Here is a 45,148-nt window from a genome sequence, read left to right on the forward strand (position 1 = left end):
CTTCCGATCTGACGCCCACCGACTGTTCGTCGAGGCGACCGATACGCCTGGACCGGGGCGCCCGGAACTGCTGGAAGACAGCGACCTCAGCCGCACCCTGGACGTCCTGCGCAACCGTTTGCTGGCGCTGCACCAGGTGGCGATGGAAAACATCAGCAACGACGAACGCTCGGCCCGTGACCGAACCTTGCTGATCAGCGGCCTGCTCGGGCTGATCGGCATCGCCATCCTGGTCGTCGGCTTTATCACCGCCCATAGCATCGCCCGGCGCTTCGGCGCCCCGATCGAGACGCTGGCCAAGGCGGCGGACAAGATAGGCCAGGGGGATTTCGACGTGACCTTGCCGGTCTCCGGCGTCGCCGAGATGTCTTCCCTGAGCCGCCGCTTCGGCCTGATGGCCGAAGCGCTGCGCCTCTATCGGGCGAGCAACACCGAAGCCCTGGGCTCAGGGCGCAAGCGCCTGCTGGCAGTGCTGGACAGCATCGATGATGGCCTGGTGATCCTTGATCGGCATGGCCGCATCGAGCACGCCAATCCGGTCGCCACGCGCCAGTTGTTCTCCCATGGCGATCCCCAGGGCCAGGACCTCGGCACGATGCTGAACAACCCGGCGCTGACCCAGGCAGTACAGCGCGTGCTGAGTGGCAACCTGCTGGAGGAGACCCCGCAGGACCTGGTGGTGGAAGTGAGCGGCGAAAGCCGGCTGCTGACCTGGGGCATTTCGCCGGTCAGCCATGACGACGGCCGCAACATCGGCGCGGTGATGGTGGTGCGCGATGTCACCGAGCAGCGCGCCTTCGAGCGCGTGCGCAACGACTTCGTGCTGCGAGCCTCACACGAACTGCGCACCCCCATGACCGGCATGCACATGGCCTTCGGCCTGCTCGCCGAGCGCCTGAAATTCCCCGCGGAATCCCGCGAGCGAGACCTGGTGCGTACGGTGGACGAGGAAATGCATCGTCTGGTGCGGCTGATCAACGATCTGCTGAACTTCTCCCGCTACCAGAGCGGCACTCAGAAGCTGGAGTTGCAGCCCTGCGACGTTGCCGACCTGCTTCGTCAGGCAAACCACCGCTTCATCGGGCCCGCAGCGGAGAAGCACATCGAGTTGGACCTGGAGATCGCCGAGGGACTGCCGCCCATCAACATCGACCGCACGCAGATCGAACGGGTGCTGGACAACCTGATCGGCAATGCCCTGCGCCACACTCCCGAGGGCGGCACTATCCGCCTGCAGGCGCGTTGCCAGGACGAGCGCGTGGCGATTGCCGTGGAAGATAGCGGCGACGGCATACCGCTCAGCCAGCAGGGACGTATCTTCGAGCCTTTCGTGCAAGTGGGTCGCAAGAAAGGCGGCGTCGGACTCGGCCTGGCCCTGTGCCGGGAAATCGTGCAATTGCACGGTGGACGCATTGCCCTGCGCTCGCAACAGGGCAAGGGCTCGCGCTTCTACCTGCTGTTGCCGGTTTAAGACGTCGGTACGGCCAGCAGCAGCGCGGCGGTTTCCAGATCCGGTTCGCCGTCGAAGCGCGCCGGGCGGAAACGCATCTGGAACGCCGCGATCACATTGCGGGTTTCCTCATCCATCACACCACCGAGCGGCACCGCGTAACCGTGGCGTGCCAGCTGCTGCTGGAACCAGACCGGTGCCGGCAATTGCCCATTCAGCTCGGCCAGCCGGCGCGACAGCTCGCCCGGCTTCGGCCAGGGAATCAGGCCCGCGTCGGCCAGCTTCTTCCAGGGAAACAGCGGGCCCGGGTCGACCTTGCGCTGCGGGGCGATGTCGCTGTGCCCGAGGATGTGTTCCGGGGTGATGCCCTGGCGCTTGGTGATGTCCTTGAGCAAGGCGATCAATGCGTCGATCTGAGCATCCGGATAGGGATACCAGATCTTGCCGCTGGGGGTGTCGCGGTAGCCGGGGTTCACCAGTTCGATGCCGATGGACGTGGAATTCAGCCAGGTCCGGCCCTGCCATTCGCTGGCGCCGGCGTGCCAGGCGCGACGGTTTTCGTCCACCAACTGGTAGATGGTCGCCGGGTTGTCGCCGATCAGGTAGTGCGCACTCACCTCGCCGTGGGTCAACAGCGCCAGCGAACGCGGCAGGTCGGCCGAGGTGTAGTGGACGATGACGTACTGGATGCGGCTGTCCTGGTTCTTCGACACGTGCTCGCGATCGATCTGCAGCCCCTTGTCGGCGCAGCCGGCGAGCAGTGTGGTGAGAAGCAAGAAGGTCAGGACACGCAGGGTCATGGCAGTTCTCAAGGGGACAGCATCAGGCGGCGATGTGCAGGAAGCTGCGCACGTTCTGCAGGAGCATGTTGACGCTGAGCATGATCAGCAGCATGCCGGCCAGACGCTCCACCGCCATCAGCCCGCGCGGGCCGAGGAAGCGCTGGAGGAATGCCGCCTGCATCAGGATGAAGGCGGTCGCGGCCCAGGCCAGGATCACCGCCAGATACAGCTCCCACAAGGGACCAGTGTAGGTGCTGCGCAGGGTGATCAGCATCGCCAGCGCTGACGGCCCCGCCACCGCCGGGGTAGCCAGCGGCACGAACAGCGGCTCGTTGTCCGGCATGTCGCCCAGCACGCCCTGGGGCGTGGGGAAGATCAGGCGCATGGCGACCACGAACAGGATTATGCCGCCAGCGATACCGGTGGCTTCCTTGGACAAGCCGAGTCCGGTGAGGATGTGCTCGCCCAGGGTGAGGAACAGCAGCAGCAGGCCCAGCGCGAAGAGCAGTTCACGCAACGCTACCTTCAGACGGCGTTCAGCCGGTACGGATTTGAGGGCGGCGAGGAACACCGCGATATTGCCGAATGGATCGGTGATCAGAAAGATCAGGATGGCGACGCCGAGCATGACCGGGAAAACTCCAGCAAGAACGAGCCACTGCACAGCAAGGCTTTGTGAATAACAGAAAAAATCGCCCTGTGGATAACGACTTACCCACAGGGCGATGCGTTGTGAATCAGGATTTCTTGATCTTTTCCGGGCGCTTCCAGCCTTCGATCACCCGCTGCTTGGCGCGACCGACGCCCAGGGTGCCGGCCGGCACCTCGGAGGTGATGGTGGAACCCGCGCCAGTTGTGGCGCCCGTGCCGATATCCACAGGCGCAACCAGGGAGTTATTGGAACCGATGAAAACGTCTTCGCCGATAGTGGTACGCCACTTGTTGGCGCCATCGTAGTTGCAGGTGATGGTGCCGGCACCGATGTTGGAGCGCGCACCGACTTCGCTGTCACCCAGGTAGGTCAGGTGGCCGACCTTCACGCCATCCTGCAGGTGTGCATTCTTCAGCTCGACGAAGTTACCCACATGCACCTTGCGCTCCAGCACGCTGCCCGGACGCAGGCGGGCAAACGGGCCGACATCGCTGTCGGGGCCGACATGGGCGCCTTCCAGGTGCGAATTGGCCTTGATGATCGCACCGCGACGCAGCGTGCTGTCCTTGATGTAGCAGTTCGGGCCGATCTGCACGTCATCCTCGATCTCCACCTGACCCTCGAGAATCACGTTGATGTCGATGCTGACGTCGCGGCCGACGCTGACTTCGCCACGAACGTCGAAACGCGCCGGGTCGATCAGGGTCACACCTTGAGCCATCAGGCGGCGCGCCACGCGCTGCTGGAAGAAGCGCTCCAGCTCGGAAAGCTGCAGGCGGTCATTGGCGCCCTGGGTTTCCATTGCCACCTGCGGCTGGGCAGTGGCCACGCGCAGGCCGTCCCCCACCGCCATGGCGATGACGTCGGTGAGGTAATACTCGCCCTGGGCGTTGGAGTTGGACAACCGCGACAGCCAGCCCAGCAGGCGCTCACGGGGCGCAGCGAGGATGCCGGTGTTGCCTTCGCGGATGGCACGCTGCTCGGGGGTAGCGTCCTTCTGCTCGACGATCGCCCGAACCTCGCCATCGGCGCCGCGGATGATGCGGCCGTAGCCAGTCGGATCGTCCAGCTTGACCGTCAGCAGCGCCAGCTGTTCCGGCGTGGCCTGGGCCATCAGGCGTTCCAGGGTCGGTTGCTCGATCAGCGGCACATCGCCGTAGAGGATCAGCACATTGTCTGCACTCAGGAACGGGGCTGCCTGCGCCACAGCATGGCCGGTACCCAGCTGCTGTTCCTGGATAACGAAATTCAGGTCATCCGCCTGCAGGCGCTCACGCACCAGGTCGGCGCCATGGCCAATCACCACATGGATGCGCGACGGGCCAAGGCCTCGGGCGGTATCGATCACGTGGGCAAGCATCGGTTTGCCAGCGACCGGATGCAGGACTTTCGGCAGTGCCGAGCGCATGCGGGTGCCCTGGCCGGCAGCAAGAATGACGATTTCGAGAGACATGGGTGGGAGACCGTCCTGGTGAGCGGGATTATCCGCGAGTGGAAAAAGAAAAAGGGTAGCCAAGGCTACCCTTTTCCCATTTGACGCTGAAGTCCCTGAGGACTTCGCGGCTTAGCCGCCGTACTTCTTGCGAACCTGCTGGACCGTGCGCAGTTGCGCTGCGGCTTCGGCCAGGCGGGCTGCGGCGGAGCTGTAGTCGAACTCTGCACCTTTGCCTTGCAGAGCCTTCTCAGCTTCCTTCAGTGCGGTCTGGGCAGCCGCTTCGTCGAGGTCGCCTGCGCGAATCACGGTGTCGGCGAGAACCTTGACCATGTTCGGCTGTACTTCGAGGAAGCCGCCGGAGATGTAGTACACCTCCTGCTCGCCACCCTGCTTCACCAGGCGGATCGGACCCGGCTTGAGCTCGGTGATCAGCGGCGCGTGGCCCGGAGCGATACCCAGATCGCCCAGGGAGCCGTGCGCTACGACCAGCTCGACCAGACCGGAGAAGATCTCCGCTTCGGCGCTGACGATGTCGCAGTGGACTGTAATAGCCATACCCTTGCCTCACGTAATTAGGCTGTCGATGCGCTACTGCGCTAGGCCAGGCGGCGTTGGAATCGATCTCAGAATGCTCGTTTACCAACGTAAACCGCGCTTCTTCGATCAATTCCGCCTTGCCTGACCGTCGCTCGCAACGCTCCTCGACGGCCTGGGCGCCCGTTGCCGGGCGCACGGATTACAGCTTCTTCGCTTTCTCGATGGCTTCTTCGATGCCGCCGACCATGTAGAACGCCTGCTCGGGCAGGTGATCGTAGTCGCCGTTGAGGATGCCTTTGAAGCCAGCGATGGTGTCCTTCAGGGAGACGTATTTGCCCGGCGAGCCGGTGAATACTTCAGCCACGAAGAACGGCTGGGACAGGAAGCGCTGGATCTTACGAGCACGGGCCACCAGCAGCTTGTCGGCTTCGGACAGTTCGTCCATGCCGAGGATCGCGATGATGTCCTTCAGCTCCTTGTAGCGCTGCAGAACGTACTGCACGCCACGAGCGGTGTCGTAGTGATCCTGGCCGATGACCAGCGGGTCCAGCTGACGGGAAGTCGAGTCCAGCGGATCCACGGCCGGGTAGATACCCAGCGAGGCGATGTCACGGGACAGTACGACGGTGGCGTCCAAGTGGGCGAAGGTGGTCGCCGGGCTCGGGTCGGTCAGGTCGTCCGCGGGAACGTAAACGGCCTGGATCGAGGTGATCGAGCCTTTCTTGGTGGAGGTGATGCGCTCTTGCAGAACGCCCATCTCTTCGGCCAGGGTCGGCTGGTAACCTACTGCCGAAGGCATACGGCCCAGCAGTGCGGATACTTCGGTACCGGCGAGGGTGTAACGGTAGATGTTGTCGATGAACAGCAGTACGTCACGGCCTTCGTCACGGAACTTCTCGGCCATGGTCAGGCCGGTCAGCGCAACGCGCAGACGGTTGCCCGGCGGCTCGTTCATCTGGCCGTAAACCAGGGCTACCTTGTCCAGTACGCCGGAATCCTTCATCTCGTGGTAGAAGTCGTTACCCTCACGAGTACGCTCGCCCACACCAGCGAACACAGAGTAACCGCTGTGCTCCATGGCGATGTTACGGATCAGTTCCATCATGTTGACGGTCTTGCCGACACCGGCACCACCGAACAGACCGACTTTACCGCCCTTGGCGAACGGGCAGACCAGGTCGATAACCTTGATGCCGGTTTCCAGCAGGTCGTTGCCGCCAGCCTGGTCAGCGTAGGACGGAGCGTCGCGGTGAATACCCCAGCGCTCTTCTTCGCCGATCGGGCCCGCTTCGTCGATCGGGTTGCCCAGCACGTCCATGATACGACCCAGGGTCTTGGTGCCGACCGGGACGGAGATGGCTGCGCCGGTGCTTTCCACGTTCAGGCCACGCTTGAGGCCTTCGGTGGAACCCATCGCAATGGAACGAACCACGCCGTCGCCCAGCTGCTGCTGGACTTCCAGGGTGGTTTCGACGCCCTGAACTTTCAGGGCCTCGTAGATGCTCGGCACGGCATCGCGCGGGAATTCCACGTCGATCACGGCGCCGATGATTTGAACGATACGTCCGCTACTCATGTCTGGTTCCTCTGAATTTTGAACCTGTTCTTACACCGCGGCAGCGCCGCCGACGATTTCCGAGATTTCCTGGGTGATCGCCGCCTGACGTGCCTTGTTGTAGATCAGTTGCAGACCACTGATCAGATCACCGGCGTTGTCGGTAGCGTTCTTCATTGCAATCATCCGGGCCGCCTGCTCACAGGCGTTGTTCTCAACCACGGCCTGGTACACCTGGGATTCCACGTAGCGCACCAGCAGGCCGTCGAGGAGGGCCTTGGCGTCGGGTTCGTAGAGGTAGTCCCAGTGGTGCTTCAGCTCGGCATTGTCCTCGGCCACCAGCGGAATCAGCTGTTCCACGGTCGGCTTCTGGGTCATGGTGTTGACGAACTTGTTGGAAACCACGTACAGGCGATCGATGCGACCTTCCAGGTAGGCATCCAGCATGACCTTGACGCTGCCGATCAGATCATTGATCGACGGCTCTTCGCCCAGGTGGCTGATAGCTGCAACCACGTTGCCGCCATAGCTCTTGAAGAAGGATGCACCCTTGGAGCCGATCACGCAGAGATCAATCTCCGCGCCACGATCGCGCTGCCCGCTCATGTCCTTGACGAGCGCCTTGAACAGGTTGATGTTCAGGCCGCCAGCCAGGCCACGGTCGGAGCTCACCACGATGTAGCCGACGCGTTTTACTTCACGCTCGACCATGAACGGGTGACGGTATTCCGGGTTGGCGTTGGCCAGATGGCCGATCACCTGGCGAATGCGCTCCGCGTAGGGACGGCCGGCCGCCATGCGCATTTGTGCCTTGCGCATCTTGCTCACCGCCACCTTTTCCATGGCATTGGTGATTTTTTGCGTGCTTTTGATGCTCGCAATCTTGCTGCGAATCTCTTTTGCGCCTGCCATTTCACACCTATCGGTTTAGCAGGCGGGGGCCGTCACCGACCCCCGCTGCGGCTTACCAGGTTTGGGTGGCCTTGAACTTCTCGATGCCGGCCTTGATGCCTGCGTCGATTTCGTCGTTGAAGTCACCCTTCTCGTTGATCTTCGCCAGCAGAGCGGCGTTCTCACGTTGGAAGTAGGCGATCAGCGCTTGTTCGAAGGCGCCCACCTTGGCGATCTCGACGTCCTGCAGGAAGCCACGCTCGGCGGCATACAGGGACAGCGACATCTCGGCGATGGACATCGGCGCGTACTGCTTCTGCTTCATCAGCTCGGTAACGCGCTGACCATGTTCCAGCTGCTTGCGGGTCGCGTCGTCCAGGTCCGAGGCGAACTGGGCGAAGGCCGCCAGTTCACGGTACTGGGCCAGGGCGGTACGAATGCCACCGGACAGCTTCTTGATGATCTTGGTCTGGGCCGCGCCACCGACACGGGATACCGAGATACCGGCGTTGACGGCCGGACGGATACCCGAGTTGAACATGGCGGATTCCAGGAAGATCTGGCCGTCGGTGATCGAGATCACGTTGGTCGGAACGAACGCGGAAACGTCGCCGGCCTGGGTCTCGATGATCGGCAGGGCGGTCAGGGAACCGGTCTTGCCTTTCACTTCGCCGTTGGTGAACTTCTCTACGTACTCTTCGGAAACGCGGGAAGCGCGCTCCAGCAGACGGCTGTGGAGATAGAACACGTCGCCCGGGTAAGCTTCGCGGCCCGGCGGACGGCGCAGCAGCAGGGAGATCTGGCGGTAGGCAACAGCTTGCTTGGACAGATCGTCATAAACGATCAGAGCGTCTTCGCCGCGGTCACGGAAGTACTCGCCCATGGTGCAGCCGGAGTACGGAGCCAGGTATTGCAGAGCGGCGGATTCGGAAGCGCTGGCAACCACCACGATGGTGTTGGCCAGGGCGCCGTTTTCTTCCAGCTTGCGAACGACGTTGGCGATGGTCGATTGCTTCTGACCGATGGCAACGTAGACGCAGCGGATGCCGCTGTTCTTCTGGTTGATGATGGCGTCGATGGCCAGAGCGGTTTTACCGATCTGACGGTCACCGATGATCAGCTCGCGCTGGCCACGGCCAACCGGGATCATGGCGTCGACCGACTTGTAACCGGTCTGAACCGGCTGGTCTACCGACTTACGCCAGATCACGCCCGGTGCCACTTTCTCGACAGCGTCGGTCAGTTTGGCATCGATCGGGCCTTTGCCATCGATCGGGTTACCCAGGGCGTCGACAACGCGACCCAGCAGTTCCGGACCAACCGGGACTTCCAGGATGCGGCCGGTGCACTTGGCGTTCATGCCTTCTTTGAGGTCCTGGTATTCACCCAGTACCACAGCACCGACGGAGTCTTGCTCCAGGTTCAGCGCCATACCGTAGACGCCGCCCGGGAATTCGATCATCTCGCCGTACATGACGTCGGCCAGACCGAAGATGCGCACGATGCCATCGGAAACACTGACGATGGTGCCTTCGTTGCGCGCTTGCGAGGCGACGTCGAGTTTCTCGATGCGCCCCTTGATGATTTCACTAATTTCGGAAGGATTGAGTTGCTGCATGCCGCTGCCCCTTCAAACTCAAGATTTCAACGCTTCGGCCAGTTTCGCGATTTTGCCGCGCACCGAGCCATCGATTACCAAGTCGCCGGCGCGAATAACCACGCCGCCGATCAGGCTCGCGTCTTCCGACGCATGAAGTCGCACTTCGCGACTGAGCCGGGCGCTGAGAGCCTTGGCGAGTTTGTCCTGCTGTTGCTGGTCCAGGGCGAAGGCACTGGTGACCTCGACCTCGACCAATTTTTCCTGCTCGGCCTTGAGTTGCTCGAACATCACGAAGATGGTCGGCAGCAGGTCGAGCCGCTTGTTTTCAGCCACAGTCCGGACGAAGTTCTGGGCCGGAGCATTGAGCTTGTCGCCACACACGTCGATCAGCGCGTCAGCCTTGGCGGCTGCGGTCAGCTGAGGCTCCTTGAGCAGCTGGCGCACGGTGTCGTCCTGCGACACTGCAGCCAGCACACCCAGAGCAGTAGACCAATCGGCCAATTGCTGATGAGCCTGGGCGTACTCGAAAGCCGCCTTCGCGTAAGGACGAGCCAATGTGGTCAGTTCTGCCATATCGCCCTCTGCTTAGATCTCGGCGGCCAGTTGATCAACCAGCTGCTTTTGCGCGTTGGCATCGATCGAAGCACCCAGGATCTTCTCGGCGCCGGAGACAGCCAGGGCACCCACTTGGGCACGCAGGGCGTCTTTGACGCTGTTGAGTTCCTGTTCGATCTGGGCTTTGGCCTGGGCGATCATGCGATCACCTTCGGCACGGGCCTGATCACGGGCTTCGTCAACGATCTGGTTAGCGCTCTTCTTCGCCTGCTCGATGATTTCGGCTGCCTGAGCCTTGGCTTCGCGCAGTTGCTGACCCGCTTTCTCGTGGGCCAGTTCCAGGTCACGAGCCGCGCGGTTGGCAGCGTCCAGGCCGTCGGCGATCTTCTTCTGACGCTCGTGCAGAGCCGCAATGACCGGAGGCCACACGAACTTCATGCAGAACAGGACGAAGATGGCGAACGCGATGGCCTGGCCGATCAGAGTTGCATTAATGTTCACGCCAATACCTCGCTCGTTCGTTGTTCAGTCACAGATTTCCGCGTTGCGGAAATTACTGGGCAACCTGAGCAATGAACGGGTTAGCGAAGGTGAAGAACAGAGCGATACCAACACCGATCATGGTCACGGCGTCGAGCAGGCCGGCGACGATGAACATTTTGACCTGCAGCATCGGAACCATTTCCGGCTGACGAGCAGCGCCTTCCAGGAACTTGCCGCCCAGCAGGCCGAAGCCGATGGCGGTACCCAGAGCGCCCAGACCGATCAGCAGTGCAACGGCGATAGCAGTGAGTCCAACTACAGTTTCCATTTTTCCTCCCGACTTTTTTGTCGTGTTGGTTAAAGGTTGAAGCAAGTTAAGGTGGTGAAGCTCTTCTTACGCCCACTCCCGCGAGGGAATGGGCGCATAGAATCTTTGGATCAGTGGCTGTCTTCGTGGGCCATCGACAGGTAGACGATGGTCAGCATCATGAAGATGAAGGCCTGCAGGGTGATGATCAGGATGTGGAACACGGCCCACGCCCAGTTCAGCACGACGCCCATGCCGCCCAGCCAGAGGATGCCGGAACCGAACATCACGGCGATCAGGATGAAGATCAGCTCGCCGGCGTACATGTTGCCGAACAGACGCAGTGCCAGGGATACCGGCTTGGCGATCAGGGTCACGAACTCCAGCAGGAAGTTCACGGGGATCAGGATGATCTGAACCACCATGTTGCTGCTGTGGAACGGGTGCAGGGTCAGCTCGCCGAGGAAGCCGCCGATGCCCTTGACCTTGATGCTGTAGAAGATGATCAGCGCGAACACGGCGATCGACATGCCGAAGGTAGCATTCGGGTCGGTAGTGGCCACGGCGCGGAAGAACAGGTGCTCGTTGCCGGTGACCGCCTGAGCCGCCAGCGGCAGGAAGTCCACGGGCACCAGGTCGATCAGGTTCATCAGGAAGATCCAGACGAACACGGTCAGCGCCAGCGGTGCGATGAGCGGATTACGGCCGTGGAAGGTGTCCTTCACGCTGCCGTCGACGAACTCCACGAGAACTTCGACGAAGTTCTGCAGGCCGCCAGGTTGACCGCTGGTGGCCTTCTTGGCTGCCATGCGGAAGATCAGGATGAACACCAGGCCGAGGAATACGGACCAGCCCAGGGTATCAACGTGGAATGCCCAGAAGCCCATTTCCTTGGCTTGTTCGGCGGTGTGGGCGAACCCCCAGGAACCATCCGGCAGACGACCCAGGGTCAGGTTCTGCAAGTGGTGCTGGATGTAACCCGAAGCGCTTTCTGCTGCCATGTTTGCCTCAATCGCTCTAAGGTCTTGTAAATGTGTTTCGCATCAGCAGGGGTGCAAACCAGCTGACCGCGAGGGTCAGCAGGTAGAGGCCGAACAGCGCCGGGGGCGCCAGCGGCTTCACACCTGCGAACGTCAGTGCGAAGAGCACTGCCGTCAGAATCAGTTTTCCCGCCTCACCGGCATAAAAGGACCGGACTATCAGCTGGGCAGAACGCGCGCCGCTATAACGGAACGCCTTGCGAGCAAAGTACAGATTCGGCAACCACGCAATCAGGCCTCCGAGCAATCCGGAATAACCTGCGACCGATCCCCGGGCAAACCACAGGGTTCCTGCACCGATAAGCAGCACCACCAGTTGGACGAGCAACAGGCGAAACGCCGGTTGACGATGGAAGGGCAAACGATTGGGCTTGCGGGGTTCCATCTGAGCTCACAGTCCTCTGGCGTCGGCTTCACAAATCAACAACTTGGCATACTTTGTGCCGACAAAATTGCGCGCAGAGTATAGGGGGCGCCGCATACCCGTTCAACCGTCAGGTAGTGATTTCCGACGACCCCCTACATAGCCTTTCGTATCAGCGTATGTGGGCGAGCACACCCTGCAGCTCGTCGAGGGAGTTGTAGCGGATCACCAACTGGCCCTTGCCCTTCTGGCCATGGCGAATCTGCACGGGAGCGCCCAGGCGCTCGGCCAGGCGCTGTTCGAGGCGGCTGATGTCCGGGTCGGTCCTGACCGTTTTGACAGGTTCCTCGGATGTATTGAGCCACTGGCGCACTAGTGCTTCGGTCTGACGCACAGTGAAACCGCGTGCGACAACATGTCGCGCACCCTCAACCTGCCGATTCTCCGGCAGTCCGAGCAAGGCGCGGGCATGGCCCATTTCCAGGTCGCCATGGGAGAGCAGGGTCTTGATCTCCTCCGGCAGAGCGATCAGCCGCAACAGATTGGCCACGGTGACGCGGGATTTGCCCACGGCGTCGGCGACCTGTTGCTGGGTCAGCTGGAATTCCTGCTGCAGGCGCTGCAGGGCAGCCGCTTCCTCGATGGGATTGAGGTCTTCGCGCTGGATGTTCTCGATCAGTGCCATGGCGATGGCAGCTTCGTCGGGCACTTCGCGGACCATCGCCGGGATCTTGTCCAGGCCGGCCTGCTGGGTGGCGCGCCAGCGGCGCTCACCGGCGATGATCTCGTAGCGACCGTTGCCGATGGGGCGCACCACGATCGGCTGCATCACACCCTGGGCCTTGATCGACTGGGCGAGTTCCTCGAGGGCCTGCGGGTCCATGTCGCGGCGGGGCTGGTACTTGCCGCGCTGGATCAGGTCCAGCGGCAGGTGTTGCAGCTCCTTGCTGTCCACCTGAACGGCTTCTTCCTGCAGCGTAGCGGCGCTGGAGCCACTGAGCAGGGCGTCCAGCCCGCGTCCGAGACCTCGTTTCTTGGCGGCCATGCGGGTTCCTTAATCTCTTAGGCGGGTGCGGTGGTGCGAGCGGCGCGCTGACGGCGCACCAGCTCGCCGGCCAGCGCCAGGTAGGCGAGGGCACCGCGCGATTGCTTGTCGTAGACCAGCGCCGGCATGCCAAAGCTGGGGGCTTCAGCGAGTCGCACGTTGCGCGGGATCACGGTGGTGTAGAGCTTGTCGTCGAAGTGTTCCTGCAACTGCGCGCTGACGTCGTTGGTCAGACTGATGCGCGGGTCGTACATGGTGCGCAGGAGGCCTTCGATCTTCAGCGCCGGATTCAGGCGCTCGGCGATGCGCTGGATGCTGTTCATCAGGTCGGTCAGCCCTTCCAGTGCGTAGTACTCGCACTGCATGGGGATGATCACGCCGTCCGAGGCGGACAGGGCGTTGACCGTCAGCATCGACAGCGACGGCGGGCAGTCGATGAGGATGAAGTCGTAGTTCTCGCGGATCGGCGCCAGCGCGTGGCGCAGACGATGCTCCTTCATATCCATTTCCAGCAGCACCACTTCCGCCGCGGTGAGGTCGCGGTTGGCGGGCAGCAGCTGGTAACCGCCGTGCTCGGAGAACTGCATGGCCTGGGCCAGGTCGCATTCGCCGGTGAGCACGTCGTAGATGGAATGGTCCAGGGACAACTTATCCACACCGCTGCCGGTGGTGGCATTGCCCTGTGGATCGAGGTCGATCAGCAGCACGCGTCGCTTGGTGGCGACCAGCGATGCCGCGAGGTTGATACAGGTCGTGGTCTTGCCGACGCCGCCCTTCTGGTTGGCGATCGCGAATACCTTAGCCATGGTTTTCCCCACTCCCCGTCATGCAGTGCGGCGCAGTATCAGCAGATGGCGCTGGCCTTGGCAACCCGGCACCGCCAGAGCGTGTTCGGCTTCGACCCGGAAATCCTCCGGGAGTGCCGCGAGCTCGTCGCTGGGGTGCACGCCTTTCATGGCCAGCCAGTTGGTTCGAGTGTCACCCAGGTGACGCGTCCAGTTCGTGAAGTCTTCGAGGCTGCTGAAAGCCCGCGAGACGATCCCGTCGAACGGCTGCTCGGGCTGGAAGGCTTCCACACGGCTGTGGATAACCTGCAGGTTGTCGAGCTTGAGCTCCAGCTTCACCTGGGTCAGGAAGCGGGTCTTCTTGCCGTTGCTGTCCAGCAGGGTCAGGGACTTTGCGGGGAACAGTATGGCCAGCGGGATACCAGGCATGCCTCCACCGCTGCCGACATCCAGCCAGCGCTCACCGCCGGCGGCTTCGAATTGCGCGACGATGCTCAGACTGTCGAGCAGGTGGCGCGAGACCATTTCATCCACATCGCGCACGGCGGTGAGGTTGTAGGCCTTGTTCCACTTGGCCAGCAGGGCCAGGTAGTCCAGCAGTCGTTGCTGGGCAGCGGCGTCGATATCCAGGCCGAGCGTCTGGATGCCACGCGCGAGTTCGTCGGCGTGGCGGGCAGTGACCACGGACATCAGGCGCTCTGCTCCAGCTGACGACCGGACGAGCGTTTCTTCAGATGGATCAGCAACAGGGAAATCGCCGCCGGTGTCACGCCCGGGATGCGGCCGGCCTGACCGAGGGTTTCCGGTCGGGCATTACCCAGCTTGAGCTGAATCTCCTTCGAGAGCCCGGAAATGGACTGGTAGTCGATATCCACAGGCAGGCGGGTGTCCTCGCTGGCACGCAGGCGAGCGATCTCTTCCTGCTGGCGATCGATATAGCCGGCGTACTTGGTGCGGATCTCCACCTGTTCGGCGACCTGCGGGTCTTCTGCGCCAGCGCCGGTCACTTCGGCCAGGCTTGCGTAGTCGATTTCCGGACGGGCCAGCAGGTTGAGCAGGTTGTATTCGTGAGCCAGCGGAGTGCCGAAACGTTCGGCGATGGCATCGCCCTGCGCAGTGTTGGGGCGAACCCAGGTGCTCTTCAGCCGCTGTTCTTCACGCTCGATACCTTCGCGCTTGGCTTCGAATACAGCCCAGCGCTCGTCGTCGATGAGACCCAGCTCGCGGCCCTTTTCGGTCAGGCGCAGATCGGCATTGTCCTCGCGCAGGATCAGCCGGTATTCGGCGCGCGAGGTGAACATGCGGTACGGCTCCTGGGTGCCGAGAGTGATCAGGTCGTCGACCAGTACGCCGATGTAGGCCTCGTCACGACGCGGGCACCAGCTGTCGCGGCCTTGCGAACGCAGTGCGGCGTTGGTGCCGGCGAGCAGGCCCTGGGCGCCGGCTTCTTCGTAGCCGGTGGTGCCATTGATCTGGCCAGCAAAGAACAGGCCGTCGATCACCTTGGTTTCCAGGCTGTACTTGAGGTCACGCGGGTCGAAGTAGTCGTACTCGATGGCGTAGCCCGGGCGAACGATATGCGCGTTCTCCATGCCGCGGATCGACCGGACGATATCCAGCTGCACATCGAAGGGCAGCGACGTGGAGATGCCGTTCGGATACAGCTCGTGCGTGGTCAGGCCCTCGGGTTCGAGGAAAACCTGATGGCTGTCCTTGTCGGCGAAGCGATGGATCTTGTCTTCGATCGACGGGCAGTAACGCGGACCGACACCTTCGATCACACCGGAGTACATGGGCGAGCGATCGAGGTTGGACGCGATGATCTCGTGGGTCCGCGAGTTGGTGTGGGTGATCCAGCAACTGACCTGGCGCGGATGCATTTCCCTGGAACCGAGGAAGGACATCACGGGAATCGGGGTATCGCCCGGTTGTTCGGTCATCACGCTGAAATCGACGCTGCGACCATCGATGCGCGGAGGCGTCCCGGTCTTCAGGCGACCGACACGCAGCGGCAGCTCGCGAAGGCGCTTGGCCAGGGCGATGGAGGGCGGATCGCCTGCGCGGCCGCCGGAGTAATTCTGCAGACCGATGTGGATAAGTCCGCCGAGGAAGGTGCCGGCGGTAAGCACGACGTTATCCGCATTGAATTTCAGACCCATCTGGGTCACCACGCCGCGCACCTGATCCTGCTCGACGATCAGGTCATCGCAGGACTGCTGGAATATCCAGAGGTTGGGCTGGTTCTCGAGGATTTCCCGCACCGCTGCCTTGTAGAGGATGCGGTCTGCCTGTGCACGCGTAGCGCGTACGGCCGGGCCCTTGCGGCTGTTCAGGACGCGGAACTGGATGCCGCCTTTATCGGTGGCCAGCGCCATGGCGCCGCCCAGGGCATCGATTTCCTTGACCAGATGGCTCTTGCCGATCCCACCGATGGCGGGGTTGCAGCTCATCTGGCCGAGGGTTTCCACATTGTGGGTGAGCAGCAGCGTCTTCACGCCCATGCGTGCAGCCGCTAATGCGGCCTCTGTGCCGGCATGGCCGCCGCCGATCACGATCACGTCAAAACGGGAAGGGAAATCCACCACGCACCTCGTGCCTGTTGATCAAGGAGAAAGAAGAGAGCCGGACAGTATAGGGGTTAAGGGCTTTCGATTGAAGGCGCTGAACAAAAAATAGCCAATCGGTTTTGTTCGACGCTATAGAAAATAAAAGAGAGGAACTTTTTTAAATCTTTTTAGAGCTTGTGTTTATGTATGGTGAAGCGGTTTTCTGTGGATAAGCCGATGCAGGCCTTGAACCATAAAGGTTTCAGCCGATAACAACCCTGTGTCGATGCTGTCAGGTTGCAGGGGATCTTCCGTGTTCAGCCTGTGGATTAAGTAGCATGTTATCAACAGGTGGATTTACCCACAGGATGGTGCAGGGGTTGTCTACTAAGCTGTACGGTACTTTTCCACAGGGTTCACGAATGCCTGTGGAAGGCTCCTTTTATTCTCTGAAAGCCACGCATCACTAGGCTTCAGCTGTATTCATGGCTGTGGATAGATGTTCCAGAGGGAAAACGGGGACGGCAGGATGCGCGGTGACGGAATGGCTCCGTCACCGGTGGGGAAAGGCTGGGTTGTGGATTACTTGCCGATGCAGAAGCTGGAGAAGATTCGGCCTAAAAGGTCGTCCGGCGTGAAGGCGCCGGTAATCTCGCCAAGTGCCTGCTGGGCCTGGCGCAGGTCCTCGGCCAGCAGTTCACCTGCGCCGCTCAGGGTGAGCTGTGCGCGGCCATGCTCGAGGCTATCTCCTGCCTGGCGCAAGGCCTCCAGGTGCCGGCGGCGGGCGCTGAAGCTGCTCTCTGCTGTTTGCTCGAAGCCCATGCAGGCCTTCAGGTGCTCGCGCAACAGGTCCAGCCCATTCCCCGAGCGGGCGGACAAGGCGATGGTGACGTGACCGTCAGCGCTCTCCTGCAGCCCGACTGACTCTGTGGATAAATCCGCCTTGTTGCGGATTAGGGTCACGTGCGCCGGATCGGGTCGGCTGTCCAGGAACTCAGGCCACAAGGCGAAGGGGTCGCTGGCTTCCGGCGCGGTGGAGTCCACTACCAAAAGCACGCGGTCGGCTTCGCTGATTGCCTTCAGCGCGCGTTCCACGCCGATCTTTTCCACATGATCATCAGTGCTGCGCAGACCGGCGGTGTCGACAATGTGCAGCGGCATACCGTCGATGTGGATATGTTCGCGCAACACGTCGCGGGTGGTGCCGGCGATATCGGTGACGATGGCGGCTTCGCGGCCGGCCAGGGCGTTCAGCAGGCTCGATTTGCCGGCATTGGGACGCCCGGCGATCACTACGGTCATGCCATCGCGCAGCAGCGCGCCCTGGCCAGCCTCGCGCAATACCGAGGCAAGCTCTGCGCGCACCGCATCCAGTTGCGACAGCACATGGCCATCGGCGAGGAAGTCGATTTCCTCTTCCGGGAAGTCGATGGCGGCCTCGACATACATGCGCAGGCCGATCAATTGATCGGTCAGGCTGTGCACGCGGCGGGAGAACTCTCCTTGCAGTGAACGCACGGCATTGCGCGCAGCCTGGGCTGAGCTGGCCTCGATAAGGTCGGCGATGGCTTCAGCCTGGGCCAGGTCGAGCTTGTCGTTGAGGAAGGCGCGTTCGCTGAACTCACCCGGACGGGCCTGGCGCGCTCCCAGCTCCAGGCAACGTTGCAGCAGCATATCCATCACCACCGGGCCGCCGTGGCCCTGCAGTTCGAGCACATCCTCGCCGGTGAAGGAATTCGGGCCGGGGAAGAAGAGCAGCAGGCCTTCGTCGATAACGTCGCCATCATCGGCATGGAACGGCCCGTAGTGCGCATGGCGAGGCTGCGGCTCGCGCCCGCTCAGGGTAATGGCCATGGTGCGGGCACGGGGACCGGAGACGCGGACAATGCCCACCCCGCCACGGCCCTGAGCGGTGGCAACGGCGGCGATGGTTTCACGGGCTGTATTCATGTCGGCGGTCTCGCGGTTGTGTTCGTGGCGCGCGGGAAAGCAACGTTATCCACATAGCAAAACGCCCCACGAGGGGGCGTCTTGTCGATCGGTTTCAGGCTGCGATATCAGGCGGAAGCCTTCTTCGCGGAAGCCTCGATCCGACGGGTAATGTACCACTGCTGCGCGATGGACAGGCAGTTGTTCACAACCCAGTACAGAACCAGACCAGCCGGGAACCACAGGAAGAAGAAGGTGAAGATGATCGGCATCAGCTTCATGACCTTGGCCTGCATGGGGTCCGGCGGAGTCGGGTTGAGCATCTGCTGAACCAGCATGGTAGCGCCCATGATGATCGGCAGGATGAAGAACGGATCCTTCACCGACAGGTCGACGATCCAGCCCAGCCACGGAGCCTGGCGCATCTCGACGCTTTCAAGCAGTACCCAGTACAGGGAGAGGAAGACCGGCATCTGCACCAGGATCGGCAGGCAGCCGCCCAGCGGATTGATCTTCTCTTTTTTGTACAGCTCCATCATCGCCTGGGACATCTTCTGGCGATCGTCGCCGTGCTGTTCCTTCAGGGCGGCCAGTTTCGGCGACACGGCGCGCATGCGGGCCATGGAGCGGTAGCTGGCGGCGGACAGCGGGAAGAAGGCCAGTTTGATGACGATGGTCAGGAAGATGATCGACCAGCCCCAGTTACCCACCAGGTTGTGGATATGTTGCAGCAGCCAGAAGATCGGCTGGGCGATGAACCACAGCGGACCGTAGTCGACGGTCAGTTCCAGGCCCGGGGACAGTTCCTTCAGGTACGCCTGCAGTTTGGGGCCGGCGTACAGGGTCATGCTGGTTTCGCCCTTGGCACCCGGCGCAACCGTCAGGTTGGGGCCGGTGTAGCCGACGATGTAGTTGCCCTGAGCGTCCTTGCGGGTCATCACGCTGTGGGTATCGCCCTTGGCGGGAACCCAGGCGGTGACGAAGTAGTGCTGCAGCCAGGCTACCCAGCCTCCCTGGACGGTTTCCTTGAACTGCTCCTTGTCCATGTCCTTCATGGACACTTTTACGTAGGGCTTTTCAGGGGTCCAGACCGCGGCGCCGAGGTAGGTCGACACACCGGTCGCGGTGGTAGAGGACGGGTCGACGCTGGCGTCACGCTTGAGCTGGGCGAACAGCGAGGCGCTCCACGGTTTGTCGCTCTGGTTGTCGATCAGGTAGCTCACGCCGACCTGATAGGCATTGGGGTTGATGCACTCGAGTTTCTTCTGCGCCTTTTCTTTCTCGGTGCAGTCGCTTTTCAGGCCGCGGTGGAAGGTGAAGCGCTTGATGTAGCTGACGCCGTCCTGTGCATAAGTCAGGTCGACGACCATCTGGTCCTGGCCGTCCGCCAGTTCGTAGACAGGTTTAGCCGAAGCGTAGAGCGGGCGCCCGCTGGCAGCGGCGTCCGGACCATTGGCACCGGTCAGGCCGCTCTGGGCCAGGTAGGTACGCTGGTTGTCACGCTCGAACAGCGGGAACGGCACATCCGGGCGGTCCTGGCGCAGCGGGTACTGGGTCAGACCAAGCTTGATCACGTCGCCGCCGCGCGGGTCGATGGTCAGGTCCAGGACATCAGTCTTCACGCGGATCAGCTGTTCGCTGGCTGCTGCCGGCTTCTGCTCGTTAGGCAGGCTGGCCTGGGCGTTCTGCGTGGTGGGTACGTCAGCGTTGGCCGCGTTGCCGGCAGGCACGGAAGTGTCCGGCAGGCCTTCAGTCTGATTGAAGGTCGCGGTCTGCGCCGGCAGTTCGGGCTGGCCGTAGTCCTTGTTCCACTGGAGAACCAGCGCGTAGGACACGATTGCCAGGGCGACGAATAGGATTGAACGTTTGATGTCCATGGTTACTCGGCCGTCGAGGAAGGGGCGGGCTTGGAAGGATCTGGCGGTACCGGGTCGTAGCCACCGGGGTGCCAGGGATGGCAGCGGCCTAGGCGACGAGCGGCCAGCCAGCCACCACGCAGGAAGCCATGGATTTCAATGGCCTCCTGCGCGTAGCAGGAACAGCTGGGGTAGAAACGACAGTGCCTGCCCATCATGGGACTGATGGCGTAGCGGTAAAACTGGATCAGTAACAGCGCCAGTCTACGCATGGGAACTGTCGGCCACTCCCGGAGATTCTGTCGCGGGTTCCGGACTTGGCCGATTGCGCAACAGGCGCTTCCAGAGTTTGCCGAACTGCTGGTGCAGCTCCGGATTCTCCAGATCGCCAAGACCTTTGCGCGCGATCACCACGATATCCAGACCAGCCAGCTTCTGCTGGTTGAGGCGGAAGGAATCGCGGAGAAGGCGTTTAAGGCGGTTACGCTCGACGGCGAGCTTGACGTTCTTTTTGCCGATCACCAGGCCGAGGCGGGGATGATCGAGACCGTTTTCGCGCGCCAGCAGCAGAATGTGCTTGCCGGGAACCTTGGAGGTGGGGGAGTCGAAGACTGCTGTGAATTGCCGGGCTGTCAGAAGACGTTTTTCCCGGCTGAAATCTTGACTCACCACCTGTGTCGGACAAATCAGACGGTCAGACGCTTGCGGCCCTTGGCGCGACGACGCGACAGAACCTGACGACCGTTCTTGGTTGCCATGCGAGCGCGGAAGCCGTGAACGCGAGCGCGCTTGAGGGTGCTGGGTTGGAAAGTACGTTTCATGATTCGGTACCTGGGTTTGACGACATGAGGTCGCAGTGACCCCGTTTAAAGAGACCGGCGATTCTAGTGAAATCATGCGGTCAGGTCAATTTCCAACCAGCATCGGAAACAAAATCTATAGAAAGGAAGGAAATCTCTTTCTTTAAAGATTGAATCGATGATTATGTTTATGCAGGTATCTGCCTGTGCATAACTCCTCCAAGGGAACAGGGTGCGCGGGGTACAGCCAATGATAACCCTGTCGGGAAGTCGTGCGCGGGTTGTGTGGGGCCGGTTGGAAAGCTGGGTATGGAATGCGGTTTTTTCCACAGAAGTTTTTTCCACAGATTGATCCCCTGCGTCGTCCCCTGCCCCATCAAGCTGTTATCCACAAGGTTCAAGGCGCCATTACCCGACCACCGGTAAAATCATTAACACCTTGATTTTGCTTGTGTCCTGGCACGCTTAACTGTGGATAAGTTGGTCTGGCGCGGATACAATGGCGGTCTGTTTCGCTTTGCGACTTCTTTTGGGGGATATCCGTGTCCGTGGAACTTTGGCAGCAGTGCGTGGAGCTTCTGCGCGACGAGCTGCCGTCCCAGCAATTCAACACCTGGATTCGACCTTTGCAGGTCGAGGCCGAGGGGGAAGAGTTGCGCGTCTACGCACCCAACCGCTTCGTACTCGACTGGGTCAATGAGAAGTACATGGGCCGCCTGCTGGAGCTGCTGGGCGAGCGTGGCAATGGCCAGATCCCGGCGATTTCGCTGCTGATCGGCAGTCGCCGTAGCCGCACGCCAAGGCCTGCCCTGGTGCCGACGCCCCAGGTCAACGTGCAGCCTGTAGCGCAGCCGGCGGTTGCCCCGGCGTCCTCTGCTGCTCCGGCGCCCGTTGCGGTGTCCGTTTCCGAGCCCCAGTCAATCCAGGCTGCGCCGGTGCAGACCATTGCCGATCTGGACGAGTCGAGCCCGGGGATCGATCCGCTGGCGGCGGCGATGCCCGCTGCTACCGTGCGTAGCGAGCGCAACGTGCAGGTAGAAGGTGCGCTCAAGCACACCAGCTACCTCAACCGCACCTTCACCTTCGAGAACTTCGTCGAGGGTAAATCCAACCAGTTGGCCCGCGCGGCAGCCTGGCAGGTGGCGGACAACCTCAAGCACGGCTACAACCCGCTCTTCCTTTATGGGGGCGTCGGCCTGGGTAAAACCCACTTGATGCACGCTGTGGGTAACCACCTGCTGAAGAAGAACCCCAATGCCAAGGTCGTCTACCTGCATTCGGAGCGCTTCGTCGCGGACATGGTGAAAGCGCTGCAGCTGAATGCCATCAACGAGTTCAAGCGTTTCTACCGGTCGGTAGATGCTCTGCTGATCGACGATATCCAGTTCTTCGCCCGCAAAGAGCGTTCCCAGGAAGAGTTTTTCCACACCTTCAACGCCCTCCTCGAAGGCGGCCAGCAGGTCATCCTGACCAGTGACCGTTACCCGAAGGAAATCGAAGGCCTGGAAGAGCGCCTGAAGTCCCGCTTCGGCTGGGGCCTGACGGTGGCCGTGGAGCCGCCGGAACTGGAAACCCGTGTGGCGATCCTGATGAAGAAGGCCGAGCAGGCCAAGGTCGAGTTGCCGCATGACGCTGCATTCTTCATCGCCCAGCGCATTCGCTCCAACGTGCGGGAGCTGGAAGGCGCGCTCAAACGTGTGATCGCGCACTCCCACTTCATGGGCCGGCCGATCACCATCGAGCTGATCCGCGAGTCGCTGAAGGATCTGCTGGCCTTGCAGGACAAGCTGGTCAGCATCGACAACATCCAGCGCACCGTCGCCGAGTACTACAAGATCAAGATCGCCGACCTGCTGTCCAAGCGCCGTTCGCGCTCGGTGGCGCGTCCACGCCAGGTAGCCATGGCACTTTCCAAGGAACTGACCAACCACAGCCTGCCGGAAATCGGCGTGGCCTTCGGCGGTCGGGATCACACCACGGTGCTGCACGCCTGTCGTAAGATCGCTCAACTCAAGGAATCCGACGCGGATATCCGCGAGGACTACAAGAACCTGCTGCGTACTCTGACCACCTGACGCAGCCTCACGAGGCAAGGGACTAGACCATGCATTTCACTATTCAACGCGAAGCTCTGTTGAAACCCCTGCAGCTGGTCGCTGGCGTCGTCGAGCGCCGCCAGACGCTGCCGGTTCTTTCCAACGTCCTGCTGGTCGTCGAAGGTCAGCAACTGTCGCTCACCGGTACCGACCTCGAAGTCGAACTGGTTGGCCGTGTCACGCTGGAAGATGCCGCTGAGCCGGGCGAAATCACCGTGCCGGCACGCAAGCTGATGGACATCTGCAAGAGCCTTCCCAGCGATGCCGTGATCGATATCCGTGTCGACGAGCAGAAGCTCCTGGTGAAAGCCGGCCGCAGCCGCTTCACCCTCTCCACCCTGCCCGCCAATGACTTCCCCACTGTGGAAGAAGGCCCCGGCTCGCTGACCTTTAGCCTGGTGCAGAGCAAGCTGCGTCGCCTGATCGATCGCACCAGCTTCGCCATGGCGCAGCAGGATGTTCGCTACTACCTCAATGGCATGCTGCTGGAGGTCGGTGGCGGTACCTTGCGCGCCGTGGCTACCGACGGTCACCGCCTGGCCATGTGCTCGCTGAGCAATGGCGTGCCGGAAGCACAGGATCGCCATCAGGTGATCGTGCCGCGTAAAGGCATCCTGGAGCTGGCTCGTCTGCTCACTGAACAGGACGGCGAAGTCTCCATCGTTCTTGGCCAACATCACATCCGTGCGACCACCGGCGAGTTCACCTTCACCTCCAAGCTGGTGGACGGCAAGTTCCCCGACTACGAGCGTGTGCTGCCCAAAGGCGGTGACAAGCTGGTGATCGGTGATCGCCAGGTGTTGCGCGAAGCCTTCAGCCGTACTGCGATTCTTTCCAACGAGAAGTACCGCGGTATCCGTTTGCAGCTTTCCAATGGCCTCCTGAAGATCCAGGCGAACAACCCGGAGCAGGAAGAGGCGGAAGAAGAAGTGCAGGTCGACTACAACGGTGGCAGTCTGGAAATCGGCTTCAACGTCAGCTACCTGCTGGACGTCCTGGGTGTGATGGGTACCGAGCAGGTACGCATGATTCTCTCTGACTCCAACAGCAGTGCGCTGCTGCAGGAAGCGGACAACGACGATTCTGCCTACGTCGTCATGCCGATGCGCCTCTGACGCGTATCGATGTCCCTTACCCGCCTTTCGGTCACCGCGGTGCGCAACCTGCACCCGGTGACCTTCTCCCCCTCCCCCCGCATCAACATCCTCTACGGCGAAAATGGCAGCGGCAAGACCAGCGTGCTGGAAGCCATCCATCTGCTCGGCCTCGCGCGTTCGTTCCGCAGCATGCGTCTGCAACCTGTCATCCAATACGAAGAACCGGCCTGCACGGTGTTCGGACAGGTACGTCTGGGGAATGGCTTCGATAGCAGCCTGGGTGTTTCACGGGATCGCCAGGGCGAGTTCCAGATTCGTATCGATGGGCAGAATGCACGCAGTGCCGCCCAGCTCGCCGAGACCTTGCCGCTGCAGCTGATCAATCCGGACAGTTTCCGTTTGCTGGAAGGTGCGCCGAAGATTCGCCGGCAGTTTCTCGACTGGGGTGTGTTCCACGTGGAACAACGCTTCATGGCCGCCTGGCAAAGACTGCAGAAGGCCCTGCGGCAGCGGAACTCGTGGCTCCGGCATGGTAGACTGGACGGTGCTTCGCAAGCTGCGTGGGACCGGGAATTATGCTCGGCGAGCGACGAAATCGATGCGTATCGGCGGTCCTATATCCAGGCCTTGAAACCCCAGTTCGAGCGTACTCTGGCCGAGCTCATCCAGCTCGACGACCTGACGCTCAGCTATTACCGGGGCTGGGACAAGGAACGCGAATTGAGTGAGGTGCTGTCGTCCAGCCTGCTGCGTGATCAGCAGATGGGCCACACCCAGGCGGGGCCTCAACGGGCGGATCTGCGAATTCGCCTGGGAGGACACAATGCCGCGGAGATCCTGTCCCGCGGTCAACAGAAATTGGTGGTCTGCGCGTTGCGGATCGCCCAGGGGCATTTGATCAACCAGGCGAAACGCGGGCAATGCGTCTACCTGGTGGATGACCTCCCCTCCGAATTGGATGAGAAGCATCGGTTGTCTTTGTGCCGGCTTCTCGAAGATCTGGGTTGCCAGGTATTCATCACCTGCGTCGACCCGCACTTATTGAAAGACGGCTGGCGAATGGAAACGCCGGTGTCGATGTTCCACGTGGAACATGGGCGCGTCTCTCAGGACACTACCATCGGGAGTGAAGAATGAGCGAGAACACCTACGACTCTTCCAGTATCAAGGTACTGAAGGGACTGGACGCCGTACGTAAGCGTCCGGGCATGTACATCGGTGATACCGACGACGGCACTGGCCTGCACCACATGGTCTTCGAGGTCGTGGACAACTCGATCGACGAAGCGCTGGCGGGCTACTGCAGCGAGATCAGCATCACCATTCACACCGATGAATCCATCACCGTGCGCGACAACGGCCGCGGCATTCCGGTGGATATCCACAAGGAAGAAGGGGTCTCCGCGGCAGAGGTCATCATGACCGTCCTTCACGCTGGCGGTAAGTTTGACGACAACAGCTACAAGGTCTCCGGCGGCCTGCACGGCGTAGGTGTATCGGTGGTGAACGCCCTCTCCCACGAGCTGCGCCTGACCATCCGCCGTGAGGGCAAGGTCTGGGAACAGGTTTATCACCACGGCGTTCCGCAATTCCCGCTGCGCCCGGTGGGCGACACCGAAGGTTCGGGCACTGAGGTTCACTTCAAGCCCTCTCCAGAAACCTTCCACAACATCCACTTCAGCTGGGACATCCTGGCCAAGCGGATCCGCGAACTGTCCTTCCTGAACTCCGGCGTGGGCATCGTCCTGCGCGATGAGCGTGCCGGCAAGGAAGAGCTGTTCAAGTACGAGGGTGGCCTGCGTGCCTTCGTCGAGTACCTGAACACCAACAAGACCGCGGTGAACCAGGTCTTCCACTTCAACTGCCAGCGCGAAGAAGACGGCGTTGGCGTGGAAGTCGCCCTGCAGTGGAACGACAGCTTCAACGAGAACATCCTCTGCTTCACCAACAACATTCCGCAGCGTGACGGCGGTACCCACCTGGCAGGCTTCCGCTCCGCCCTTACCCGCCACCTGAACAACTACATCGAGCAGGAAGGCCTGGCGAAGAAGTTCAAGATCGCCACCACCGGTGATGACGCCCGTGAAGGTCTGACCGCGATCATTTCGGTGAAGGTGCCGGATCCGAAGTTCAGCTCGCAGACCAAGGACAAGCTGGTTTCCTCGGAGGTGAAGACCGCCGTGGAACAGGAGATGGGCAAGTACTTCGCCGACTTCCTGCTGGAGAACCCGAACGAAGCCAAGGCCGTGGTCGGCAAGATGATCGACGCCGCCCGCGCCCGTGAGGCCGCGCGCAAGGCTCGTGAGATGACCCGCCGCAAGGGCGCGCTGGACATCGCCGGCCTGCCGGGAAAACTCGCCGACTGCCAGGAGAAGGACCCCGCCCTCTCCGAACTGTACATCGTGGAGGGTGACTCCGCGGGCGGTTCTGCCAAGCAGGGCCGTAACCGCAAGACCCAGGCGATCCTGCCGCTCAAGGGCAAGATCCTCAACGTCGAGAAGGCTCGCTTCGACAAGATGCTCTCCTCCCAGGAGGTCGGCACGCTGATCACCGCTCTGGGCTGCGGTATCGGTCGCGAGGAGTACAACATCGACAAGCTGCGTTACCACAACATCATCATCATGACCGATGCTGACGTCGACGGTTCGCACATCCGTACCCTGCTGCTGACCTTCTTCTTCCGTCAGCTGCCGGAGCTGGTCGAGCGCGGCTACATCTATATCGCCCAGCCACCGCTGTACAAGGTCAAGCGCGGCAAGCAGGAGCAGTACATCAAGGACGACGTGGCCATGGAAGAGTACATGACCCAGTCGGCCCTCGAAGAGGCCAGCGTGCATGTCAACGAAAGTGCCCCGGGCCTGTCCGGCGAAGCGCTGGAGAAGCTGGTCAACGAGTACCGCACGGTCATGCGTACGCTGTCCCGCCTGTCCCGTCTTTATCCGCAGGACCTGACCGAGCACTTCGTCTACCTGCCGCGCATCGATGTCGACCAACTGGGCGACCAGGCTGCCATGCAGGGCTGGCTGGACCAGTACCAGGCTCGCCTGAAGGCCGCGGAGAAATCCGGTCTGGTGTACAAGGTCAGCCTGCGGGAAGACCGCGAGCGTCACCTGTGGCTGCCGGAAGTCGAGATGGTTGCCCATGGCCTGTCGAGCTACGTCACCTTCAATCGCGACTTCTTCGCCAGCAATGACTACCGCTCGGTGACCGAGCTGGGCGCCAAGCTGAACAGTCTGTTGGAAGAAGGCGCCTATGTGCAGAAGGGCGAGCGCAAGAAGGCCGTCAGCAGCTTCAAGGAAGCCCTGGAGTGGCTGATGACCGAAGGCACCAAGCGTCACAGCATCCAGCGATACAAAGGACTGGGCGAGATGAACCCGGACCAGCTGTGGGAAACCACCATGGACCCGAACGTGCGCCGCATGCTGAAGGTGACCATCGAGGATGCCATCGCCGCCGACCAGCTGTTCAACACCCTGATGGGCGATGCCGTGGAGCCGCGCCGCGACTTCATCGAGAGCAACGCCCTGGCGGTGTCCAACCTGGACGTCTGATTCGGGTGTCGCGGGGCACATTAAATGTCCGAAGTGGGCGGGTTAATGTCCGCTCAAAAGAAAAAACCCCAGCCTTCGTTCTGGGGTTTTTTCTTTATAAATCAGTACAGTAGGACAACTTATCGTCCCCAGCGCTCATCTGCCAACATGCTTGCATTAAGTTCGTCGCGAAAAACCTGCCACTGCGGAAGGTACAGATTTAGCAGTGCTTGGAAGCGCTCGTTGTGGTGCCGTTCAAGCAGATGGACTAGCTCGTGCACCAGGATGTACTCCAGACACTGCACAGGCTTCTTTGCCAACTCAAGATTCAGCCAGATGCGGCGTGCTTCGATGTTGCAAGTACCCCATTTGGTCTTCATCCGCTTGATGCCCCAGGCTCGCGCTTCAACCTCTAACTTTGGCTGCCATTTCTCCAGCAACTCCGGCATCAGACGTTTCAGTTCGGCCCGGTAGAAGTCGTGCAGCACCTGTTCGCGGCGTTCGACTGTGGTGTCAGGGCGCACAAACAAATCCATGGTCGCTGTGCCACGCAGGGCGATGCGTAATGCTCCCGTGGTTTCGTGAACGCGCAGGCGGTAGCGTCGGCCCAGAAAGTAATGGCTTTCACCACTGACCATGCGCCGCTGGGATTGCCGGGGCTGGGCCTGAAATTTTGCCCGCTGGCGTTTGATCCAGCCAAGCTTACCGACCACTGCCAGGCGAACAGCTTCGTCATCTACCGCCAATGGAGCCGCCACACGCACACGCCCCTCTGGAGGATAAACGCCCAGGTGCAGATTTTTGATTGGCTTACGCACGACCTCCACGGTCAAACCGCTGACCGTGATATTGCGAGACTCAGTATTCATGCTGATGCTTGACCAGTTCCAGCAAGGCTTCCAGCCGCTCGTTGTCTTGCCCTGCTGAGTAGCTGCCCTGCGATTCGGCGGAGTCTTTGCCCCACTGATCCAGCACGTTCTTGATCGCCAGGCGAACACGTTTGATCTTCATGGAATTGCTGCGCCAGTCGTCCTGCCGGCTGTCCAACACCGCCGCGTCCACAGCCAATGCCAGGCTGGAGTCATGCCCCAGGTTGTCATACAGCGCTTTACGGGCGTTGTTGTTGATCGAGCCAGGGTAGTTGTTGGCGCTGGTTGGGTTCTTCGCCTGCTTGGTCAGCTCCACCACCTCGGCCAGGTATTCCTGGTAGCTGATAGCGTCTTCCTTACGCTTGGCGATCAACGCATTGAGCAACGAGGACATGGTTTCGTAGTACTTCGGGTTGATCGGCGACTCGTCGATGATCAACTTACGCACGTTGTTCTCAATGGTTTCGGCCACGGCTTCCAGGCTTTCACGGATGCCCTTGGGCAGAGCGTCGATGGCACCCACGCCGCGCTCGACGATCAGCTCAATCAGTGACATATCGTCGAAGGCGGAAATCTTCTCGCTGTCTTCGGCACGGATGTAGGTGTCGATCAAAAAGCGCATGTCTGGCTCGTAGGCCTTGAGGTCGATGTAGTCGCCGCTGGCAAGCTTCACCTCATCGCGTACCTTGGCGAAATGATCGACCTCGGACTGGATCTCTGCGATTTCCTTGGTGCTGTAACCCGCCTCTTCCAGCTCATTGGCGATATTGCCGAAGCAGCGGATCAGCGCTGAGGTCATCTTGTACAGGTTCAGGCGCTTGGGCTCATTGGCCTTGAGCTGCTCAGCGTTGCCCGAGTCAGTGCCGCAGAAGAAGCGCAGATAAGCCGGCGTATCCTTAGGTTGATCCACCGGCTCGCAAAGCGCTTTGATCGCCTCGCGGGCATCTTCGAGATCTTCCTCGGCCTTGCTCAGACGGTCTCCCAATAGCCCGGCCACGTCGGCCTCATCGTAGCCGTCCAGCGCGCCGCTGGTATAGTCGCCAATGGCGCCTTCCAGCTGCTTGAACAAGTCCTTGTAGTCGATGATGTAGCCGTACTGCTTGTCCTCACCATCCAGGCGGTTGACCCGGCAGATGGCCTGGAACAGGCCATGGTCGCGCATCTGCTTGTCGATATAGAGATAGGTCGCGGAAGGCGCGTCGAAGCCGGTCAGCAGCTTATCCACCACGATAAGCAGGCGCATCTGCCCCGGCTCTTTGATAAAGCGCTGTTTGACCTCCTTTTCGAAGGTCTCCGGGTCTTTGTCGCCAAGCATCTGGTTGTAGATGGCGTACTGACGCAGCTTTTCGGTCAGCCCTTCGCCAGTCGCTTCACCCTTGATGTCGGCAGCCGATGGTTTGTAGCTAGTGACGATGGCGCACTTGTCACCCATGCCCGCTTTGCTGAATAGCTCGTAGCACTTACAGGCTTCGAAGATGCTGCTGGTTACCAGCATGGCATTGCCTCGGCCATCGGCCAGGCGCGGCTTGGTGGCCATGTCCAGCAGGATGTCGGCGACAATTTTCTCCAGCCGCGACTGGCTCGACAGTACCTTCTGCAAGGTGCCCCAGCGCTGCTTAAGCTGAGCCTTGGCTAGGTCGTTTAGGCCCTTGGTTTTGGCCTCGAACCACTGATCAATCTTCTTCTGTGAAGTGATGTTTTGGTCAATGTCGCGGGCCTCGTAGCGCAGGTCGAGCACCACGCCATCGGCCACTGCTTCATTGAACTTGTAGGTGTGGATGTAGCGGCCAAATACCTCGATGCTCTTCTGCTTGTCGGCCTTGAGCAGCGGCGTACCGGTAAAGCCAATAAACACCGCGTTGGGCAGGATGAGCTTCATCGCTTTGTGCAGCTCGCCGGATTGAGTGCGGTGGCACTCATCGACGAACACATAGAGATCACCCTTGGCGCGGAAGTCTAGCGGCAGGCTCTTGCGCAGCTCCTCTACGAAGCCCTCCACGTCGGCATCTTCGCGGGTACCGAACTTGTGGATCAGTGAGCACAACAGCCAGGGCGAAGGTTGGTTGAGTTTGTCGATCAGATCGGCACCGCTGGTGGTACGCACGATCTGCTCGTTAACGCCGGTAAATACCTTCTCAATTTGCTCATCCAGCTCAGTGCGGTCAGTGATGATCAGCACCCGCGAATCCTGGATGTTTTCCCGAATCCATTTGGTCAGCCAGACCATGGTCAGGGATTTACCCGAGCCCTGTGTGTGCCAGATGATCCCGCCCTCGCGCTGACGCAGGTAGCGCTGCGCCTCGCGGATGCCGAAGTACTGGTTATGCCGGCAGAGCTTTTTCACCCCGCTGTCGAACACGATGTAGTCATGGATCAGCTCTAGAAAGCGAGTCTTGTTGCACAGCTGAAGTAGGTGCCGATCCAGCAGATTATCGGCAGTGGTGCTCTCCTCGCTTTCTTCCTTCCATGTGAGGTAATACTTCTCGCCGGTCTGGATAGTGCCGTAGCGCAGACCCTGAGTGTCATTGCCCGCCATCACGAATTGCTGGGTGGAGAAGAACGGTTGGATAAACTCGACCTTTTGGTTATCCAGGTTCTGCCGAATGCCCTCGTTCACCGCCACCTTGGAGCGCTTGAGTTCCAATACGCCCAGGGCAATACCATTCACATAGAGCACGATATCCGGGCGCTTGGTATTAGCCTTGGCATCGACGCCCTTGACGGTGACTTCCTCCGCAATGGCGAAGTGGTTTTTATCAGCCTGTTTCCAGTTGATCAGCCATACCGTCTGGGTATTCTCACCCACCTCAGGCTTGATCTTCACCCCATAGCGCAGCAGTTCGTATACCGCCTTGTTGCGGTCATACAGGCCCATGCTGGCGTCATTGGTAGCCTTGTTCAGCTCGAAGATGGCCCGGCTGGCTAGATTGGCCTCGACGCCCTGCTCTTCCAGCCAGCCGCGCAGCAGCTCTGGTTCGATATTGGCGTTGTTCGGGCGCTCGGCCCAGTCGCCGAGGTGCTCATAGCCCAGTGCATGCTGAAACAGCTTGGCCACACGTTGCTGGGTTTTTTTTTCGATCTGGCCAACGGTACTCATCTCTCTTCCTCGCTGCTCCCTGCTAAGTGTCTCTGGTTGCGTTCCTAGCTTGTCTGCAACTCGATGGCGGATACGATATTTGCTATCTGCACCGAAGCGCCAAGACGGTCGGATGCAACAGCAGTCACAAATCGATGGTTTTGCTTCAAGTGGTCGATATCGTCAGCCTCTGCAAGCTCAACATCCATCCATTTGCTGTCATCAGAAATTGCGGTAATGCGCCGTATGGCAATCATGTGGCCATCTGTGGTCAATAAGCCGAAAAGCCACCAGTCATCCATCATTCGGGAGGTATACCAAGCAGGAAGTATTTCTGAGGCCACGCCGGAGTCCCCAATCATGGCAACCTTGCTGCTGACTTTTTTCCATTGAATATGAGTAAACCACAGGCTCCAGGCAGCCACGGCGAGGCTAAGGGTAGAGATCACGGCTCCAGCTAGTGCTATCCAATCGCTGCTGCTCATTTCAGACGGATTCTTCCTGTGAGTAGTTCTTGCATCATGCCTTGTTTGATCTGGCGAGCCTTGTCGCGGCGGGTTTCGAGAGCGGCAAGTTCAGCATCCATATCTGACAGAACAGTGCTAATGGCTGTTTGCTCTTCCTCTAAAGGTTGAGGGATTTCGAGCTGCATAAAGGCGCTTTTCGCGATGTTGTAGCGGGTAGCGCCCTGTGCCAGTACGGACATAGCAGCGCGCCCTGCCTTGCTCCTGAACCAGTATGCGAAGAAAAGCCCATTCACTCTTGCCGCCGTGTTGAAGCGGAAGCCGAAGCAGAAGCTGTTCAGGTAGAGGTTCGGGATCTCATCAAGCAGAACTGAGCAGAAGCCCACTTCTTCAGGCGTTTCTGAGGAGCCATTGAAGAAAAGGTCTCCCTTCTTGGCGAGATTTTGTGCTTCGTCCGGCGCAACATCGACAGGTTCAAGCCAGTTCGCATCTATCACCGTATCGGTCATAACATTCATAAAAGGGATGTAGCGAGCTTCGCCGTGGCCGAAATCAATTTTTGTCTTTCCGGCGAGGCCACCATAGGTATTACCCAATGCTCGCATGGGTTTTACGTTCCACTCCCCACGAAACCCTGGCAGGCGGATTTGGCCGGTGAGGAGTTGTTGCATTGTGGTTTGCTGGATGTCGCGTTTTTTGGCGATCAGTTGATCCAGGCTGCTGATCAAGGTGTCTATGCCCGACAGCGCTGATGCAATGTGCTTTTGCTCTTCTAACGGCGGAAGAGGGATGGTTAGCTCTTTAAAGTACGGCAGACCAATTGTTTTGATGGTGTTGCCGTTAGCGATTCGCTCGAACTCAGGCTTCTTTGATTGGAGCCAGTAATACAGGAAATGATTGTCCAGCCGTTGGCCGCAAGTCCAGGCCATGAAATGCTGACTAACAGCCATGTCAGTGGCCATGATTGCGCTTTTCCCTACCCCAGCATCTCGGCTGAGCACTACCGTGCCTTTCTGATGGAGAACGGCAGAAGAGTTTTTGATGCCTTCAATCGTTATCGTTGCTGCTGTGTCCTCAATGTAAAGTGCATCGAGTTGGGCTGAGTCCTGAAGAGAAATCCACTTAATCGAGCCATCCCAGTACTCGGGATGCTTTTTGTCAGGTGTGTGGCCACTACCACGCTTGGTTACGGAGTCCAGTAATACATGCTCCCAATCGTCTTTTGGGACGTTTCCCTCAGTGGGCATGCTGATCTCTGCTGCTTGATTCATACAGCAAACCCCATCGTCACCAGATGCGCATTCACTTTGACCGCCAGCGCTTCCACTTCTGCATTTAGCGCCGGCAGCGGTGTGGCATAGCGCTCGGCTAGTTGACGAATACGGCCACTGAGCGCCTGTGACACCCGATCCAGCTCGGTCTGCACATCGGTTTGCAGGGTGGCCAGCCATTTGTCGTCCACCACCAGGGTTTTCAGCTCGTCTTCGCTGAGCTTGGCATAGTGGCCCTGTACCTTGGCATCCAGCGCCTTCTGCGCTGCTTTGACCTTCTTGCTGGCTTCTGCTTCGCGCTCGATCAGCGCCAGGCATTGTTCCAGCGCATGGCGTTCCTCGTAGGCATCCAGGTCGTGCTTAATGGCCTTGAGGCGGGCTTTGACGCTGGCGGCGGTGAGCTTGCCCTTGTCGGTCTTGCCTTCAGCCAGCGGGCCATCTTCACCGCCCTGTTCCTCGTCAAGCTCCTCCAGCTCACGGCTGACGGCGTCGCGTTTTGCTTCTAGTTCGCTGATGGCGGCGGCTTCGGCGGCGTAGTAGCGGCGCACGATCAGTTCGGGTGGCAGCAGATCGGTATTGGGCTCGCCCTGGCTATGGCCGCTGGCAATCAGTGGCTGCCAGCCGTCGATCACGAGTTGGTATACATCATCCTGAAGCGTGGCGTACCAGTAGTCCTGGAGGTGCTGGTAGACGTCGTAGGCATCCAGTAGCGGTGCGGCCTCGAAGCGATGCAGCAAATCTTCGGCCAACTCTTTGAGTAGAGTCTTGGGCTGGTCGCCAATGGCGATGCCGGCTAGGTTCGGGCGGTGTTCGGCACGCCAGGCCTCGAACAGGCCCGCCACCGTCTGGCGGAAGGCATCGAACTCGGCGTGGCCGAAGATGGTCGGCTTGATCTCGTTGACTACAACCTTGAGGCTGAGGTAGCCGGGGCGCAGTGGCTCGAACAGCGCGCTGCGCAGGTTAGGCATCACTTGCCAGTAGGCATACAGGGCGTCGATATCTCGCTCAGGAATGCCACCATGCAGGTGGGCCTCGATGTCCTGGAGATCCTCTTCTTCGCTGGTGTCGATATAGCGCGGGATATTCAGGTTGAAGTCGTTGGCCTCGATCTCGGCCAGTGGCACCAGGCGCGAGAACTTGGGCAGTTCGCGCTGCTGGGTGCAGGCATCGACGATCTTGTGGATGTCCTGCTCGCGCAGGCGGTTCTTGTTGCCGTCTTTGATAAAGCCCTTGCTGGCATCGATTAGGAACAAGCCCTTGCGCCCTGCACTGCCAGCTTTATCCAGAATGATGATGCAGGCGGGAATGCTGGTTCCGAAGAACAGGTTGGCGGGCAAACCGATAATGGCTTGGATATAGCCCTGCTGGAGGATGCGCTTGCGGATTACACCTTCGGCACCTCCACGGAACAATACGCCGTGGGGCAGAATCACTGCCGCCTTGCCAGTGCTTTTCAGCGAGGTAAGCATGTGCAGGAGAAAGGCGTAGTCGCCGTTCTTGTCGGGTGGAATGCCGTAGCCAAAGCGGTTGTAGTCGTCCTCGGCTGGGTTGAAGCCATTGCTCCAGGCCTTGGTGGAGAACGGTGGGTTGGCGACGATAAAGTCGAACAGCTTGAGGTTACCCAGCGGGTCTTTGAAATGCGGCGCGGAGAGGGTGTTGTCCTTCCAGATTTCCGCCGTTGGGCAGTCATGCAGGATCATGTTCATCTTGGCCAAGGCGCTGGTGGCGTTGTCCATTTCCTGGCCGTAGATGGCCAGATCCAGGCCGGTGGTGCTTTTGGCTTCATCATGGGCTTTGAGCAGCAGTGAGCCCGAGCCGCAAGTTGGGTCGTAAATGCTCTGTTTGCTGTCAGTTGCACCAGCCAGACCGATGACCTGGGACATGATCCGCGACACCTCGGCTGGGGTGTAAAATTGCCCCTTGCTCTTGCCTGACTCGGTGGCGAAGTGGCGCATCAGGTATTCGTAGGCGTCGCCAAGGATATCGTCGCCCTGGGCACGGTTGCTGCGGAAATCGAGGCCGGGCGAATTGAAGATGCTGATGAGGTTGGACAGGCGGTCGACCATCTCCTTGCCTTTACCGAGTTTCTCCTGGTCGTTGAAGTCGGCCACGTCGATGACGCCGGTAAGGTTATTGGCCTCGGCCAGGCGGGCGATGATCTGGTTGATCTTGTCGCCGATCTCCTTGTCGCCCTTGAGCGCCACCATGTCGACGAAGCTGCCGCCTGCCGGCACCTCGATCAGCGAATGGGGATTGCCGGCGTACCTGTCCGATACGTATTTCATGAACAGCAGCACCAGAACGTAGTCCTTGTACTGCGAGGCATCCATGCCCCCGCGCAGCTCGTCGCAGGACTTCCACAGAGATGAATAGAGTTCGGATTTCTTGATGGCCATTTTCTTGCCTTACCGCCTATGCGGGTAATAACAGTGTCGAACCGGTCTGAGAGATCTGGGATGCCAGTTCGTGGATTAATTCGGGGATGTCTTGGTTCGTCAGAGTGTCCAGAGCGCTGATGCTAGGCTTGCCTGCTTACTACGCAATTGCTGAATTTCTTGCTGGATCCGAACTTCGTGTTCAAGGATTTCGGATGCTGTGCTCATGGCTTCCTGGCTAATAGAAGGAATACCTAAGTCCTTAAGGGATGCGAGCTGAATGGTGGGCATGCTTGCACCTACTACCAAACGGCTAAGCAGCGCTTGGCCAATTTCAGAGCGGAGGTAAACCAATAGGGCTTTCGACTCATAGGACGCATCTTTCAATGACCGCAGTACTACGAAGGACTGTCCAGCGACCCAGCCACCCTCTCCCGCTGGCGGCGCCTGAGGGACAATCCCGACTTTGCCGACCGAGCCTTTAATTGCCAGCAGAATGTCGCCTGCTTGAAGGAAATAGGTCTTGGCTTTAGGTGAGCTGAGATCGAATAGGGAATCCTTGCTCGCCGAAACGATGGCTCCAAAGTCAGGGATGTCGGAGGCCTGCACCTCTCGAACCGCAACCCCTGAAGATGACGTGGAATGCTGACGCGAGCGGATGATCTCAACATGTTCACCGAGCCTCGCTAGGGGAAGGTCAGCGAGTATTTGTTCCAGCTTCTGGGCCGCATCATCAAGCACGTAGCGCCCGACCTCTAGATTGAAGTCGTTGCTGCGCACCTGTTCTGGCTGGACCGAGACGGCACTGGGACTACTCTCGACTCCTCTAGCGAGCTTTACCAAGACATCGATTTGAGTGAGTTCAGCCCGCTTTTTCGTGGCAGATGTGCAGAACTGTTCGCTGTCCGCATTCACAAAGTGGATCTGTTGGGATTGCTTTTTGGTGTTCAGAACGAGCACCGAGGTTGGAATGGCCGAGCCAGTAAGCAGACCGCTTGGCAGGGAAATAACGGCCTCTATAGCGCCGCGCTCAAACAGTTCTTTCCTAAAGCTACGTTCCGCACCAACACTGAATAGAACCGAGTTCGGTACAACAGCAATGACACGTCCGGCCGTCTGAGCCATCAGGTGCTGTAGTTGGAGAACACTCCCCGAAACGGTTTTTTCGGTGAAACGGCCGAATAGATCGCTGTCAACGACCTCGCGGTCGTAGCGAACACCCATGGGCGGAACAGCAATGGAGGAGGCGAAACGTTTAAGCCGCCCATGTTCCAGTGCCCGTGGAGCGTGTATTGGATCACCCGATAGTACTTGCCACTGATCGAGTGAGGTCAGTGTGAGTACCTGAGCTGCAAGCAGCGGTAGTGGTGTTTCAACCAGTACTTCGTAGCCGATACGGCGCGCCCGTGCAGCAAGCTGCCCGGAATGCTCCCATGGTGCATAGACCGAGCAGCCATCCGCTGGATCCAGAAGTGCGATCACCAGGTCTGCCAACGTAGGAGCCAAGCCTTGAGGTGAGTTCCTATCAGCGGCCCAGTAACAGATGTCATCCGCGCTAAAAGCGTTAAGCAGTCCCTGTTTACCTAGCTCGACGACTTTTTTCAGGAGCGGAAAAAGATCGCGGGCAGTGTCGAGCAGCTTGTATGCACCCTCATCTATAAAGGATGCCGGCGCATGGCTTTGGACCTGGCTAAGGCTCTCTATGATCTGCACCAGCTCTTTTCCGAGCTGTTCTTCCAGATGGAGGTGCTGGGGGAGCAATCCTTTCTCCTGGATTTTCCACCACGCAATAAAGGGCAGGGTCAGCGAGATGGCTTCCGACCCTGAGCCCGCTGAGCGCAGCATGTCTGCCAGCTGCCAGAGAATTTTTTCGTTGATATCCAAACGTCAGCTTCCTACGCCTACCGGATCAGAGGGGGAGACCAATCGCATTGCTCTGTGGTTGTGAGAAGCCTACACGGCATAAAGTGCTACATCAATAAAGTATTGACTACTTTTTAAGGTATTGCTATGATGTGCCACAGGTGGAGAGATTCGCCTGGAGTGTCGGCTGCGCTGACTTGAGGTCTGACGCGCACAATGCCGAGTGGCGTTCTCATCGTCGAGATGCCACTGAATCAAGATTTCCTCAAGCGGAGATCTATTAACCACTGTTGGTTTCCGCTTCTCGGAATACTTTCCGAGAATTACGGGTGTCCGTTTGTCTGAATAAAAGCGTTTGACTAAACGTTCTTTTGTTACTGCATGATTTTTTTGGCTTCTAATTCATTGATTTTGTGAAGGGGATTTTGTCTTTATGTTTTTCGCTTGGGTTAACTTCTTATTATTTTGATTTTTTCTGCATCGGTCTCATAAATCACGGTTGTGATTTTTGAAGATTGGAAAATAATCAAGATAGAAGAGAGGTGGCTCAAATGATTAACGATGGCAAAAGTTCTGGAGGAGTCAGGGATGTCACGCGACGAGTTCATCGCGGTCGGCGTGCTTTGGCCTTCTTCTCGCAAAAGAATGCAGATACCGAAGTCCGGGTCGAGTCTGGCCTTGAGCTGGATGTCGGGATGCTGTTGGAAGCTGATCCCCGTGTATTGTCGTATAGCGCCCAGCCGTTCTTCCTAGAGCTTGAGACAGGTAAGCTATTTGATAAAAAGACAGAATTCCCCAAGCGCTTGGGCATAAAGCCTCGCTGGTATACACCGGATTTTCTTTGTCAGATGCAGGATGGCTCGCAACTGGCAATTGATGCCAAACACTCCAGTTTCCACGAGAAATTCGCCAAGCGTAACCCGGAAATCACCGAGTCCCTGAGGCAGTTGGGTATCGGCTTTTGCGTAATTGCCAATGATGCGGTGGATGTAACTGTTTGCCTTAACCTCCGCACCCTGCACGGATTGCGCGCTCCCTGCCACCGGGATTTCGTAATGATGGCCACGGCAGAGATCGAACAGCAGTTGCTGCTGGCAACAACCTGGCGCTCTGTCGAGTTGGAGACTCGTTTGAGTGGAGCGCGCCCCGCCGTGCTCGCAGGACTTTTGAACGGTCTACTACGTGCTGATCTGCGCTGCCCACTTTTTGAGCCGGCCAGCGTCGTTACGGCTAGCTATGGCGATCTGTCTCACTTTATCCACCTGGAGCTGCCCCATGGAATTTAAGGTTGGCACCGTGGTTATGCGTGAGACAGAGCGCCTGCGCGTCTCTTCCATTCGTCCCGAGGTTTCGCAGATTGTGCTGGAGGGTTCGCGTGGTGAGCAGTTCGTTCGGTCTGTTGATGAATTCAACACCGATGTAGCCGGCGGCAAGCTGAAACCACTCTTTGCGAATCAGGCTGCTCGCCTCGGTCAACTGCCGTCACGGCAATTGACCGAAAATGAGCGAAGGCACCTTGATCGTCGTATTGAGTTGCTTCAAGTCTTGGACAGGCTTGAGCCGGACGCGAGATGGTCGGAGCGCATGCAGGTACTTCGAGAATATTGCGAAGCAGGCAAACTTAATGTGCCGTCACAAAAGACGCTGAATCGCTGGGTAGCCCTTCGCCACAGTGGCCTAGGGCCTGAAATTTTGGCTCCTCGACTTAGTGCGAGAGGTCGAAAGATTCCCACGTTCGATGATGACCCGTTCGAAGAGATTATCATGGATGAGATTATTCAGTGCTATTGCAAGACTGAAAAATATGGTCGAACACAGATTACGGATTTCGTGAATAACAAATGCCGAGATTTCGCAGAAAAGAGCGGCATTGATTTTCGCGGAATATCGAGGCGAAGCGTCAGTCGCCGGATTCAAAAGCTTGCCTACTACCTTATCAAGCCCGGGAAAGTTGACAGTTCCACTTTCAATCAAGACATGCGCGTGGCTTTGAAAGCAATCTTCACGGAGCGGCCCTACGAGCGCGTTGAGATGGACGCTGCCAAATTGCCAGTTTTCTGCGTGGACGCCAATGGCATAGTGATTGGCCGTCCCTGGCTGTATGCCGCCCTCGACTGTGCCAGTTCAACTCCCATCATTATCGTGCTGAGCATCCAGCCACCTTCTCAGGAGTTTGTGTTGCGGGCGTTGGAGTTTGCTTTTACCCCGAAGGGACTGGCGTTCAGCGAGAAGTATGGATTGCGTAATCAATGGCCGGCCCCGGCAGCTATCGAGCGCGTCGTACTGGACAATGCTGTCGAGCACCATGGCGGTGCGGTGCTCAGTGCACTGCGTTTCCTCGGCATCACGGTGGATTATCCACAGGCGGCGAAGCCGCAGCACAAACCGTTCATTGAGCGCTTTTTCAAGACGCTCAACGACTCGTTGCTTTATGCCCTGCCGGGCTCAGTCAAAAATAGAGTTCAACCGGACTCGACGCTCACTGAAAAGGCAATAGCCGAAGCGCGACTAACGGTAGAGGAAGTGGAGCAGCAAATCATGAAATGGGCGGCGGATGTGTACATGCAGCAGCCCTTGTACCGGCTAGAGGAGCGATTCGGCCCAAGGACGTCACCTGTACTGGCGTTGACAATGCTGAAACAACAGCACGTGGTCCTGCCTCCCCCGGATCCGGAGCGTTTTCGTGCCGCGTGCCTCCGCTACAACAGTCAATTGATGACGTTGTCGCGTGAAGGTGTTTGCTGTGATGGTGAAAAATTCCAGAGCCCTGCGCTGGGGGCGTTGTACCGCGAGCTGGGGCCCAAGCAAAAAGTTGAGGTTCGCTATAACCCGCTGGACTGCACCGAAGTATCGGTTGTGCATCCGCGTGATCCCCAACAGGTCATTCAAGCGTTCAATCGGCGTCCAGGCATGCCTAGAATCAGCTTTGACGACGCGCGTGCCGCTCGCCGCCGGAACTATCGCAGTGATGCCGAGATGTCGGGTGAGCAGTATCACGAGGATCACATCGAACAATTGCGGGTCTTCCAGCATCAATCGAAATCGCGACGGATGCAGGATCGCAATCGTGCGGCACGAGGACAGGCTCGTGCGGCGGCAGCGCGAGAGTTGGACCATGCCACCATAGCGCCGAACACTACATCGCCGGTCCCTGCTCCGGCTACCCCGATTGCTGCACCCCGCCGTAAGAAAGGGAGTGCGCAATGAGCATCGCCAGCACCGAGCTGATCGTCCACCAGCAATTTGGTCAGGCTCTGGAGCGGGCTCACCGGGTTATTCACCGAGCGTTGGCGGGAGAATCGCTGATGTTGCCGATTTTTGGACCGACGCGGGTGGGCAAATCCCAGCTCGTTGATGAGCTGGTAGCCGCTTATCCGAGCCAATTGGTGGACGGGGTTCGTCGACAGCCATTGGTGCGGGTGAAGGTCCTGGGGCGGCCGACCCGTCGGAGCCTCTCCGAAGCGGTGTTGATGGCGCTGAATACGCGTCGTTATGGGCGGGCCAGCGCTGATGAGCTGATGTCGCGAGTCTGCGATTTGCTGCGCGTCGTGGGCACGCGGGTATTGCTGTTCGAGGAGATGCAGCAGTTCGTCGAAGGCATGTCTGCCAAAGCGACGCGAGAGGCTTCGGACTGGTTGAAAATCATGGCAGAGGAATTGGGTATCACCCTGATTTTGGTGGGTTTGCCGATCACGAGTGAGATTTTTCTGCGCAACGAGCAACTGCGCGACCGTGCCGAGCGTGTCCAGGAAATCCGGCCGTACAATTGGAACGACCCGCTGCAACAGGGGGAATTCCAACAGGCCCTGAATGCACTGCTGGAGGCCTACCTGGAGGCAGGTTGGCTGCTCCCGGTTGCGCAGGACCCTGAACTCTTGGCGCGTGTATACGGCTCTTGTCTGGGGCGGGTCGGCATGCTGTTCAAGCTGTTTGTTGCCGTCGAGCATCTGGCACGCAAGCACGTCCTCGATTTCGCCTTGCTGGCCAGGGCGCATGAGGAAGCGATTCAGACCGACTTCCTCCAATTCAACCCCTTCGATAAGAGTCGAACCCTGACGCACAACTTGCTGGTGGAGAGCTATGTGCGTGTGCTGACCGAGGCACACATGTCGATTCCGAAAGTGCGCCAAGCCGAGGTGGTGGCATGAGCTTGCCTGTCATCGTAGCGCCGCTTTCTGATGAAAGCCTGTCCGGCTGGCTGATGCGTACCAGTGAACGCAATGTTATTCCCAGTGCGATCCAGCTTCTGCGCTCGCTTGGGTTTAAGCCTCGTGTCGACTATCCCACGAAACAAGTGGAGGTATTGGCCGAAGAGTGTGGCGTTGCCGTTGAAAGCATCCTGCTTCGAAATCCTGCGCGTCGGTCGACGACGCCCCTCCTACGTCATCGGTTTCAGCGCAACACCGGCACACCGGTATGCCCGGCGTGTCTAGTAGAGCAGGCATACCTGCGCCAGGCCTGGAGCCACGACCTGATCGTCGCCTGTCCCCACCATAGTGTTGGCCTGGTCGACGTCTGTCCGAGTTGTGGCAGCCCGCTGACGATGGACCGCCAGCGCGTGGACACTTGCGATTGCGGGCAGGCCTTGTGCGAGGTGCCTACTCACCCCGCTTCAACGGCAGAACTGGCGCTTGCAGCTTTGTTGCAACAGGCACCGCACCCTGCCCGACAGAGCCTGCCGGTAGCCTTCCGAGAAGGCACTACCCCTGCCGACATGTCCGAGTTTCTTGAGTTCCTGGAGGCCCATTTGGGCGGGGATTCGACTGCTAGCAAACACCGGAAGTCGCCTCGGCCGAAGACGCTGATTGAATCGCGTAGCTGGGTCGCTCGGCTGTGGCCTCTGCTCGCAGGCTGGCCGCAGGGTTTTACTGCGGCCATCGATCAGCGTCTTCAGCGGACGGAGGGGCCCGGTCTCGCCAAGCGTCTGGGCAGTTGGTATCGCACACTGCACAAGGAATTCGCCACACCGCCCTATGCCTTCGTCCGGGATACGTTGGCACAACACACGGCGACGCACTTCGACGGCCATCTCAACTTGCGTCTGAGCACCATCGACCCGAAGCACGTCGAAGAAAAGTGCTGGCTGTCTCCGGCAGAAGCCGGTCGCTTCATTGGCGTGGGTGCCGAATTGCTGCGTGCAGCAGTGCTCAGTGGCGAGGTCAAAGGAAAACTCACGGTGTCAGGGGCGAACCGCTTCGTTTCCCTGCATCGCGACGAAGTCGAAACCATACGCCGCAATCGTCTGGCCTATCTGACGGCGACTGACGTCCGCAATCGCCTGGGGGTATCGAAGGTACTCTTCCAGCGCTTGCTGCAAGCCGGTGCGCTGCGTCGCTACAGCAAGCGGCAGCGGCCGCCGCTGGTATCCGCCGAGTTTCGTGAGAAAGAGGTGGATGCACTGGTCGAGCGCTTGTCCTCGAACGTCGATGCTCGTGCCTTGCCAGAGGAGCAGCAGCTGGGGCTGCACGACATGTCCGCGCGTCGTGGGCTGACACCGGACCAGATTATTGGCGTGCTTCAGTGCGTACTGGATGGCCGCCTACGTCCGACGGGCCAGCTTCCCGATCTTCCTGGGTTGGCAGGCCTGCGCTTCGACCGCCGAGAGGTTGAGGCGCTGTTGGCAGCGGACGTTGAGGACGCGCACGAGCCGACGCTGCTGATTACCGACGTCGTGCGAATGCAGGGTTGGAAGCATGAAAGCATCCTGGCTTGGATCAAGGCGGGCCACCTGCGCGTGGTGCACGAGCAACGCGGTCAGCAGCAGGTGACGGCGATTCCTGTTTCAGCACTGCTCGATTTCCTCTCGCGCTACCTGGTGCTGGCTGATGCGGCTGAGCGCGTCGGCAGCAAATCGAATTGGATTTTGCGGGGGTTGATGCCCGCCGGCGTCGCGGCGGTTGGCGGGGCGTCCCTACCGGGCGGTGGGCAGCGTGGGGTGTTGCTGGAGATCGATGCCCTCCTCCACGCCGCGCAGCGGAACAAGCGTCCGCAACACGAGGTGCCGCCGTGTGCGTTGTGAGTTGTGCTTGTCCGTTACCACCCAAGGCAGGAGGGTGGGTAGCGCCGTGTGCTACGCGCGGTAAAGGCCTGCGATCCAATTTATTTATCGACGTCGCTTCGTAAACCGCAGACCCCTCGTAAATCGGGGCAGTTGACGATGGGCGTGTGGTTTACGGTTCCTTGAGTGAGGGACTGATCATGCTGACACTGCGAAAACGGCAACAACTGCTGACGGCACTGCTGGAAGACTATCCCGAGGAATACATTGACGGTTACGTAATCGACGCCCGCATCGATTGCCATTGCCTGAGCGGATACATCTACAAAGCGCTCGGTTACGACAATGGCGAGCTGTTCACCGCCGACGTCGAATGCATCGTGCGGTACGCGCGTCGCTACGTTGTGCGCACTCACCACGCGGCGTATCTGATCGTCAATTTTCACCCCCAGGGCGGTCGTCGCTCGCTCCGCGAAACGCTGGCGATCTTCACGCGCGGTACCGCGCTGTCGACGCCGTTGACGCGACAGTGAACAGGAGCGTCATGATCATGCCGCAAGCCCCTGAATTGTCGGTGTATGCCGCGCGCCGGTTGGCGGCGGCTGGTCGTTATGTTTTTACCTGGCCAATCACGGCGTATCTGACGGATGTCCTGCTTCTGGCCAGGTGCGCCACCGGGCGCACTTACCACGATTGCCGGGCCGACGCCTGGGGGCAGTTTCACGATGGGCATCTCATCTGCACGTCAGCGATCTGCTTCGCCGAGCAATGCGGCCCCTACTGGTGTCTGCACACTGCCAGTGGCAGCGTCTATGTCGTGGTGACTTTTGCGGCGTGGGACGGTCGACCATCGCTCACGCGCTGGCTGGCGTCCGTCGCGCGCGGGCGAGCGCCGACTCCAGCGGGGCGGCACTGAGGGCTGGTTGGGGATTCGAACCGACTTCGCATAACACGCTTTCGGTGAAACGCCGAGGGGCTTCCACTCACGAAGCAGGAGGTTGGCGAATGAAACCAGTGGAGCAGCAGGCTCTGAGTTGCGATGTGTGTGGGACCGACTTGCGGGTACCGGGCTACGGCGCCCAGTTCGGTACGTTGCACGCGCGTTTGGGCTATGGCGCACAACACGATGGTGAACACTACTGCGTGCATCTGTGTGAAATGTGCTTCTTTCAAGCCGTGGGCAACTAACGACGACAGCACCAGGTCTTTGCATTGTTTGCGGAGGAGCCGATAGGCGACGAAGCGGCGTTCGAGCCACGGCTTCGCAACGATTCCTTTGGTGACCGCTGAGCCCTGATCGTTGCTGTCAGAGCGAGTCCCCGCACGGGAGCGCTGATGGTTCGTGAAGAGGAGGAGGTAGCGATGCCGGAGCAATACGACCGTGCTCTGTTGCTGGATGAAGTATGGGCCGAACCGATGAGTGTGGTTGCGCCACGCTATGGACTATCTGATGTCGGTCTGAAGAAGCTCTGTGCGCGTCTGCAAATCCCAACGCCGATGCGCGGCTATTGGGCGAAGGTGAAAGCCGGGCGGCGTATTCCGCCGAAGCCCAAATTAAAGGAGTTCAAGGGCGATCAGCGGCACCTGATCAAGCCGCTTGCTCCTCCAGTTACTCGGACTGCTGAGCCCGAATTGGTGGACGAGCGTTTGCAGGCAGTAATGGCGCGTGAACAAGACCCGAAGCATCAAATCACGGTACCGGTCCGTTTGACGCGCTGGCATCCACTGGTCTTAGCAACACGCGATGCTTTCCGCAAATCCCATAAGGATAACCGAGGCCTTCCCTTGCCTAGCGGTAAGGGGTTCTACCCCGTTAGCACGGACACTTTCGAGTAAGCTCACGCTGAGCTGAAGGAGTGTTCATGTCCAAGCGCAAGAGATACAGCCCCGAGTTCAA

Annotated in this window: 39 protein-coding genes; 12 read left to right on the forward strand and 27 right to left on the reverse strand. The window is 59.7% G+C overall.

Going from position 1 to position 45,148, the window contains the following annotated elements; translation table 11 throughout:
- A partial coding sequence (locus A9513_RS16545) for an ATP-binding protein (protein WP_065085101.1) occupies window positions 1–1,471 on the forward strand: 1,471 nt, incomplete at its 5' end.
- Here A9513_RS16545 and A9513_RS16550 read toward each other — a convergent pair.
- From A9513_RS16550 to rpmH, 21 genes are all read right to left on the reverse strand, one after another.
- Window positions 1,468–2,250, reverse strand: a complete 783-nt coding sequence (locus A9513_RS16550) for an N-acetylmuramoyl-L-alanine amidase (RefSeq protein ID WP_037007230.1) — start codon at window positions 2,248–2,250, stop codon at window positions 1,468–1,470. The two genes, A9513_RS16545 and A9513_RS16550, sit on opposite strands and share 4 nt — an antisense overlap.
- A 22-nt stretch (window positions 2,251–2,272) precedes the next feature.
- Window positions 2,273–2,860 carry a MarC family protein gene (locus tag A9513_RS16555; protein ID WP_017518835.1) on the reverse strand — a complete coding sequence of 196 codons (588 nt, stop codon included), beginning with the start codon at window positions 2,858–2,860 and terminating at the stop codon, window positions 2,273–2,275.
- A 109-nt stretch (window positions 2,861–2,969) separates the two neighbouring features.
- Window positions 2,970–4,337, reverse strand: a complete 1,368-nt coding sequence (gene glmU, locus A9513_RS16560; protein WP_065085102.1) for a bifunctional UDP-N-acetylglucosamine diphosphorylase/glucosamine-1-phosphate N-acetyltransferase GlmU — start codon at window positions 4,335–4,337, stop codon at window positions 2,970–2,972.
- Between the two features lie 111 nt (window positions 4,338–4,448).
- The gene (locus A9513_RS16565; protein ID WP_017518837.1) at window positions 4,449–4,874 is read right to left on the reverse strand and encodes a F0F1 ATP synthase subunit epsilon; all 426 of its coding nucleotides are present in this window, start codon (window positions 4,872–4,874) and stop codon (window positions 4,449–4,451) included.
- Window positions 4,875–5,055: 181 nt separating this feature from the next.
- Window positions 5,056–6,432, reverse strand: a complete 1,377-nt coding sequence (gene atpD / locus A9513_RS16570) for a F0F1 ATP synthase subunit beta (protein ID WP_017518838.1) — start codon at window positions 6,430–6,432, stop codon at window positions 5,056–5,058.
- A 30-nt stretch (window positions 6,433–6,462) separates the two neighbouring features.
- Window positions 6,463–7,323: a F0F1 ATP synthase subunit gamma gene (atpG, locus tag A9513_RS16575; RefSeq protein WP_017518839.1), complete on the reverse strand. Its 861-nt coding sequence runs from the start codon at window positions 7,321–7,323 to the stop codon at window positions 6,463–6,465.
- 52 nt (window positions 7,324–7,375) lie between these two features.
- Entirely contained in the window at window positions 7,376–8,920 is a 1,545-nt protein-coding gene (gene atpA / locus A9513_RS16580) for a F0F1 ATP synthase subunit alpha (RefSeq protein ID WP_017518840.1), read from the reverse strand.
- A gap of 18 nt (window positions 8,921–8,938) precedes the next feature.
- A complete protein-coding gene (locus A9513_RS16585) occupies window positions 8,939–9,475 on the reverse strand; it encodes a F0F1 ATP synthase subunit delta (protein ID WP_065085103.1) in 537 nt (178 codons plus the stop codon).
- A 12-nt stretch (window positions 9,476–9,487) separates the two neighbouring features.
- Entirely contained in the window at window positions 9,488–9,958 is a 471-nt protein-coding gene (locus A9513_RS16590) for a F0F1 ATP synthase subunit B (protein WP_017518842.1), read from the reverse strand.
- A gap of 52 nt (window positions 9,959–10,010) precedes the next feature.
- Entirely contained in the window at window positions 10,011–10,268 is a 258-nt protein-coding gene (gene atpE / locus A9513_RS16595) for a F0F1 ATP synthase subunit C (RefSeq protein WP_003457994.1), read from the reverse strand.
- A 110-nt stretch (window positions 10,269–10,378) separates the two neighbouring features.
- Window positions 10,379–11,248 carry a F0F1 ATP synthase subunit A gene (gene atpB, locus A9513_RS16600; protein WP_017518843.1) on the reverse strand — a complete coding sequence of 290 codons (870 nt, stop codon included), beginning with the start codon at window positions 11,246–11,248 and terminating at the stop codon, window positions 10,379–10,381.
- A 16-nt stretch (window positions 11,249–11,264) separates the two neighbouring features.
- Window positions 11,265–11,672 carry a F0F1 ATP synthase subunit I gene (locus A9513_RS16605; RefSeq protein WP_065085104.1) on the reverse strand — a complete coding sequence of 136 codons (408 nt, stop codon included), beginning with the start codon at window positions 11,670–11,672 and terminating at the stop codon, window positions 11,265–11,267.
- A 151-nt stretch (window positions 11,673–11,823) separates the two neighbouring features.
- The gene (locus A9513_RS16610; RefSeq protein WP_024765004.1) at window positions 11,824–12,696 is read right to left on the reverse strand and encodes a ParB/RepB/Spo0J family partition protein; all 873 of its coding nucleotides are present in this window, start codon (window positions 12,694–12,696) and stop codon (window positions 11,824–11,826) included.
- A gap of 17 nt (window positions 12,697–12,713) precedes the next feature.
- Complete coding sequence (locus A9513_RS16615) at window positions 12,714–13,502, reverse strand: ParA family protein (protein ID WP_065085105.1); 789 nt, start codon at window positions 13,500–13,502, stop codon at window positions 12,714–12,716.
- Between the two features lie 18 nt (window positions 13,503–13,520).
- Complete coding sequence (rsmG, locus tag A9513_RS16620; protein ID WP_037010314.1) at window positions 13,521–14,171, reverse strand: 16S rRNA (guanine(527)-N(7))-methyltransferase RsmG; 651 nt, start codon at window positions 14,169–14,171, stop codon at window positions 13,521–13,523.
- The gene (gene mnmG / locus A9513_RS16625; protein ID WP_065085106.1) at window positions 14,171–16,063 is read right to left on the reverse strand and encodes a tRNA uridine-5-carboxymethylaminomethyl(34) synthesis enzyme MnmG; all 1,893 of its coding nucleotides are present in this window, start codon (window positions 16,061–16,063) and stop codon (window positions 14,171–14,173) included. Before mnmG ends, rsmG begins: the two co-directional genes overlap by 1 nt.
- Window positions 16,064–16,609: 546 nt before the next feature.
- Window positions 16,610–17,977, reverse strand: coding sequence for a tRNA uridine-5-carboxymethylaminomethyl(34) synthesis GTPase MnmE (gene mnmE / locus A9513_RS16630; RefSeq protein ID WP_065085107.1), 1,368 nt, complete (start codon window positions 17,975–17,977; stop codon window positions 16,610–16,612).
- 107 nt (window positions 17,978–18,084) lie between these two features.
- Window positions 18,085–19,833, reverse strand: a complete 1,749-nt coding sequence (gene yidC, locus A9513_RS16635) for a membrane protein insertase YidC (protein ID WP_024765009.1) — start codon at window positions 19,831–19,833, stop codon at window positions 18,085–18,087.
- A gap of 2 nt (window positions 19,834–19,835) precedes the next feature.
- On the reverse strand, window positions 19,836–20,084 hold the full coding sequence (yidD, locus tag A9513_RS16640) for a membrane protein insertion efficiency factor YidD (RefSeq protein WP_037007231.1): 249 nt from the start codon (window positions 20,082–20,084) through the stop codon (window positions 19,836–19,838).
- The gene (gene rnpA / locus A9513_RS35035; protein ID WP_081754025.1) at window positions 20,077–20,484 is read right to left on the reverse strand and encodes a ribonuclease P protein component; all 408 of its coding nucleotides are present in this window, start codon (window positions 20,482–20,484) and stop codon (window positions 20,077–20,079) included. Before rnpA ends, yidD begins: the two co-directional genes overlap by 8 nt.
- Window positions 20,485–20,498: 14 nt before the next feature.
- Window positions 20,499–20,633: a 50S ribosomal protein L34 gene (gene rpmH / locus A9513_RS35040; RefSeq protein ID WP_003100258.1), complete on the reverse strand. Its 135-nt coding sequence runs from the start codon at window positions 20,631–20,633 to the stop codon at window positions 20,499–20,501.
- Window positions 20,634–21,154: 521 nt separating this feature from the next.
- Between rpmH and dnaA the strand changes: the two genes are divergently transcribed.
- From dnaA to gyrB, 4 genes are read left to right on the forward strand one after another with little or no spacing between them, the layout of a single operon-like run.
- Entirely contained in the window at window positions 21,155–22,687 is a 1,533-nt protein-coding gene (gene dnaA, locus A9513_RS16650; RefSeq protein ID WP_038803450.1) for a chromosomal replication initiator protein DnaA, read from the forward strand.
- Between the two features lie 29 nt (window positions 22,688–22,716).
- The gene (gene dnaN / locus A9513_RS16655; protein ID WP_024765010.1) at window positions 22,717–23,823 is read left to right on the forward strand and encodes a DNA polymerase III subunit beta; all 1,107 of its coding nucleotides are present in this window, start codon (window positions 22,717–22,719) and stop codon (window positions 23,821–23,823) included.
- A gap of 9 nt (window positions 23,824–23,832) precedes the next feature.
- Complete coding sequence (gene recF, locus A9513_RS16660; protein ID WP_024765011.1) at window positions 23,833–24,942, forward strand: DNA replication/repair protein RecF; 1,110 nt, start codon at window positions 23,833–23,835, stop codon at window positions 24,940–24,942.
- Complete coding sequence (gene gyrB / locus A9513_RS16665) at window positions 24,939–27,356, forward strand: DNA topoisomerase (ATP-hydrolyzing) subunit B (protein ID WP_024765012.1); 2,418 nt, start codon at window positions 24,939–24,941, stop codon at window positions 27,354–27,356. Before recF ends, gyrB begins: the two co-directional genes overlap by 4 nt.
- A gap of 119 nt (window positions 27,357–27,475) precedes the next feature.
- Here gyrB and A9513_RS16670 read toward each other — a convergent pair whose 3' ends face one another.
- From A9513_RS16670 to A9513_RS16695, 6 genes are all read right to left on the reverse strand, one after another.
- Window positions 27,476–28,204 (reverse strand): M48 family metallopeptidase, encoded by a 729-nt coding sequence (locus tag A9513_RS16670; RefSeq protein ID WP_034070169.1) that lies wholly within the window; start codon window positions 28,202–28,204, stop codon window positions 27,476–27,478.
- Window positions 28,194–31,301 (reverse strand): type I restriction endonuclease subunit R, encoded by a 3,108-nt coding sequence (locus tag A9513_RS16675; protein ID WP_065085108.1) that lies wholly within the window; start codon window positions 31,299–31,301, stop codon window positions 28,194–28,196. The genes A9513_RS16670 and A9513_RS16675 overlap by 11 nt, the downstream gene beginning before the upstream one ends.
- Before the next feature lie 44 nt (window positions 31,302–31,345).
- Window positions 31,346–31,765 (reverse strand): hypothetical protein, encoded by a 420-nt coding sequence (locus A9513_RS16680; RefSeq protein WP_034070167.1) that lies wholly within the window; start codon window positions 31,763–31,765, stop codon window positions 31,346–31,348.
- On the reverse strand, window positions 31,762–33,015 hold the full coding sequence (locus A9513_RS16685) for a restriction endonuclease subunit S (RefSeq protein ID WP_083196150.1): 1,254 nt from the start codon (window positions 33,013–33,015) through the stop codon (window positions 31,762–31,764). The genes A9513_RS16680 and A9513_RS16685 overlap by 4 nt, the downstream gene beginning before the upstream one ends.
- The gene (locus tag A9513_RS16690) at window positions 33,012–35,411 is read right to left on the reverse strand and encodes a type I restriction-modification system subunit M (protein ID WP_065085109.1); all 2,400 of its coding nucleotides are present in this window, start codon (window positions 35,409–35,411) and stop codon (window positions 33,012–33,014) included. Before A9513_RS16690 ends, A9513_RS16685 begins: the two co-directional genes overlap by 4 nt.
- A 99-nt stretch (window positions 35,412–35,510) precedes the next feature.
- Window positions 35,511–37,274, reverse strand: coding sequence for an N-6 DNA methylase (locus A9513_RS16695; RefSeq protein WP_065085110.1), 1,764 nt, complete (start codon window positions 37,272–37,274; stop codon window positions 35,511–35,513).
- 530 nt (window positions 37,275–37,804) lie between these two features.
- On the opposite strand from A9513_RS16695, the gene A9513_RS16700 reads away from it, so the two are divergent.
- From A9513_RS16700 to A9513_RS16735, 7 genes are all read left to right on the forward strand, one after another.
- Complete coding sequence (locus A9513_RS16700) at window positions 37,805–38,539, forward strand: TnsA endonuclease N-terminal domain-containing protein (RefSeq protein ID WP_065085111.1); 735 nt, start codon at window positions 37,805–37,807, stop codon at window positions 38,537–38,539.
- Window positions 38,529–40,460 (forward strand): Mu transposase C-terminal domain-containing protein, encoded by a 1,932-nt coding sequence (locus A9513_RS16705; RefSeq protein WP_065085112.1) that lies wholly within the window; start codon window positions 38,529–38,531, stop codon window positions 40,458–40,460. The genes A9513_RS16700 and A9513_RS16705 overlap by 11 nt, the downstream gene beginning before the upstream one ends.
- Window positions 40,457–41,401 carry a TniB family NTP-binding protein gene (locus tag A9513_RS16710; protein ID WP_065085113.1) on the forward strand — a complete coding sequence of 315 codons (945 nt, stop codon included), beginning with the start codon at window positions 40,457–40,459 and terminating at the stop codon, window positions 41,399–41,401. Before A9513_RS16705 ends, A9513_RS16710 begins: the two co-directional genes overlap by 4 nt.
- On the forward strand, window positions 41,398–43,272 hold the full coding sequence (locus A9513_RS16715) for a TniQ family protein (RefSeq protein WP_065085114.1): 1,875 nt from the start codon (window positions 41,398–41,400) through the stop codon (window positions 43,270–43,272). The genes A9513_RS16710 and A9513_RS16715 overlap by 4 nt, the downstream gene beginning before the upstream one ends.
- Before the next feature lie 179 nt (window positions 43,273–43,451).
- Window positions 43,452–43,784: a hypothetical protein gene (locus A9513_RS16720; RefSeq protein ID WP_065085115.1), complete on the forward strand. Its 333-nt coding sequence runs from the start codon at window positions 43,452–43,454 to the stop codon at window positions 43,782–43,784.
- 11 nt (window positions 43,785–43,795) lie between these two features.
- Window positions 43,796–44,167: a hypothetical protein gene (locus A9513_RS16725; protein ID WP_065085116.1), complete on the forward strand. Its 372-nt coding sequence runs from the start codon at window positions 43,796–43,798 to the stop codon at window positions 44,165–44,167.
- Between the two features lie 419 nt (window positions 44,168–44,586).
- Window positions 44,587–45,087, forward strand: coding sequence for a hypothetical protein (locus tag A9513_RS16735; RefSeq protein ID WP_065085117.1), 501 nt, complete (start codon window positions 44,587–44,589; stop codon window positions 45,085–45,087).
- The last annotated feature ends 61 nt before the right edge of the window (window positions 45,088–45,148 follow it).

Origin of the sequence: Pseudomonas sp. AU12215, assembly GCF_001675465.2 — a bacterium.
Taxonomy (GTDB): Bacteria; Pseudomonadota; Gammaproteobacteria; order Pseudomonadales; family Pseudomonadaceae; genus Pseudomonas; species Pseudomonas nitroreducens.

Coding starts and splice junctions, on each gene's coding strand:
- A9513_RS16585 (WP_065085103.1), bottom strand. CDS start 9,475: ATGGCAGAACTGACCACATTGGCTCGTCCTTACGCGAAGGCGGCTTTC.
- atpG (WP_017518839.1), bottom strand. CDS start 7,323: ATGGCAGGCGCAAAAGAGATTCGCAGCAAGATTGCGAGCATCAAAAGC.
- A9513_RS16615 (WP_065085105.1), bottom strand. CDS start 13,502: ATGGCTAAGGTATTCGCGATCGCCAACCAGAAGGGCGGCGTCGGCAAG.
- yidC (WP_024765009.1), bottom strand. CDS start 19,833: ATGGACATCAAACGTTCAATCCTATTCGTCGCCCTGGCAATCGTGTCC.
- rsmG (WP_037010314.1), bottom strand. CDS start 14,171: ATGTCCGTGGTCACTGCCCGCCACGCCGACGAACTCGCGCGTGGCATC.
- A9513_RS16565 (WP_017518837.1), bottom strand. CDS start 4,874: ATGGCTATTACAGTCCACTGCGACATCGTCAGCGCCGAAGCGGAGATC.
- A9513_RS16700 (WP_065085111.1), top strand. CDS start 37,805: ATGATTAACGATGGCAAAAGTTCTGGAGGAGTCAGGGATGTCACGCGA.
- A9513_RS16610 (WP_024765004.1), bottom strand. CDS start 12,696: ATGGCCGCCAAGAAACGAGGTCTCGGACGCGGGCTGGACGCCCTGCTC.
- A9513_RS16720 (WP_065085115.1), top strand. CDS start 43,452: ATGCTGACACTGCGAAAACGGCAACAACTGCTGACGGCACTGCTGGAA.
- atpE (WP_003457994.1), bottom strand. CDS start 10,268: ATGGAAACTGTAGTTGGACTCACTGCTATCGCCGTTGCACTGCTGATC.
- atpD (WP_017518838.1), bottom strand. CDS start 6,432: ATGAGTAGCGGACGTATCGTTCAAATCATCGGCGCCGTGATCGACGTG.
- A9513_RS16725 (WP_065085116.1), top strand. CDS start 43,796: ATGATCATGCCGCAAGCCCCTGAATTGTCGGTGTATGCCGCGCGCCGG.
- glmU (WP_065085102.1), bottom strand. CDS start 4,337: ATGTCTCTCGAAATCGTCATTCTTGCTGCCGGCCAGGGCACCCGCATG.
- A9513_RS16675 (WP_065085108.1), bottom strand. CDS start 31,301: ATGAGTACCGTTGGCCAGATCGAAAAAAAAACCCAGCAACGTGTGGCC.
- A9513_RS16555 (WP_017518835.1), bottom strand. CDS start 2,860: ATGCTCGGCGTCGCCATCCTGATCTTTCTGATCACCGATCCATTCGGC.
- A9513_RS16685 (WP_083196150.1), bottom strand. CDS start 33,015: ATGAATCAAGCAGCAGAGATCAGCATGCCCACTGAGGGAAACGTCCCA.
- A9513_RS16670 (WP_034070169.1), bottom strand. CDS start 28,204: ATGAATACTGAGTCTCGCAATATCACGGTCAGCGGTTTGACCGTGGAG.
- A9513_RS16690 (WP_065085109.1), bottom strand. CDS start 35,411: ATGGCCATCAAGAAATCCGAACTCTATTCATCTCTGTGGAAGTCCTGC.
- recF (WP_024765011.1), top strand. CDS start 23,833: ATGTCCCTTACCCGCCTTTCGGTCACCGCGGTGCGCAACCTGCACCCG.
- A9513_RS16735 (WP_065085117.1), top strand. CDS start 44,587: ATGGTTCGTGAAGAGGAGGAGGTAGCGATGCCGGAGCAATACGACCGT.
- A9513_RS16550 (WP_037007230.1), bottom strand. CDS start 2,250: ATGACCCTGCGTGTCCTGACCTTCTTGCTTCTCACCACACTGCTCGCC.
- gyrB (WP_024765012.1), top strand. CDS start 24,939: ATGAGCGAGAACACCTACGACTCTTCCAGTATCAAGGTACTGAAGGGA.
- atpB (WP_017518843.1), bottom strand. CDS start 11,248: ATGGCAGCAGAAAGCGCTTCGGGTTACATCCAGCACCACTTGCAGAAC.
- A9513_RS16710 (WP_065085113.1), top strand. CDS start 40,457: ATGAGCATCGCCAGCACCGAGCTGATCGTCCACCAGCAATTTGGTCAG.
- A9513_RS16680 (WP_034070167.1), bottom strand. CDS start 31,765: ATGAGCAGCAGCGATTGGATAGCACTAGCTGGAGCCGTGATCTCTACC.
- dnaN (WP_024765010.1), top strand. CDS start 22,717: ATGCATTTCACTATTCAACGCGAAGCTCTGTTGAAACCCCTGCAGCTG.
- atpA (WP_017518840.1), bottom strand. CDS start 8,920: ATGCAGCAACTCAATCCTTCCGAAATTAGTGAAATCATCAAGGGGCGC.
- mnmE (WP_065085107.1), bottom strand. CDS start 17,977: ATGAATACAGCCCGTGAAACCATCGCCGCCGTTGCCACCGCTCAGGGC.
- rpmH (WP_003100258.1), bottom strand. CDS start 20,633: ATGAAACGTACTTTCCAACCCAGCACCCTCAAGCGCGCTCGCGTTCAC.
- A9513_RS16605 (WP_065085104.1), bottom strand. CDS start 11,672: ATGGAACCCCGCAAGCCCAATCGTTTGCCCTTCCATCGTCAACCGGCG.
- A9513_RS16715 (WP_065085114.1), top strand. CDS start 41,398: ATGAGCTTGCCTGTCATCGTAGCGCCGCTTTCTGATGAAAGCCTGTCC.
- yidD (WP_037007231.1), bottom strand. CDS start 20,084: ATGCGTAGACTGGCGCTGTTACTGATCCAGTTTTACCGCTACGCCATC.
- A9513_RS16705 (WP_065085112.1), top strand. CDS start 38,529: ATGGAATTTAAGGTTGGCACCGTGGTTATGCGTGAGACAGAGCGCCTG.